The organism is Paraburkholderia sp. GAS42, from assembly GCF_050436565.1.
Taxonomy (GTDB): Bacteria; Pseudomonadota; Gammaproteobacteria; order Burkholderiales; family Burkholderiaceae; genus Paraburkholderia.
Genome location: NZ_JBNDML010000011.1, coordinates 55693 through 113363 on the forward strand (window position 1 = coordinate 55693; position 57671 = coordinate 113363).

Consider the following 57671-nt stretch of genomic DNA (forward strand, 5'->3'; position numbering starts at 1 on the left):
AGATGGCGTTGCTGGCGCGTTCGGGTTTGACGACCTTCGGCGGCCCGATGCTGATGAGTGACTTCGGCGCGGAGAAAGTCAGTGACTTCACGATGCAGCACTTCTGGGACGCGCTGTCGAAACCGTCCTTTACAGTGACAAGTCGCGTCCCGCAGGCTCAGCCCGTCGACGTCAGCGGTACGCTGTGGGGCGGCAATCTGGCGGTGCTGGCTTCGCTGATCGGCACGCCGTATTTGCCGCCTGTCGAGAACGGCATTCTCTTCCTGGAAGACATCAACGAGCAGCCGTTCCGCGTTGAACGGCTGATCTATCAACTACACCTGTCGGGCATTCTCGCGCGCCAGCGGGCGCTCGTGCTCGGCGATTTCTCGGGCGGCAGATCGTTCGATTACGACAACGGCTACGACCTGGACGCGATGATCGAGCAGGTTCGCTCGGTGATCGGTATCCCGGTGATCACAGGCCTTCAGTTCGGACATGTCGAGGACATGTTGACGCTGCCGGTGGGCGCTGATGCGCGTCTCGAGGCAGACGGGCAGGGGTTCAGTCTGACGGTTTCCGGATACCCGCACCTCACCTGACGTTCAACCCGCCGGGAACAGGGGAGCGGGTTTTTGCCCGCTTTAATTTTTAGCGTAAAACGCAACTAACTGTCCTGTTTTAAGCCGTCTGGAACAACACATAGCACATCGCAGAAGGAAGAAGTTGTTGACAAAAAATGAGCCAACAAAGCCATCTGTGTCGTGGTTAAACCCTTCAGAAACCCGCTTCTTCCGCGCTTTGGCGCTTTCGACAGGGTCCTGCTTCATGCGTCGCACCCAGGGATTGTCACTAATTCGATCTAAAAATTGTTGACAATATTTATGTCCATCCTAAGATGACCAACATAGTGAGACACACATCATGTCCGAACACACATCCGCAGCGTCCACTGGCACCAAACCCGAAGCGATCGCCGAGCGCGTCCGCGCCGCGATCCTCGAGCACCGGCTTTCGCCAGGCGCCAAGCTGACCGAAGCGCAGCTCTGCGAGGTGTTCGGCGTGAAGCGCGGACCGATCCGTCAGGCGCTTGCGCTACTCGCGACCGACCGGCTTGTCGATCTCGAGCCGAATCGCGGTGCGTTCGTCGCGAGTCCGTCGCTGCAGGAAGTCCACGAGGTCTTCGAGATGCGTCGCATCATTGAACTTGCGGTCGTCGAAAAGATTTGCACCGGGCACGGAATGCGCCGGTTGAAAAGCATGAGCGGCATGATCGGCCGCGAGCGCAAGGCGTTCGAAACGCGTGATTTCCCCGCGTGGATCCGTCTGTCCGGCGAGTTCCATACCGAGCTTGCATCGCTGACGGGCAACACGGTGCTGTGTGACTGTCTGAACGGCCTCGTCGCGCGTTCGACACTGATTTCGGCACTGTACGAATCGCTGGGTCGAAGCCCCTGTTCGTTCGAAGATCACGAAGCGATTCTTGCCGCGCTCGGCGCGGGCAATGCTACGGAGGCCGCGGCCCTGATGTCGCGCCATCTGCAAAGCGTCGAACTGAAGATGCTCGACCGGCCGGCAAACGGCGCGGCCGATCTGCACGAGATATTTGGCTCGCGGGCTGGCAAGTCAGCGTAAGCCGGAAAGATGACACCGGGCGCGCCCGCCAGAGGCCGCGCCGCACTGAATGTGAAGTGAGTCGAGTAGATGCGCGCCATCGGTCCTGCGATGACGCGCAGTGCTCGCCACGCTCTCGAAACGTTTGGGCACGGGTCCGCGGCTCGTTCCGAACGATAAACACAAGTACGTAAGTACGGAGACACCGCGGACCGCATGCGAAGGCTGCTCACCGGAACGAAAACCGGCGCGCTTCGCAGACGGGTTTCAGTTCCCCTCATTCAGTGTTCGACGGTTTCATCTCAAGGAGGAGTCATGGCTCAGTTCAGCGCAGCACCGGGCAATCCCGCCATCCCTGCATTCGAAGACGACGCCGGTAGCGGCGACCCGTCCATGCCCGCGGGCTACAGCGAACGTCTGTACAACGAAGATCTTGCGCCGCTGCGTCATCAAACGTGGAGCGCGTACAACATCTTCGCGTTCTGGATGTCGGACGTGCATAGCGTTGGTGGTTATGTGTTCGCGGGCAGTCTGTTCGCGCTCGGCCTGACAAGCTGGCAGGTGCTGATTGCGCTGCTCGTCGGCATCGGATTCGTCAACGTGCTGTGCAACCTGATCGCGAAACCGAGCCAGCAGAATGGCGTGCCTTACCCGGTCGCGTGTCGCGCGACGTTCGGGGTACTCGGCGCGAATGTGCCAGCGGTGATTCGTGGACTGATCGCGGTCGCGTGGTATGGCATCCAGACTTATCTTGCGTCGAGCGCGCTCGTGATCGTCGTGCTCAAGTTCTTCCCGCAGATGTTGCCGTACGCGGACGTGCATCATCATGGCTTCATGGGCCTGTCGACCATCGGCTGGGCCGGCTTCATGCTCCTGTGGGTACTCCAGGCACTGGTGTTCTGGCACGGCATGGAAACGATCAAGAAGTTCATCGACTTCGCCGGCCCAGCCGTGTACGTCGTGATGTTCATTCTGGCCGGCTATATGGTGTGGCGCGCGGGTTGGCAAAACATCGGCATCAATCTAGGCGGCGTGAAGTATCACGGCATGGAAGTCGTGCCGGTGATGATTACCGCGATCTCGCTGGTGGTGTCGTACTTCTCCGGGCCGATGCTGAATTTCGGCGACTTCTCGCGCTACGGCAAGAGCTTTCGCAGCGTGAAGCGCGGCAATTTCTGGGGCTTGCCGGTCAACTTCCTCGCGTTCTCGCTGGTCACAGTGATCACGACTGCGGCGACGCTGCCAGTGTTCGGTGAGCTGATCACCGATCCGGTCGAAACGGTCGGTCGCATCGACTATCCGATGGCTGTCATCCTCGGTGCGCTGACCTTCACGATCGCGACGATCGGGATCAACATCGTGGCGAATTTTGTCTCGCCGGCGTTCGACTTCTCGAACGTGGCGCCGCGTCTTATCAGCTGGCGTGCAGGCGGGATGCTGGCGGCGGTGGCGTCGATTTTCATCACGCCGTGGAACCTGTTCAATAACCCTGCTGTAATCCACTACACGCTCGACGTACTGGGCAGCTTTATTGGACCGCTGTATGGTGTGCTGATCGTCGACTTCTACCTCGTGAAGCGTCAGAAGATCAAGTTGAACGATCTTTACACGATGTCGGAAAAGGGCGCGTACTGGTATCGCAACGGCGTGAACTACACGGCAGTTGCCGCGTTGCTGCCGGCGGCGGCGATTGCGGTTGCGTGCGTGCTCGTGCCGGGCATGAACGGTATGGCGAATTTCTCGTGGTTCATTGGCGCGCTGCTTGGCGCCGGGTTCTATCGCGCACTCGTGCGCAGTAAGTGACGCTGCAGCAAGGAGTCGATATGCGTATCAAGCTCATCAATCCCAACACGACGCAACGGATGACGGAGGCAATGGGCCGCTGCGCACGCGACGTCGTCGCGCCGGGCACGGAACTGGTTGCGGTCAGCCCGACGATGGGACCGCCGTCGATCGAGGGCTACTACGACGAAGCGCTTGCGACGCCTGGCCTGCTTGCCGAGATCGAGGCGGGCGAACGTGAGGGCTTCGACGGCTACGTGATCGCATGCTTCGGCGATCCCGGGTTATACGCGGCGCGCGAGCTGGCGCGCGGACCGGTGATCGGCATCGCCGAAGCTGCGATGCATGCGGCGAGCGTGCTGGCGCCGGGCTTCTCGGTTGTGACGACGTTGTCGCGCACCTGCGGCATGGCCTGGCATCTTGCCGAGCGCTACGGCATGAAGCGCTTCTGCCGCAACGTGCGCGCGACGGATGTCGCCGTGCTCGAACTCGATCGGCCCGGTTCGGCGGCGCGCCGCATCATTCTCGACGAATGCCGACGGGCGCTCGAAGAAGATGGCTCGGACGCGATCGTGCTCGGTTGTGCGGGCATGGCCGAACTGTGCGCGGAAATCGAGGACGCGCTGGGTGCGCCGGTCGTGGAAGGCGTTACTGCGGCGGTCAAATGGGTCGAGGTGCTGGTGTCGCTGCGTCTGCGTACGGCAAAGCGCGGCGACTACGCGCGCCCGCTGGCGAAGCGCTACGACGGCGAGTTCGCGCGGTTTAGCCCGACCGGTGAGGACGGTGCGGGCATTGCTGGTTACGGCGCCGCGAACATTGCCGGCGTAGGGGTAAACGTGGGCTCCATGAATGGCGAGGCGGCGCCCACGCCACAAGCGCACATACATTCCCTCTGACCCGCACTATCTGCCCGGATGTATGGGCGCATCCGGGTGTTTTCGCTACACTGACTTCGTCCTGGCGGCAGGACAGCAACGCGGTTTTAGCCGCTTTGCGCCCGCCGCCCCCGCGAATTCCCGTCGCAACGTCACTACCCAGTTTTCGTCAAACCATGCCACTCGATTCGAACTACCCGCGTGATCTGATCGGCTACGGCCGCCATCCGGTGCAGGCGAACTGGCCCGGGCGCGCCCGCGTCGCTGTGCAGTTCGTGCTCAATTACGAAGAGGGCGGCGAGAATTGCGTGCTGCATGGCGATCCGGGTTCGGAGCAGTTCCTGTCGGAAATCGTGGGCGCGGCTGCGTATCCGTCGCGTCACATGAGCATGGAGTCGATCTACGAGTACGGTTCGCGAGCGGGCGTGTGGCGCATCCTGCGTGAGTTCGAAAAACGTCAGTTGCCCCTGACGGTGTTTGGTGTCGGCATGGCGATCGAACGTCATCCGGACCTCGCGCGCGCGTTCGTCGAGCTTGGGCACGAGATTGCGTGTCACGGCTATCGCTGGATCCACTATCAGGACGTGCCGCCGGAGAAGGAAGCGGAGCACATGCGTCTTGGCATGGAAGCCATCGCGCGCGTCACCGGTGAGCGTGCGCTCGGCTGGTACACCGGTCGCGACAGCCCCAATACGCATCGACTGGTCGCTGAATACGGCGGCTTCCTGTACGACTCGGACTACTACGGCGATGACCTGCCGTTCTGGATGGACGTCGAGGTGACGGGCGGCGAAAAGGAACCGCAACTGATCGTTCCGTATACGCTCGATACCAACGACATGCGTTTTGCGAGCCCGCAGGGCTTCAACACAGCCGATCATTTTTTCACGTACCTGCGCGACGCATTCGACGTGCTCTACGAAGAAGGCGACGAAGCACCGAAGATGCTGTCGATCGGCATGCACTGCCGGCTGCTTGGCCGGCCGGGCCGCTTCCGTGCGCTCCAGCGTTTTCTCGATCATATCGAGCAGCACGATCGCGTCTGGGTGACGCGTCGCGTCGACATCGCGCGTCACTGGCACGAACACCATCCTTACCAGCAGAACAACCACGGGGAAGCGGCATGAAGGCCATGCAATACACCCTCGATCAACTCAATCACATTTCGACCGACGCCTTCGTTGCGGCGTTGTCGGGCATTTTTGAACACTCGCCATGGGTGGCCGAAGTGGCCGCTACACAGCGACCGTATGCCGACATCGATGCGTTGCATCACACGATGTCGAACGCGGTCGAAACCGCCGGCGAGGAGAAGCAGCTTGCGCTGATCAACGCCCACCCGGAGCTTGCGGGTAAAGCCGCTGTGCGCGGTGAGCTCACAGCGGAATCGACGCGCGAGCAGAGCGGCGCCGGCCTCGCGCAATGTACGCAGGAAGAATTCGACAAGCTGTTGCGCCTGAACCTGGCCTATCGCGAGAAGTTCGGCTTTCCGTTCATTCTCGCGGTGCGCGGCTACGACCGTCACGGCATCATTGCGAACTTCGAGGCGCGCGTGAACAACAGCCGCCCGGACGAACTGCGCGCAAGCCTCGACCAGATCTATCGCATCGCCCGCTTCAGACTCGACGACCTGATCGACGCGTAAGTGCATCACGTCGCTCGCGCCGAAGCGCGTCTGTACCAGCAGGCACTAACAGAAACCAAGGAAGACTACGATGGCACTCCCGATTCTCGATCCTAACGCTCCCGATTTCACGCGTCGCTATGTGAACCTGGCGGATCCGCGTCTGGGCGCACAGGCGCTCGAAACCAGCGACGATTTCTTCGCGCCGAAGGAGCGCATGCTAAATCCGGAGCCGGCTGTCTTCATTCCGGGCAAGTACGACGATCACGGCAAGTGGATGGATGGCTGGGAAACGCGTCGCAAGCGTGTCAGCGGCTACGACTGGTGCATTGTGAAACTCGCGCGCCCAGGCGTGATCAAGGGCCTCGACATCGACACGAGCCATTTCACCGGCAACTTCCCGCCGGCGGCATCGGTTGAAGCAGCGCGCGTGGTGGACGGCACGCCGAACCAGTCCACGCAATGGACCGAAATCGTTCCGTCGATGACGCTGCAGGGCAACAGCCATCATTACGTCGATGTCGCCGATGCGAATGCGTTTACGCATCTGCGCATCAACATCTATCCGGACGGCGGCGTCGCGCGTCTGCGTGTGTACGGCCAGCCGCAGGTCGACTGGGCGGGCGCGAGCCGCACGGAGCAGTTCGATCTGGCCGCGATGGAAAACGGCGCGTACCTCGTTGCCGCGAACAACCAGCATTTCGGCGCGGCGTCGACGATCCTGATGCCGGGCCGCGGTGTGAATATGGGCGACGGCTGGGAAACGCGTCGACGTCGCGAGCCGGGTAACGACTGGGCGATCGTCGCGCTCGCACAACCCGGCGTGATAAAAAAAATCGAGGTCGACACGGCGCACTTCAAGGGCAACTATCCGGATCGCTGCTCGATCCAGGCTGCGTACGTGACGGGCGGCACGGACAGTTCGCTGGTGACGCAGGCGATGTTCTGGCCGGTCCTGCTCGGCGAACAGAAGCTGCAGATGGACAAGCAGCATTACTTCGAAAGCGAAGTCACTGCGCTCGGCCCGGTTACGCACGTGCGTTTTAACATCATTCCGGACGGCGGCGTATCGCGTCTGCGTCTGTGGGGCACGCTCGCATCATGAAAACGCTCACCATCGAACCGCTGACGCGCGAAGCGTTCGCCCCGTTCGGCGACGTGATCGAACTCGAGGGCGCGAAGCAGATCCCGATCAACCTCGGCACGACGATCCGCTTTCACGATCTCGCGAAAGTGGACGTGACGGACGAGGGCGGTCGCACGCTCGTCAATCTGTTTCGAGGACAGCCGCGCGCGCTGCCGTTCGAAGTGAAGATGCTCGAGCGGCATCCGCTCGGCAGCCAGGCGTTCGTGCCGTTGAACGACAAGCCGTATCTGGTCGTCGTCGCGCCGGCGGGCGAACTGGATCCTTCGGAGATCCGCGCTTTCGTCACGAGCGGCTGGCAAGGCGTGAACTACGCGAAGGGCGTCTGGCATCATCCGCTGATCGCGCTTGGCGACGTGAGCGATTTTATCGTCGTCGATCGTGGCGGCGATGGGCTCAACCTCAACGAGCAGGACCTGGCCGAGTCGCTCTGGCTGATCGAAGATGCATTGAGCGCGGTTTCGGTTTGACTGCCTGAACAGCTCGACGCTGCAAAAAGAAAAACCCACGGCATAGTTCGTGGGTTTTTTGTTTGCTGAGTCAGCCGGGGCCTGAATTCCGCCACGTTTCCCAAGCAGCGAGCGGCCGATGATTTCCCGCGAAGGTTCGGCTGGCTGAACATCGAGTCTTATTGCGCGGGCTCGTTCGATGCACGCTGCTCGGCGAGGATGTCCTCAAGCGTGCGCCCGTGCCCGTGAGCAACGACTTTCAGGTCATAGCCGGCTGCCTCCAGCAAGCGGATATAAGGCACAAAATCACCTATCAATCCGTAGCCTGTGGGCTGCATCAATGGCCAACAGTGCCAAAAATGTAGCCCAGGGGACACAAAAATAAGTGTTCGTGCCCCGGGGCATAAATGAAAACGGGCCTTCGCTCGCGCGAAGGCCCGTCCTGATGTCGAACATCGGGAACACTAAAAGCCGAGATCCGTCAGCCCTCCGTCATCGCCCATTACTTCACCGCACCGCCCTGAAACCAGGCGGCGATTTTCTGCCGCTCGTCGTCGGTCATATGCGTGACGTTGCCAAGCGGCATCGCCTTCAGCGTCACCGCCTGCTGATAAATGCGCTGCGCGTTCTGCGAGATTTCGTCCGGCGTATCGAACAGCACGCCAGCCGGCGCGCTGCCCATCATCGTCGGATGTGCCGAGTGGCACGCGACGCATCGTTGCTGCAACACCGGCTGGATATCCGCGACCTTGACGACCGGCGCGTTTGCGGCCTGCGCCTGCGCGACCACTGGCTTCGGCATCGTCCAGACGAGCGCGACGAACATCAGCGCAATGCCGACCAGCGGCAGATACCACAGCACCTGGCCGCGATGACGCATCACGAAGAACTGACGGATCAGCGCACCGGCCAGCATGATCACGACGAGCACGGCCCAGTTGTACGGATGCGTGTATGTCATCGCGTAGTGGTTCGACAGCATCGCGAACACGACGGGCAGCGTCACATAGGTGTTGTGCACCGAGCGCTGCTTGCCGCGTTTGCCGTAGATCGGGTTCGGCACTTCGCCCTTGAGCATCGCGTCGACCATCTTGCGTTGCCCTGGAATAATGACAAAGAACACGTTCGCCGACATGATCGTTGCGAGCATCGCGCCCATGATCAGATAAGCCGCGCGGCCTGCGAAGATGTGGCAGGCAAGCCAGGCGGCGATCAGCACGTAAATGCCGACGCAGATGCCGAGCACGCTGTCCTTGTTGCCCAGCAGACGGCACAGCGAGTCATAGACAATCCAGCCCGCCGCGAGAAAACCGAGCGCCGAAAAGATCGCGACGACCGGTCCCATATCGAGCACGTTTTTGTCGATGAGGTACGTGTTCGGCGCGAACAGGTACAGCACGGTGAAAAGACCAAAGCCCGAGAGCCACGTCGTGTACGACGGCCACTTCGACCAGTGCAGGTCTTCAGGCATCTCCGGCGGAGCGACCGTGTACTTCTGCATGTTGTAGAAGCCCCCGCCATGCACGTGCCACAGTTCACCGAACACGCCGCGACGACGCTGGTTCGGATCAGTCGGCGGTTTCAGACTGTTGTCGAGCGCGACGAAGTAAAACGATTCGCCAATCCAGGCGATCGCAGCGATAACGTGAAACCAGCGAATCGCGAGATTCAGCCAGTCGGTAATAAAGCCTTCCATGAAACGCCTCCACTTCTCATTCGTTGGCGCGTAGCGCCTTGCTGTTCGATTCGACGGCGTTTTGCAGGTGCGTCTCCAGGCATCTGCAAAACGGCGGTAACGCGGCTCGTTGCTGGCTGGTTCAGTTGATTCGCGGCGCGGTGCGGGGATGTGCGGCGTTCACCGTTGCCGCCAGTTCGGATCCGCTTACCGCCTGTGTGCCCACGCGTCGATGCAACCTTGTTCACCTTAGCTGCCGCGATACGTACTCCATGACCACGGCGACACCAGCAGCGGCACATGCCAGTGCGCGCCGGCATCGGCAACGCCAAAACGCAGCACGACGCGATCGACGAAACGCGGTTCGGGCGCTTTCGTGCCGATCGAGGCGAAGTAATCGCCGGCATGGAACACGAGTTCGTATTCGCCGGTGACGAGTGCCTCGCCTTCGAGCAGCGGCGTGTCGCAACGGCCGTCGTGATTGGTGGTGGTAGTTTTGATCGCGCGGCGGGTGTCGCCGGAGAGCGCGAAGAGTTCGACCTTGATGCCGGCGCCGGGACGGCCGTTCGCGGTGTCGAGCACGTGGGTAGTGAGCTTGCCCATTCGCAGTTTTCCTTGTGTAAATTGCGAGTTTCAGCGGCGGCCCGATCCAGAATACGTTGCGGCGGATCGAGGCTCCACGTCAGTGGCTACATACCCGTCGGCGAATTGAAGCGAGCGCCGTGGCAGCCATTGTAAAAAGGATGTCGCATTCGCGCGTGCCCGATAGGAAAGATAATACCTGGCGCATGAACATACGCCGTCCGAGCTTGCTGGATACGGGTTTCCCCTCACACGCCGAGACCTGAACCGATCCTGCCGGCACCAAAATTGACCGATATATTGAGTTTGTGAAGACAAGTATGGCGACTGGGCGAATTGCCAGCGCAATTTTGGCCGTTGAAGGTTACGCCATGCGCAGCGTGCTGTGCATCCCGAAGACGGCGCAGTACGCTGGGTAACCGGGCCAACGACGTTCGAAGAGGACGCGGCGGCGCGGAAAGCGTGCTGGCCGCATCGCGTTCGAACGGTTTTAACCTCGCGGGAATCGGGAGACACGAATGACGATGCAACAACCGAATGGGCAGCGCGGCCGGACGATGCTGGTGAAGCACGCCGACGTGCTGGTCACGATGGATGGCGCCAGGCGCGAACTACGCGACGGCGGCCTCTATATCGAAGACAACCGGATCGTCGCGGTAGGGCCGACGGACGATCTGCCGGACACCGCGGACGAAGTGTTCGACATGCGCGGGCATCTGGTGATCCCGGGGCTCATCAACACGCATCACCACATGTATCAAAGCCTGACGCGGGCCATTCCGGCCGCGCAGGACGCCGAGCTGTTCGGCTGGCTGACGAATCTGTACAAGGTATGGGCGAATCTGACGCCCGGGATGATCGAGGTGTCGACGCTGACAGCCATGGCCGAGCTGCTGCTCTCGGGTTGCACGACCTCGAGCGATCATCTGTATATCTACCCGAACGGCAGCCGGCTCGACGACAGCATCGTGGCGGCGCAGCGGATCGGCATGCGTTTTCATGCGAGCCGCGGCAGCATGAGCGTCGGACAGAAGGATGGCGGATTGCCGCCGGATTCGGTGGTCGAGAAGGAAGCGGACATCCTGAAGGATACGCAGCGCCTCATCGAGACGTATCACGACGATGGACGTTACGCGATGTTGCGAATGGTCGTCGCACCGTGTTCGCCGTTCTCCGTGAGCCGCGACTTGATGCGCGAGTCCGCGACGCTCGCGCGGCAGTATGGTGTTTCGTTGCACACGCATCTGGCCGAGAATGTCAATGACATCGCCTACAGTCGCGAGAAGTTCGGTATGACGCCGGCGGAGTACGCGGAAGACCTCGGTTGGGTCGGGCATGACGTGTGGCACGCGCATTGTGTGCAGCTCGACGACGCGGGCATCGCACTGTTTGCGCGAACCGGAACGGGCGTCGCGCATTGTCCGTGTTCGAACATGCGCCTGGCGTCAGGCATCGCGCCGGTGAAGAAGATGCGGCTTGCGGGTGTGCCGGTCGGGCTGGGCGTCGATGGATCCGCGTCGAACGATGGCGCGCAGATGGTCGCTGAGGTGCGTCAGGCGTTGCTGCTTCAGCGCGTCGGTTTTGGTCCCGATGCGATGACCGCGCGCGAAGCGCTTGAAATCGCGACGCTCGGTGGCGCGAAGGTGTTGAATCGGGATGACATCGGCTCGCTGGCGCCAGGCATGGCCGCAGACTTTGTGGCGTTCGACCTGCGCCAGCCATTGTTTGCTGGTGCGTTGCATGATCCGGTTGCCGCGCTGGTGTTCTGCGCGCCTTCGCAGGTTGCGTATAGCGTGATTGGCGGGAAAGTGGTGGTGAAGGACGGCGTATTGACGACAGTCGAACTCGGAACGGTGATCGAGCAGCACAACCGTCTGGCTAAAGCGCTGTACGAAGCGGCGGCCTGATCGACGCTTTCGCGGAAGACTTTCGCATCGGGCGCTTACTGTTCACCGCGCGCCGATGCGAAACATGAGTCAGACGCTTAAGGCTTTTCGATCAACGTGCGGGTCGCTTCGGCGACGAGGCTCCGGAGCCAGCGTACTTCGTCGGAGTAATGGCAGCGTTCGTGCCACAGCTGGTAGTACTGCATCGGCGGAAAATCGAGCGGCGCGGGTACGACGGTCAGCGGCAGGAATTTCGCATAGTGATCGGCAAAGAGCCGCGTCGTCGTGAAGATCAGGTCGGACTTGATGAGCACATACGGCGCGAGATTGAAGTAGGGCAACGTCACGACGACATGGCGCTTCAACCGTTCGCGTGCAAGGTGGACGTCGATCGCACCGCGCTGGCCAACCGAATACGGCGTGGGCGCGAGATGCGGGGCGTTCAGATACTGGTCGAGCGTCAACCCGCCGCGTTTGGCGAACGGATGCGTGTTGCTCATCAGGCATACGATCTGGTCGACGAACAGGTTCGACAGATGCAGCTGTTCAGGCGGTTCCGGCCAGTTACCGACGACGATATCGAGCTTGCCGTCTTCGAGCGCGAGTTCGTAGTCGAACGCCGGGCCGAGCGAGTGAAACTCGAGCGTTGCGTTCGGCGCGGCCTGACGGAAGCGTTCGACGACCGTCGGCACGAACAGCACGTTGAGATAGTCCGGGCAACCGATGCGGTAGCAACGAATGGACGTGGCAGGATCGAAGTTGTGCTGCTGGAACTTGATTCGCTCGATTTCGCGCAGTGCGTTCTGCACGGGTTCGAGCAGACGCAGCCCATACTCGGTCGGCACCATGCCGGACTTGCCGCGCACCAGCAGCGGGTCGCCGGTGATGTCGCGCAGGCGCCGCAGGGCCGCGCTGATCGCAGGCTGTGACTGGTTGAGCTTGACCGCGGCGCGGGTCACGCTGCGTTCCATCAACAGCGTGTGCAAGACGCGTAGTAAGTAAGTATCGATCGCCTCGCGTTGCTGACTCATGACTTCTCCGGGGTTATATGTTCTGGCTGATCGAGTGGGCTTGGGGGTATATGCGTTTTAATATGGACAGAAAGAACCGTCAAGGGTGGCTTACCCGCAACACCTTGATACGGCGCGGGTTTGCGGGAATTTTGATGGCTCGACGGGTTGTGTCGAATTAGGTATTGTCACCCGGCTGCAACGCCGTCCAGAAAGCCTTTCGTGGGTCTGGCGGATTCGTGGCAGCTGGCAGTCACTGCGTACTACGGAATCACATGGTCGACATTTCTTCCTCTGGCGGCGACGCCGCCGCACGGCCCGCAGGCACGCCGGCAGCCACGGCTGCGGCCGCGCCGCGTCTCGCGTTGTCGGGCATCAGCAAACAATATCCGGCCGTGCGCGCGAACGACGACGTCACGCTCATCGTCGAGCCCGGCGAAATCCACGCGGTGCTCGGCGAAAACGGCGCGGGCAAGAGCACGTTGATGAAGATCATCTACGGCTCGGTGCGTCCCGACGCGGGCGAGATCCGCTGGGAAGGGCAGGCGGTTGAGATCGCGAGCCCGGCGGCCGCGCGCAAGCTCGGCATCGGCATGGTGTTCCAGCACTTCTCGCTGTTCGAGACGCTGACCGCCGGCGAGAACATCGCGCTTGCGCTCGATGAGCCGTTCGACCTGAAGACGCTCTCGAAACGCATCCGCGAAGTGTCGGCGGATTACGGCCTCGATATCGATCCGCAGCGTCATGTGCACAGCCTGACGGTGGGCGAGCGGCAACGCGTCGAGATCGTGCGCTGCCTTCTGCAGAATCCGCGTCTGCTGATCATGGACGAGCCGACGTCCGTCCTGACGCCGCAAGCCGTCCGCAAGCTCTTCGCGACGCTGAAGCGCCTCGCGTCCGAAGGCTGCAGCATTCTCTACATCAGCCACAAGCTCGACGAAATCCAGGAACTCTGCGACACCGCAACGGTAATGCGCGGCGGCCGCGTAACCGGCCACGTGAAGCCGCGTGAGGAAACGCACGCGTCGCTGGCGCAGCTGATGGTCGGGCATTCGCTGCCTGACTACGAGCGCCGCGCGCATACACCGGGCGACGTGCTGCTCGAGGTGAAGCACCTGTCGGTGGCAAGCGAGGATCCGTTCGGCACGTCGCTCGACGATGTGTCGTTCGCGGTTCACGCGGGCGAAGTGTTCGGTATTGCCGGCGTGTCGGGTAACGGGCAGGCGGAACTGCTCGCGGCGTTGTCCGGTGAGCAACGTGGCACGCGTGCCGATGCGGTCACGATCTGCGGCAAGGCGGCGGGCAAGCTTGGCGCGGGCGGCCGTCGTTCACTCGGCTTTGCGTTCGTGCCGGAGGAGCGACTCGGTCGCGGCGCGGTACCGGCGATGTCGCTGGCCGATAACGCGCTCCTGACCGCGCATCGTCAGAAGATGGTGACTTCCGGCTGGATCAACACGAAAGCAATGCGCGCGTTTGCGGACCGCTGCATCGCTTCGTTCGACGTGCGCTGCGGCGGTGCGGATGCGCTCGCGCAGAGCCTGTCGGGCGGCAATCTGCAGAAGTACATCGTCGGCCGGGAGATTCTGCAGGCGCCGAAGGTACTGGTGGTTGCGCAGCCGACATGGGGTGTCGATGTCGGCGCCGCCGCGTTCATCCGGCAGCAGCTTCTGGATCTGTCGGCGAGCGGCGTCGCGATCCTGGTGATCTCCGAAGAACTCGAAGAGCTGTTCGATATCTGCGATCGCATCGCGGTGCTCGCGCGCGGCCGCCTGTCGCCTGTGCGTGCAACCGGCGATACCAACGCGGAAGAAATCGGGCGCTGGATGGCAGGTCTCTTCGGCGAGCGCAACAGCGGCGCCGAAGGCACGCCGCCGTCGTCCGGACAGCCGGCGCACGCCTGAGCGCGTGCACCGGCAGCCCGGACCATACGCGATACGCGCTCGAACACATAACAACACGCTAACCACGGCTACCCATGATTTTTCCGTACCGACTCGAAGCGCGCACGACACCCTCCCGCACGATGCGGATTGCGGTCCCGCTCATCGCCGCGCTCCTGACGCTGGCGATCGGCTTCCTGATTTTCAGTCTCGTCGGGCGTGATCCGCTGCAGGCAATGCATGCGTTTTTCATCGAACCGCTGTCGAGCGTCAATGGCTGGTCAGAACTGCTGCTGAAAGCGTCGCCGTTGTGCCTGATCGGTCTTGGTCTCGCGGTCGGCTATCGCGCGAATGTGTGGAACATTGGCGCTGAAGGGCAGATGATCCTCGGCGGCATTGGCGCGAGCGGCGTGGCGATCTGGTTCGACCAGTCGACCGGGTGGTGGATCCTGTTCCTGATGATGATCGCCGGCATGCTGGCCGGCATGGCGTGGGCCGCGATTCCCGCGCTGCTCAAAAGCCGCTTCAACACGAACGAAATCCTGACGAGCCTGATGTTCACCTACGTCGCGACGCAGCTTTTGATCTGGCTCGTGAGTGGCCCGTGGCGCGATCCGCAGGGCATGAACTTCCCGCTGTCGGAAATGTTCAGCGGCGACGCACTCTATCCGACCTTCGCCGGCGACTGGCACTGGAAATTCCTGCGCGGCACGCGTCTGAACGCGTCGATCATTGTCACGCTGATCGCGATCCCGGTCGTGTGGGTGTTTATGCGCAAGAGCTTCGCGGGCTACCGGATGAACGTCGGCGGTCTTGCGCCGCTCGCCGCGCGCTACGCCGGCTTCTCCGACAAGAAGACGATCTGGACGTCGCTCCTGATCAGCGGCGCGCTCGCGGGCCTCGCCGGCATGGGCGAGATCGCCGGTCCGATCGGCCAGTTGCAGGCGACGTGGTCGCCCGGCTACGGCTTCACCGCGATCATCGTCGTGTTCGTTGGGCGGTTGCATCCGGTCGGCATCGTGCTGGCGAGTCTGCTGATGGCGCTCCTGTATCTCGGCGGCGAAGCCGTGCAGACTTCGATGCAGTTGCCGCAGGCGCTCTCCGGCGTGTTTCAGGGGCTGCTGCTGTTCTGCCTGCTGGGCGCCGACCTGTTCGTGAACTACCGCGTGCGCCGCCACACCGTGGCCGCATCGACCCACTGATTTCCCGACGATCTCCATGGACATTCAACAAGCCAGCGCGCTCACCTCGAGCGCCGTCGCCGCCGCCATTCCGCTGATGTTCGCGGGCGCGGGCGAACTCGTCACCGAGAAGTCGGGCGTACTCAACCTGGGCGTCGAAGGGATGATGCTGATGGGCGCCGTCAGCGGCTACGCGGTCACCGCGATTACCGGCAGCCCGTGGCTCGGCGTCGTCGCCGCAATCGCCGCGGGTCTCGCGATGGCGCTGCTATTCGCGTTTCTGACGTTGACGATGCTCGCCAACCAGGTCGCCACCGGGCTCTCGCTGACCATCTTCGGCATCGGCCTGTCGGCCTATGTCGGCAAGCCCTACACGTCGGCGGCCGTGCGCGCGACGATCGAAACGTGGACGATTCCGGGGCTCTCGAAGATTCCCGTGATAGGGCCAGCGTTTTTCAGCCTCACGCCGCTCGATTACCTCGCATTCGCGATGTTCGTCGTGATCGGCTGGTTCCTGTACCGCACGCGCGCCGGGCTCGTGCTGCGCTCGGTCGGCGAATCGCCGGCGGTCGCGCACTCGGTCGGCTTTCCGGTGATTGGCGTGCGTTACGGCGCGACGCTCTTCGGCGGCGGCATGGCAGGCCTCGCGGGCGGCTACTACTCGATCGTGAATCTGCATCTGTGGCAGGAACAGTTGACATCCGGCCGCGGCTGGATCGCGCTCGCGCTCGTCGTGTTCGCGACATGGCGGCCGGGGCGCCTCCTGATTGGCGCGCTGCTGTTCGGCGCGGTCACGGGCCTGCAGTTCTACGCGCAGGCGATCGGCGTGCCAATCCCGACGCAGTTCCTCGCGATGACGCCGTATATCGCGACCGTCGTCGTGCTGGTGCTGATCTCGCGCAACCCGAATACGATCCGCCTGAACGCGCCGGCGTCGCTCGGCAAACCTTTCTTTGCCGCGGGCTGACAACGCGATGCGCCCTTGACGCGTCACATAAACGCTTTGAACATTCGAATTACACGACAGGAGAAACCACGATGAGAAGAAAAATGCTGACCGCGCTCGCGCTGGCAGCCGCCACGCTGAGCCTCGGGGCGACGCTGACGGAAACCGCACGCGCTGCCGATGCCCCGGGCGTCGCGTTCGTCTACCTCGGCAACCCGGGCGACGCCGGCTGGACCTTCGCGCACGATCAGGGCTCGAAGGAAGCCGAGGCGAAGTTCGGTAGCAAGGTCAAGATCACGCGCGTGGAAAACGTACCCGAATCGGCTGACTCGGAACGCGTGTTCCGCGATCTGGCGAACAAGGGCAACAAGATCATCATCGGTTCGAGCTTCGGCTTCCAGGACTTTGAACTGAAGGTCGCGAAGGACTTCCCGGATACGGTGTTCCTGCACGCGACCGGCTACAAGAAGGCTCCGAACTTCGGCACGTATGACGTGCGGATGTACCAGGGCGCGTATCTGGCGGGCGTTGCCGCGGGCTACGTGACGAAGACCAACACGCTCGGCTTCGTGGCATCGGTACCGATTCCGGAAGTGGTGCGCAACATCAACGCCTACACGCTCGGCGCACGCTCGGTGAATCCGAAGATTCACACGAAGGTCATCTGGATCAACAGCTGGTTCGATCCGGGCAAGGAAAAGCAGGCGGCTGAAACGCTGATCGGGCAGGGCGCCGATGTGCTGCTGCAGAACACCGATTCGAGCGCGACGCTCGCAACGGCTTCGGAAAAGCACGTGCACGCGTTCGGCTGGGATTCGGACATGAAGAAGTTCGGTCCTGAAGCTCACCTGGGTTCGGTGGTCGCGCATTGGGGCGTGTACTACAACGCGGCGATCCAGCAGGTGCTGGACGGCAAGTGGAAGAACGACCCGGTGTGGTGGGGCATTCCGCAGAAGGCCGTCAACCTGGAAGACCTGAACACGGGCGCGATTCCGGCCAATGCGCAGAAGGATGTCGATGCGAAGCGCACCGAGCTCGCAGGCGGCAAGTGGGACGTATTCACCGGCCCGATCAAGGATCAGGCGGGCAGCGTGAAGGTTCCGGCTGGCAAGACGCTGACCGATCCGGAACTGCAACGGATCAACTGGTACGTGGAAGGCGTGGACGGCTCGCTGCCGAAGTAACGCGTCACAGCGTCCTGCGATCTTCGCGGGACGCCAATGTTCGACCAGGCGGCGGCCTTTTGAGGTCGCTGCTTTCAGGGGCTGTGTTCTGAATGGGCACAGCCCTTTTTGTTGCGCGCGGCGTGCGCAATCGCAATCGCGCGGGCCGACGCGAACCTGGATGGGATGCGCTAATCGTCGATCCGCAGGCCGACCTTGAGCGTTACCTGCCAGTGGACGACTTTGTCGTCCTCGATCTGTCCGCGTGTCTCAGTGACCTGGAACCAGTGCAGGTTGCGCAGCGTCTTCCCTGCTTTTTCGATCGCAATGCGCACGGCGTCATCGCTCGATTGCGTCGATGATCCCGTCAGCTCGATCTGCTTGTAGACGTGGTCTTTCATGAGCCCTCCTTGGGTTGAAGAAAGTATAGGCAATGGTGCGGCCATCGGCGGACCGCGAGCACGCTGGCGTTCAGTCCGCACATAGCGTGCCCGGCCCGGCGCTCCGCGTTCCACGCCGCGCGCCGGGCGGTATCATCGCCCTGACTTCAAAACCCGACTCATAAGGAACGACACCGTGGAAATCGGATTCTGTGGCCCCGGCCTGATGGGCGCGCCGATGATCAGGCATTTACTGCGCGCCGGACATACGGTGCATGTCTGGAACCGCACGCGCGCGAAGTCAGAGGCATTGCAGGCGGACGGCGCACAGGTCGTCGATACGCCACGTGAGCTGGTCGGGCACGCCGAAGCTATCGTGCTGTGCGTCGCCGACGCGGCGGCGGTCGAAGCGGTCGTGTTCGGCGACCACGGCGTGCTGGGTCCGGCTGCACACGCAGGAGCGCGCGGCAAGCTGCGCTGGATCGTCGATCACTCGAGCATTCCACCGGGCGTGACGCGGCGGCTCGCAGAGCGCGCTGCAGCGGCTGGCGTGGGCTGGGTCGACGCACCCGTCTCCGGTGGCACAGTGGGCGCCGTAGCGGGCACGCTGGCCGTGATGGCGGGCGGAGAAGCCGCCGACGTCGAAGCCGTCACGCCGCTGGTCAAGGCATACGCCGCGCGCGTGACGCATATGGGCGCGGCAGGCGCGGGCCAGACGACCAAGCTGTGCAACCAGGCGATCGTCACGTCGACCGTCGCTGCGATTGCCGAAGCTGTGACGCTCGCTGAGCGCAGCGGCATCGACGCGGCGCGTCTCACTGAAGCGCTCGCGGGCGGCTGGGCCGACTCCGTGCTGCTGCAAACCTTCGTGCCACGTATGACGCAGCCTGGCTTCGCTCCGCTGGGCGCGCTGAAGACGTTCCAGAAGGACGTCGATACCGTCGCGGCGACGGCTGTCGAAACAGGCACGCCGATGCCTGTGTCCGGCACCGTCCAGCAACTGCTGCGGCTCGCCGTTGCTGGAGGTCTTGCCGATGCCGATTTCACGGCATTTATCGACGTATTGCAGCCAGACCGCCGTCGCGCGTCAGGCGGGAGCGACGGAACAAACCGGGCCGGATCGTAACCGGGCCGGAAGACGTGCCCCGCAGGTAATTTCCACGATAACCTGCTAAAATATTGGGTTTTTCGCCGATATATCATTCAAAGGACGCGCCGTGCTGTCTACCGCCAACATCACCATGCAATTCGGGCCTAAGCCCCTCTTCGAGAATATCTCGGTCAAATTCGGGGAAGGTAACCGCTATGGCCTGATCGGAGCGAACGGTTGCGGCAAGTCGACGTTCATGAAGATCCTCGGCAGCGACCTTGAACCGAGCGCGGGCAACGTGATGCTCGAACCAAACGTGCGCCTCGGCAAGTTGCGCCAGGACCAGTTTGCGTACGAAGACGTGCGCGTGCTCGACGTCGTCATGATGGGCCACACCGAAATGTGGGCTGCGATGACCGAGCGCGACGCGATCTACGCGAACCCGGACGCCACCGACGACGACTACATGCATGCCGCCGAACTCGAAGCGAGGTTCGCCGAGTACGACGGCTACACGGCAGAAGCGCGCGCGGGCGAACTGCTGCTCGGCATCGGCATCGCGATTGCCGACCACAACGGCCCGATGAGCAACGTCGCGCCGGGCTGGAAGCTGCGTGTGCTGCTCGCGCAGGCGCTGTTCTCGAAGCCGGACGTGCTGCTGCTGGATGAACCGACCAACAACCTGGACATCAACTCGATCCGCTGGCTGGAAGACGTGCTCAACCAGTACAACTCGACGATGATCATCATCTCGCACGATCGACATTTCCTGAACCAGGTCTGCACGCACATGGCCGACATGGACTACGGCACGCTGAAGGTCTATCCGGGCAACTACGACGACTACATGCTCGCCAGCACGCAGGCGCGTGAGCGCCAGCAGGCGGCCAACGCGAAGGCGAAGGAACGCGTCGCGGATCTGCAGGACTTCGTGCGCCGCTTCTCGGCGAACAAGTCGAAGGCGCGTCAGGCCACGAGCCGCGCGAAGCAGATCGAGAAGATCAAGATCGAGGAATTCAAGCCGTCGTCGCGGCAGAATCCGTTTATCCGCTTCGAGTACGAGAAGAAGCTGCACAACATCGCGGTGGTTGCCGACACGATCACGAAGAAGTACGACCGCACGATCTTCCAGAACTTCAACCTGAGCGTGCAGCCGGGCGAGCGCATCGCGATCATCGGCGAGAACGGCGCGGGCAAGACAACGCTGCTGCGTTCGTTGCGCGGCAAGCTCGAACTCGATCACGGCACGGTGAAGTGGGCGGAAAACGCAAACATCGGTTACATGCCACAGGACACATACGAAGAGTTTCCGGACGACATCACGCTGATGGACTGGATCGACAACTATCGTCAGGAAGGCGATGACGAGCAGTCGGTGCGTGGCACGCTCGGCCGTCTGCTGTTCAATGCGGACGACATCCGCAAGTCGGTGAAGGTGCTGTCGGGTGGTGAGAAAGGCCGCATGATCTGGGGCAAGCTGATGCTCGGCCGGCACAACGTCCTGCTGATGGACGAGCCGACCAACCACATGGACATGGAGTCGATCGAGTCGCTGCAGATCGCGCTCGAGAAGTACGAAGGCACGCTGATCTTCGTTTCGCACGACCGTGAATTCGTGAGCGGCCTCGCGAACCGGATCATCGAAGTGCGTACGAACGGCACGCTGAACGACTTCGGCGGTAATTACGAAGATTTCCTGTTGAGCCAGGGCGTGCAGTAATCACAACGCACACAGGTCCCAGCAGGTCCCGGTAGTATCGAGAAAGCCCGCTTCATCCGAAGCGGGCTTTTTTCATGGGCGGGCGCGTGCAGCGTCGACCGGCGCCGACGAGCCCCCCGCGTGACAGTGTTGCAAAGCCATTGCTATTTGCATCGCCAGTGATCTGAATCAACAGAGCGCGTGCTCGACACGACGCGCGCTCTTTCTGTTTGACCTCGCGCAATGCAAGGTTTGGCCCATTCGCGACTATGGACGTTTTAGGTCGACGACGCGGGGTTCTCATGTTTCCATCGCATTCTTTTCCCCCACTCGTGATTCGCGGCCGTTCGCTGTTGCCGGTCGTGCAGGGCGGCATGGGCGTCGGCATCTCGGCGCACCGGCTCGCTGGCAGCGTCGCCCGTGAAGGCGCGTTAGGCACGATCGCGAGCATCGATCTGCGGCACCATCACGCGGATCTCGTCGAACAGTGCCGTGTCCATCCGGATCGCGAGACGCTCGAACGCGCGAACCTCACCGCGCTCGCACGCGAAATCAGGGCCGCGCGCCTGCTGAGCGAAGGGCGCGGCATGATCGCCGTCAACGTGATGAAAGCGGTCAACGCGCATGCCGACTACGTGCGTGTCGCGTGCGAAAACGGTGCGGACGCGATCGTCATGGGAGCAGGCTTGCCGCTGGATCTGCCGGATCTGACACACGCGTACGACGTCGCGCTTGTTCCAATCCTGTCGGACAGCCGTGGCGCGGCGCTCGTGCTCAAAAAATGGATGAAGAAGGGCCGTCTGCCGGATGCCATCGTGATCGAGCATCCCGCACATGCGGGCGGCCATCTCGGCGTCACGAATCTCGCGGACATGCACGACGGTCGCTTCGAATTTGCCCGCGTACTCGACGAAATGCAGGCGGTGTTCGCCTCGCTGGGTCTCAGCCGCGACGACGTGCCGCTGATCGTCGCGGGTGGCATCAATAGTCACGAGGCCGTGCGCGCGTGCCTCGCGGCGGGCGCGAATGGTGTGCAACTCGGCACACCGTTCGCCGTGACCGAGGAGGGCGATGCGCATCCCGATTTCAAGCGCGTGCTGGCCGAAGCGACGCCGGAAGACATCGTCGAATTCGTCAGCGTGACGGGGCTTCCTGCACGTGCCGTCAAAACGCCGTGGCTCACGCGCTATCTGCGGCACGAGGAGCGCATCCGCACGAAGATCGGTGCACTCAAACACGCGTGTCCAACCGCGCTTGAGTGTCTGAGCGCGTGTGGCCTGCGTGACGGCATCGAAAAGTTTGGACACTTCTGTATCGACACGCGCCTCGCTGCAGCGCTGCGTGGCGACGTCACGAACGGCCTGTTCTTTCGCGGTCGCGAAGCGCTACCGTTTGGCAACGCGATCCGCAGCGTGCATGACCTGCTCGAACTGTTGCTGACAGGCGCGGCGCGACCGCCTGTCGCACGTCATGGTGCCTTCTCGCTTCGTTGACGCCAGTCAACGACGACTGGTCCTAAGGCCCTGGAGAATGTAGGGGCTTTATGACAACGAGGAAAGACAACATGAAGAAACGATTCAACGGGGTAGGCGCGGTTGTATGCGCGCTGAGCATGTGCGTGGCGATGCAGGCTGTTGCAGCTGAGGCAGCGTCCCAGGCAACGTCCCAGGCAACGTCGGAAGGTGGCATTCACGCAGGTGACGTACTCGTGCGTCTGCGGGCCATCAGCATCCTGCCGCAGGTCGGCACGAACAATACGTTGTCGGCGCTGAATGTCGACGTCAACAACGCAACGGTGCCGGAGCTCGACTTCACTTACATGATTCGCGACAACATCGGCGTCGAGCTGATTCTGGGCACGTCGCGGCATCAGCTGACGTCAAATCTCGGCGGGCTGGGTGGCGTGAACGTATTGCCGCCCACGCTGCTGCTGCAATACCACTTCAACCATCAGAGCACGGTGCGGCCGTATGTCGGTGCCGGGTTGAACTACACCTTGTTCTACAACAACGGCCTGAACGCAGGTGGCCAGCCGATCTCGATCAGCAACCATAGTTTCGGGCCGGCTTTGCAGGCGGGTGTCGATGTGCAGGTGGCGAAGAATCTGTTCATCAACGCCGACGTCAAGAAGATCTGGATGCGCACCGATGCATCGCTCGGCGGCACCTCACTGGGCACGCTGCATATCGATCCACTGGTGGTTGGTATCGGCGTCGGGATGAAGTTCTGACGCGCGTTGTGTTCGTGCGCGTGACAGTTGCCGGGCCCCGGGCATTCCAGCGATCGTCGCGCGCGAATTGCCTCGTCAGAGATGGTCGTTCTGGAATCGCATCGCGGTGCCTTCACGTTTGATGCGCTCCCAGATTGCGAGCTTTTCGTCGTCGCTCAGGAACACCCAGTTCGACACTTCGTTGGCTGTGCGTCCGCAACCCTTGCAGATTTCGTCGAAGAGCGTCGAGCAGACGCCGATGCAGGGGCTGTCGGGAAGGTCGTGAAGATTTGAAGCCATGAAGATGTCCGGGCGGAGAAGGTGAACGGAAACCGTCCGACATGTTAACCGATCCGGTAGATCCACGATCCGGGTGATCCATCTGCGGATCCTGGGAATCCGGTGAAACCGCCACGATCAGGGGAACCGCGTGCGGGTGTGCCAATCATCCGCACGCCACTCGCGCATCACCGCGCGATGCTCTAACCGATCCGCGCAACCCAGTGCTGGCGATTGGATGAGGCGCTTTCATACAGGGCCACGAGACAAAGGCGCACGAGCCACTTCGCCAGGCAGGCCAGGCGAAGAGTGATTGCATTGTAAGAGACGGCTTAAAAAACGGTCGAGACGGATTGAAAGGCGCGCAGCAGGACGTCATTCCGCCAGCACCAGTTGCCACAGCAACGCGCCATTGAGCGTCAGGATCCCCGCGGCCGAAAGCCACGACAGCACGAGCGCCATGCCGTGCACGCGCCAGCTTCCCATCAGGGGCCGGCTCGACGCGAAGCTGATCAACGGCACGACCGCGAGTGGCAGTTGCAGGCTCAGCACCACCTGGCTTGCCACAAGTAACTGGTTCGAGCCGTGCTGGCCGAACATCGTGACGGCCAGCAGCGCCGGGCCCATCGCCAGCGAGCGCGTCAGCAGCGCGCGTTGCCAGCGCGACAGGCGCAGTTCCAGGAAGCCTTCCATGACTGCCTGGCCCGCGAGTGTGCCGGTTACGGTCGCGCTCAACCCGCATGCGAGCAGCGCCGCCGCGAAGAGAATCGCCGCCCAGTGCGTGCCGACGATCGGCGCAATCAGCCGATGCGCGTCGGCGAGATCCGTCACGTCGCGATGGCCGCTGGCGTGGAAAACCGCCGCAGCGACGATCAGGAGCGCCGCGTTGATGACGAACGCGAACGACAGCGAGCCGAAGGTGTCGTAGTTGACGCCGCGTAACGCGTTCGCGATACCGGCGTCGTCGCCATCCGGCGCGTGGGTTTTGACGAGCGCCGAGTGCAGATACAGGTTGTGCGGCATCACCGTCGCGCCGAGGATGCCCGCCGCGAGCCACACCATGCCCGCGTTGCGCAGCAGGTCGGCATCCGGCACGACGCCGGCGAGCGCCGCATGCCAGTCGGGCCGCGCGAGCGCCAGCTCGACGACGAAGCACAGCCCGACGAATATGATCAGCGCGACGACGCTCGCTTCGAGTGTGCGTCGTCCGCGGTGCTGGAGTGCGAGCATCGTGAAGGTGCCGACCGCCGAGAGCAGCACGCCGACCGTCAGCGACACGCCGAGCAGCAGTTGCAACGCAACCGCGCTGCCGACGACTTCTGCGACATCGCAGGCGATAATCGCGACTTCGCTCGTGAGCCACAGGAAGCGCGTGACGCGTCGGCTGAAGCGCTCGCGACACACCTGCGCAAGGTCACGTCCCGTCACGACGCCCAGCCGCGACGACACCCACTGCAGCAGCATCCCCATCAGGCTCGACAGCAGCACGACGCTGAGCAGCCGGTAGCCGAAGCTCGCGCCGCCCGCCAGCGCCGTCGCCCAGTTGCCGGGATCCATATAGCCGACGGCGATCAGCGCGCCAGGGCCGACAAACGAAGACCAGTGTGTGGGCCGTCGAGGCGCGAGCCGTCCCGGGCCGCTGGCGGGAGCGCGCCGGCGGCGTCGGAGGCGACGCGTCGCGAACGGGTTTGTATTCATCGCGTTCTCTGGCAAACCGGCGCAAGGGGCAAGCGAGGACAGGCAAAGCGCAGGCACCGTGCCTGCATCCGGACCGTGATTCGCTCAGAAGCTGACGGGCATCGTGACGAGCGACCCGGCGAGAAGCCGGTATCGCCGCCCCAGCGCGTGCGAAGTCGCGCCGTAACCTTACCTGTCAATCGCCTTGCGCACGAAAGCATGCCGCGGTGAGTCCATCAGCGGTAATGTTCTGAAAGCAGGACCTTTGGTAAAAACATAGGCGATGGGGTTTTTTTCGGGTGGACATGCGCCGATAACCCGATAAAATTGCGCCCAATTTTGCAATGCTGGCATCGCCCTCGTGAAGGCCGGCGCCAGCGCCGGGCCGGCCTTCCGGCTGTACCCTTTGCGCGACAGCACGCCATTTTTTTTGGAGCGTGCAGTATTTAGTGGTAGTTTTCGGGTTTTTCAGGGGTGCCGTGCGCGAAGCGCTGCGGTGTGAGCGGGGCAATGGCCGGGCAGAGCCGGCCAGGATCGGAGAACGGGATGAATAAACAGGTAATGGGCCGGCTGGCGGCGCTTGTGCTGTGCGCGGCGCCGTGGGTTACGGCCGCAGCAAAAGATACGCAGTTGAATGTGTATAACTGGTCGGATTACATTGCCAAGGACACGATCCCGAACTTCACGAAGCAGACCGGCGTCAAGGTCAAGTACGACAACTACGACAGCGACGACACCCTTCAGGCCAAGCTCCTCACGGGCAATTCGGGCTATGACATCGTCGTGCCGACCAGCAACTACGCTGGCAAGCAGATCGCAGCAGGCATTTTCGCGCCGCTCGACAAATCGAAACTCCCCAATCTCAAGTATCTCGACCCGACGCTGATGGCGCTCGTCGCCGGCGCGGATCCGGGCAACAAGTACGCGGTGCCCTGGGCATACGGCACGACCGGCCTCGGCTACAACGTGACGAAGGTCCAGCAGATCCTCGGCAAGAATGTGCCGCTCGACAACTGGGACGTGCTCTTCAAGCCGGAAAACATTTCGAAGCTGAAAGCCTGCGGCGTGTCGGTGCTCGACGCACCCGACCAGATGTTCGCCGCCGCGCTGCATTACATCGGCAAGGATCCGATGAGCACGAATCCGGACGACTACCGCGCCGCGCTCGCGATGATGAAGAAGATCCGTCCGTACATCACGCAGTTCAACTCGTCGGGTTACATCAACGACCTGGTGGGCGGCGACGTGTGCTTCGCATACGGCTGGTCCGGCGACGTGGTGATCGCGAAGCATCGGGCGGTCGAAGCGAAGAAGGCCTACAAGATCGAGTATTACATTCCGAAGGGCGGCGCTCCGGTCTGGTTCGACGTGATGGCGATTCCGAAGGACGCGAAGAACAAGGAAGCCGCGCTCGAGTGGATCAACTACATCGAGACGCCGCAGGTCCACGCGGCGATCACGAACGAGGTCTACTATCCGAGCGCGAACCTCGAGGCGCGCAAGTACGTGGATAAGGACGTTGCGAACGATCCGGCCGTGTATCCGCCGGCAGACGTCATCAAGACCCTGTTCCTGCTCAAACCGTTGCCGCCGGAAGTGCAACGACTGCAGACGCGGCTGTGGACCGAGTTCAAGTCCGGCCGCTGATGCCTCGCAGACACACGTAATCGTGCATCATCATGAAGCCCCCGGTATCCACCGGGGGCTTTGTTCGTCAAACGCAGGAGCGAAGCAGCAGATCATGAGTAGTGACCAGTCGGGCGTGCTGGCAGGGGCCGGCACGCTGCCCCCGGGCAATTCCTTCGTCGCGGACGAAGCAGCGGAAAACTTCGTGCAGATCGTCGGCGTCGTCAAGAAGTTCGGCGAAACAGTCGCAGTCAAGGGCGTGGATCTGTCCGTCAAAAAGGGCGAGCTGTTTGCGTTGCTGGGCAGTTCCGGCTGCGGAAAGTCGACGCTGCTGCGCATGCTTGCGGGCCTCGAAACGGTCACGTCGGGCCGGATCCTGATCGACGGCGAAGACCTCGCGCAGATGCCGCCGTATCGCCGGCCGGTGAACATGATGTTCCAGTCGTATGCGCTTTTTCCGCATATGACCGTCGAATCCAACGTCGCGTTCGGTCTCAAGCAGGAAGGCGTGCCGAAGGCCGAACTGCGCGACCGCGTGCAGACCGCGCTCGAACTCGTGCAGATGGGCCGCTTTGCGAAGCGCAAGCCGCATCAGCTGTCGGGCGGCCAGCAGCAGCGTGCGGCGCTCGCGCGCAGTCTCGTCAAACGGCCGAAGCTGTTGCTACTCGACGAGCCGATGTCGGCGCTCGACAAGCAGATCCGTCAGCGCACGCAGATCGAACTCGTCAACATTCTCGATACCGTGGGTGTGACCTGCATCATGGTGACCCACGATCAGGAAGAGGCGATGACGATGGCGGGGCGTCTCGCCGTGATGAGCGAAGGCGAGATCGTGCAGCTCGGCACGCCGCACGAAGTCTACGAATATCCGAACAGCCGGTTCTCGGCGGAATTCATCGGTTCGACGAATCTGTTCGATGGCAATGTCGTCGAGGACGAACCGGATCACGTGTTCATCGAAACGTCGGACCTGCCGTGCCGCCTCTATGTGAATCACGGCATCACCGGGCCGCTCGGCATGCCCGTGACGATTTCCGTGCGGCCCGAGCGCATCGCGCTCACGCGCAAGCCGCCTGAAGGCGCGTACAACTGGGGCAAGGGCGTCATCACGAATATCGCGTACATGGGCGGCTATTCGCTGTACCACGTGAAGCTCGACGCCGGTAAGACGGTGATTGCGAATGTGTCGAGTCTCGCGCTCTCCGAGATCGAAACACCGACATGGGGCGACGAGATCTACGTGCGCTGGAGTGCATCGGCCGGTGTGGTGCTGACGTCATGAAACGGTCGATGAATTCGTTCGCATCGTGGCCCGTGAGGCGTTTTGGCCTGACTGGGCGCACGGCGGTCGTGGCGGGGCCGTTCGTCTGGCTGGTGCTGTTTTTCCTGGTGCCGTTCGTGCTGGTGGTGAAGATCAGTTTTGCCGATCTTCAGCTGGGTATTCCGCCGTACACGGAACTGACGTCGTTCAAGGACGGCGTGGTTCACATCGCGCTCGACGTGTCGCATTACGCGTTTCTCGTCACTGACAGCCTGTACTTCGCGACCTACGTGAATTCGGTGGTGGTGGCGGCGATTTCGACGCTGCTGTGCCTGCTGCTCGGTTATCCGATGGCGTATTACATTGCGCGTTCGAATCCATCGACGCGCAACATCCTGATGATGGCGGTGATGCTGCCTTTCTGGACATCGTTTCTGATTCGCGTGTACGCGTGGATCGGGATTCTGAAAAACAATGGCCTGCTCAATAACTTCCTGACGTCGATTGGCGTGATTCATGCGCCGATCGAGTTGTATCACACGAATACGGCTGTCTATATCGGCATGGTGTATTCGTATCTGCCGTTTCTCGTGATGCCGCTGTATGCGCACCTGGTGAAGATGGATCTGACGCTGCTGGAAGCCGCCTACGATCTCGGCGCGAAACCGTGGAAGGCGTTTGTGCAGATTACGCTGCCGCTGTCGAAGAACGGGATTATCGCGGGCTGTCTGCTGGTGTTCATTCCGGCGGTGGGTGAGTACGTGATTCCGGAACTGCTGGGTGGCGCGAATACGCTGATGATTGGTCGCGTGATGTGGAATGAGTTCTTCGATAACGCTGACTGGCCGATGGCGTCCGCGGTGACGTGCGCGATGGTATTGCTGCTGCTGGTGCCGATGGCGTTCTTTCAGTATGCGCAGGCGAAAGAGCTGGAGGAAAAGCGCTGATGAAGCCGAATCGAATTCTGCAGATCGTTGCGCTTGGCATCGGTTTTCTGTTTCTGTATGTACCGATTGTGAGTCTGGTGGTGTACTCGTTCAACGAGTCGCAACTGGTGACGGTCTGGACGAAGTTTTCTGTGCGCTGGTACCAGGCGTTACTGGATGATGACGAGCTGATCGCGGCCGCGTGGCTGTCGTTGAAAATCGGGTTGCTGACGGCGTTTGCTTCGGTGTTCATCGGCACATGGGCCGGGTTTGTGCTCGCGCGGATGGGGCGGTTTCGCGGGTTCACGCTGTACACCGGGATGATCAATGCGCCGCTCGTGATTCCTGAAGTCATTCAGGGGATTTCGCTGCTGCTGCTCTTCATCGAAATGGGCAAGTGGCTGGGATGGCCTGCCGGCCGCGGGATTTTCACGATCTGGATCGGGCACGTGATGCTGTGCATTTCCTATGTCGCGATTATTGTGCAGTCGCGTGTTCGGGATCTGAATCCTTCGCTTGAAGAGGCCGCGCTGGATCTGGGGGCTACGCCGTTTCGGGTTTTCTTTGCTATTACGTTGCCGTTGATTTCCCAGGCTCTGGTTGCCGGGTGGCTGCTGTCGTTTACGCTTTCTATCGATGATCTTGTGTTGTCGGCGTTTCTTTCTGGGCCCGGGTCTACTACGCTGCCGCTTGTCGTTTTCTCGCGCGTGCGGCTTGGGTTGAATCCTGAGATGAATGCTCTAGCTACGTTGTTTATTTCGGTTGTCACCTTTGGGGTTATTGTTGCTAATCAGTTTATGCAACAGGCAGAGAAGAGGCGACTCGCTTTGGCGGTCTAAAGGTTTTTTGGTTTTTCTGGTCTGGTTTTGTTGGCCTGATTTTTTGGCCTTTCCTTGTGTTCATGTCGGTCTATTGGCGTTGCCCCTGTGCGGGGCGGCACCTACTTTTCTTTGTCCTTGCCAAAGAAAAGTAGGCAAAAGAAAGGCGCCGAAAACTCCGCTCTTCCGGGTGTGTCGCTACCGGGGAATGGCACCCCATGAAGTGTCGGCCTCGCACTTCACGCAGCATGGGTCCGCGCGCGATCTGATTCCCCGCGCAGTACCGTTAGTGACAAAGCACTCATTCATCCCGCTCCACGCTACGCGCGTCGCCGTAGGGCATAACCTGCACACACGCACACACACGCATGTCAGTGACGTAGGCACTGCAGTTCGCTGCCTGCTTCAAGTGGATCTGGATGCGGCTCAAATGCGGACGAACTCGTGGCGCGACCCATCCACGACGCACGTAGTGCGGAGTGGGGTGGATGAGCCCTTAGTCACTGAGGGTGCTGTGCGAGGGACGGTCTCGTGCGCGGACCCATGCCGTGTGAAGGGCGAGGGCGACACTTCATGAGGTGCCATTCCCCGTGTGCGACACACCTGGAACGGACGAGTTTTCGGCGCCTTTCTTTTGCCTACTTTTCTTTGGCAAGGACAAAGAAAAGTAGGTGCCGCCCCGCACAGGGGCGACGCCATTAGACCGACATGAAAACAAGGAAAGGCCCAAAAAACCTGAACAACAAAAAAAAGCAAAAATCAGAAAAACAAAAAAACCCTAAACCCGATACCCAACCCTCACCCCACCCCAATGCCGCCCGGCAACAAGAACGGGCGCCGACGCATCTTTCATCAGCACAAACTTCCCACCGCCCATATCCCGCCGATACGTCTGCAAAAGAAACCGCTTGGTACTCAAGCCAGCAGCCAGCCCCGTCCGGTCATTAAACATCCGCCGGTTACGGCAATTAGCAGCATTCCACACCGGATCAGAACCTTGAGGCTGCGAAAACTTCAGATTATGCGTAGGCAGATAACCCCGCACATCGACAGCCGCGCAAAACGCGACGCGCTCATCGAGCTTGAGCAACGGCTCCTGAATCGCCGGTAAAACCCGATCGGTAAACGCAGTGAACCGCGTCATGAACTGCGGCGGATTCGTGCCGGGAACCGGCACGTAAGTCTCGTCGAACAGATCGGCCATCGTGATCTCGCCGCGCGCAAGCGCCGCTTCGAACACCTTGCTCACCTTCGCCGCTGCATCCTCGACGGCTTCGATAAACCGCGTGTCGGCCGTCTCCACGCCCGTCGCGGCCGTCAGTTCGATCAGCGTCTCCGATACGCCCAGCAGATTCCCGAGCCTGTCCTTCGCCTGCACGAAGTTCTCGCTCGAATCCTCGACGCCACTCGCCATCTCCAGCACCTGCGCCTCAAGCCCGTGGCACTGTGTCTCGATCTCGCCCGTCAACGTCGCAATCTGCCCAGCTTCGGCGTTCAGCTGCGTGATCGCCTCGCCCGTCGAATGCACCACGTCGCCAATCATCCGCGTGCCTTCCCGCACTCGATGCGCGCGCGCCGTGTTAACCGAACCCTCTGAAATCAGCTGTTCGGTCTGTTGCGTCAATTGCGCGAGCGTCGTCTCGATCTGACCGGTGGCCTGCGCCGTCTTCGCCGACAGGTTCTTCACCTCCGCCGCCACTACCGCGAAGCTCTTGCCGGATTCGCCTGCGCGGGCCGCTTCGATCGCGGCATTCAGGGCGAGCAGATGCGTCTGGCGCGCGATCAGCGAAATCTCCTCGGAGACACTGCTCACGTGTGCAAGAGCAGCCCGCAGCGCGCCGATCTGGCTCTCGATGACCGTCACGCCCTCGACCAGCCCGTGGATATCCGCCAGCGAAGCCTCCAGCGTCTGCTGCGATTCCTGCACGCCCGTCGCCGCGTCCGCGGTGACTGTGCGCATCCCGCGCGCAGCCGCGGCGATCCGCTGGTTGCCCTGCATCGTCAGCGCGGCAGATTCGCGCAGCGCACGGCACACCTGCGCCTGACGCTGAACACGCGCGGCGACTTCCTCGACATGTCCCGAGACGTCGCAGATCTCGATGCCCAGTTTGCCCGCCTGCGTCGCAATATCGCCGACCACCGAGCGCGACCGGCCCATCCGGCGAAAGCTGAACCCCGTCATTGATGTCTCCATGTTGGCGCGGTCACGTGGTCAAGCCGTGCGGGCAACCCGCGCGGATGCCGCTTCTTCTTCCCTGCGTTTACGGCACGCTTTCGCTCGACTTGATACGGACTATCCCTCGGTCGATATCATGGCGTCGTCGGCATCGCGATCGTCGTCCATGACGCGACTGCCACCATTCAACTTCCTGCTCACCATGATCGAGGTTCTTTTTAGCGTTGCCGGCTGGCAGCAGCTCGTGCAGTTGTGGGAGCTGATCGTGCTGGTCTGCAAGTTCCTGTGGGGTCTGCTGCTTCTGCTCGGCGGCGGCTGAAAGTGGCTCGTCAGGCATTCGCCGGCGATCTCAGGTAACGTGGAGCGCGTCACAACGATATGGACAGGATCCGTCGATGAGTCAGGACTCCACCCAGCGTTTCACCAGCCGCGTCGCCGATTACGTGAAGTACCGCCCGAGCTATCCGCAAGACGTCCTCACGTTTCTGCATACCACCTGCGGTCTCGTGAGGGGCGCAAAGGTCGCCGACATCGGCGCGGGCACGGGCATCTCAGCGAAGCTCTTTCTGGACGCGGGCCACCCCGTTGTCGCCGTCGAACCGAACGAAGCGATGCGCAACGCGGCCGTCGCGTGGCTGTCTGGGTTCGATGGCTTCACGAGCGCCGCCGGCACTGCCGAAGCAACGACGCTCGACGATGCCAGCGTCGATCTCGTTATCGCCGCGCAGGCGTTCCACTGGTTCGATCCGGCAACCGCCCGCCGGGAATTCGCGCGCATCCTGAAGCCGGGCGGACTCGTCGCGCTGTTCTGGAACAGCCGCGTGCTGAGCGGCACGGACTTTCTCGTCGGGTACGAAGCACTGCTGAATCGCTACGGCGTCGACTACACGGAAGTGTCGGAGCGATACGGCGACGATGCGTCGATGTCCGCGTGGTTCGGCGACGGCTTCTCGCACAAGGCGACGTTTCCCAATGCGCAGATGCTGGACTTCGACCGGCTGAAAGGGCGGCTGATGTCGTCGTCGTATGCGCCTAAAGCGGGGCATCCGAATCATGAGCCGATGCTCGCCGCATTACGCGATCTGTTCAACCGCACCAGGGAAAACGGGACGGTCGAATTTGCGTATGAAACACGTCTGTACGTTGGGGAAGCGTCGAATCGGTAAAGGAAGAGGGCGCATCTGGCCGTCTGCACCGACGGTGCTGGATCAGGATGACGTCGAGTGCACTGACGTAACCTGCGCGCCGGGAAACGCCTGCAGGCGCGGTTGTGATGGCGCAGCACGAAACCGCGCACTGAGCGAACCGACGTCGAACTGAAGCTGAAGGCTCGCCAACGCCAACGCCAACGCCAACGCCAACGCCAACGCCAACGCCAACGCCAACGCCAACGCCAACGCCAACGCCAACGCCAACGCCAACGCAAAAAAAACAGGCTCCAGAATGAAGGAGCCTGTTTTTTGTTCTACCGTGCGCTACGAGATGCACCACAGAGGGTCAGGTATCGCTCCAGCCTCCACCGCTGGAGTCGTCGCTGCTACCCGTATCGACGCCGCCGCCACCGCCGTCGCTCCAGTCGTTCGAGCCTTGCCCGAAATCGACGTCGCCGCCGCCGGCTCGACGGCGCGCTTCGTCGGGATCGACCAGCACGTCGCGTTCGATGATGCGATCCCGGCCGCCAGAGTTCAGCACCTGGCCGAGCAGCACACCGGTCAGCAGACCGCCCATGCCGCCGCCGAATCCGCCGCCTTGCTGGACGATCACCGGCGGCTGTTGCTGCGGCACCGGTTGCTGCGGATACGGGTAAGGCGCCTGCGGCTGACGACCGAAGCGCTCGTCGGCCTCACGCGCATACGCCGATTCGCCGCTGCCGAGCGGGCCAGGACCATACGCGGCCGCGCCCGACGCATTCGGATCGGGACGGCCCTCCGCGCGCGCCTTCAGGCTTTCGACCTGACGTTCGAGATCGTCGAGCTGATACGGCGGCACCGGGTTCTGGCTGCCGGACAATGCTTCAACCAGCTGCCGCAACTGCGTTTCGGCGCCTTCCACTTCCTTCTCCAGCGCCTCGTGTCCGGGCACCGTAGAAAGCTTCACATCGAGCTTCAGCGAACGCACAGCGTTGAGCAGTTCGGTCGCGCGCTTCAACTGCACGCGACGATCGTCGTCGGCGCGGGAATCGTCCTTCGCGCGCGCGCGCTTCAATGTCCAGCGCAGCACGAACGCGATTCCCGCGACGAGAAGCGCAAGGCCGACCCACAGGCCCATCGAAGGTCCATGACGTTGCGGAACCGCGGGCGACATACCCGGTTGCATCGTCGTCGACTGCTGGATCTGCGCGGCCGGCGCAGCCTGCTGCGCGAACGGCGTGTTCGCGCGATTCGTTTGCGTTGCGCCCGCGCGGGCCGCGTCGCTGCGAATGCGCGCTTCCGTCTGCACGAAGCGCGACGGATCGGTGAACCGCACTTGCGGATCGAGCGTTTTGGCCTGCTGGATCTGCGCGAGCGCGTCGGCGTAACGGCCTTCGCGGTCAAGCACCTGCGCGTACAGATAGTGCGCGCGCGCATTGTTCGGATGCGCCTGCAACACCTGCGTCAGGCCGGCGTCGGCCTGCTGCCAGTTACCCTGCTGCATGGCGGTTTCAATCTGCGTTGCTGTCGGCAGCGCGAAGGCTGCGCCTGACACCAGCATCAACGACATGAACGCCGCTGCAAAAAATCTTTTCATGATGCGGACCGGGCGACTTCACGCCCGTCTCCATGGCAATCGATATCAGATGCAACGTAACGCATCAGTCAAGGTGCGGATCGGCGATGATCGAACCTGACCGATGAACGCGCCGCACCGGACCGGCGACTTACTGCTGTCCCGGCGTGTTCAACTGCTTCTTCAATGCTTCAAGGCGATCTTCCACCGAAGGGCCGCGATTCAGTTCCGCGAGCTTGTCGTCGAGCGCCTTGCCGCTTTTCACGTCGGCGGAATTCAGGCGGGCGTCGGAACGTGCATTCGACAGCGCGACCTTATCTTCCAGCTTCTGGAAATCTTCGGAAAGATTCTTGCCGCCGATGCCACCGAGTGCCGTCGCCGCGACATCTTTCGCCTGTGCGATCTGCTGCTTCGCCTGCAGGATGTTCGAGCGCGCGTTCAGGTCGTTACGACGCTGACGCATTTCGTCGATCTGCTGTTTCAGTTGATCGACCGATGGTTCGAGCGTCGACAGTTCGGAGGCCAGTGCGTCGCGTTCGGCCTCAGCCGTAGCCTGCGCGCCGAGCGCTTCGCGGGCGAGCGCTTCGTCGCCGGACTGCAGCGCGCGCTTCGCGCCGTCTTCGTATTTCTTCGCCTTGTCGGCGGCGACGTCGCGCTTGCTTTGCTGCGTTGCGACCTGCGCCTGGATCTCGATCAGTGAGTTCTCCGCTTTCGCGATGCTGTCGTCGAGTTCCCGCACGATCTGGCGCGAATCGCGCGAAGGATCCTGCACGGAATCAGCCGCGTCGTTCAGGAGACCTTTGAGCGTGCGCGAGACGGTGTCAAATAGCGACATGAATACCTCCGTAGATTGAATTCGGCGCTGGGAAATCCGGGCGCATTTAACTGACAGCTTACGCCGCTGCGCGCTTCATTGCGCAGGCGACCGGTCCTGACATCGGGCCGATTCCGCGAATTGCAATGGCTGCGTTTTCGATCGCGCCACTGCCGTGGATTAACTGTCACGAAAAGTGCGAAGGCTGCTCCAGTCGCTCGCGGATATTACACCACGGCATGTCTTAAAACGGACTTAAGGTCGCGTTTCACAAAGGTTTCAAAACGCAGTCTGTTTGCCGCGTTTCTACCCGTGTTTCGGTGGTGTGGGAAAAGTCATTCCGGATGGATCCGGCAGAGATCGGGCCGCAGCCGGCGGCCCGATGGGCGACGATGCCAGTTACGCAAAACGGCCGTCCGTGGCCGGGTCGCCGTGAGGATTGCTATCGGCGTCGTGCTCCGCGTCGATGCGCGACCGGGGCCGCAGTGCATCGCTCGCGCCAGGCGGATGTGCTGCGAGCGAAGCGGCTTTTGCCGCCGCCACGCGCGCAACGGCTTCGGCTGCGTTGCGCATTTCTTCTTCAGTTGCGGTCGCGGGGTCGAACGCGGGCGAATCCGGCAGGTCTTCCGCGGGTGCATGCGCTCCGTCGATGGGCGCGGCGTCCGCATGAGACGGCGCGTGCGCGGCGTCGACATGACCGGCTTGACCGACAGCGCCTGGCGCCGGCTTCACAGGCACGAGCCCGGGCGGTAACGCCGCGGGTTCCGCTGGATGCGTGTGGCGCGTGCCGCGCGCAGCCTTGCGCAATGCCTCGTTCAGCGCGTCCGGTTCGCGTGGCGCGCGTAGCCGGTCGACGATGCTGGCCGCTTTCACCTGCTCGCTGGTCGCGCCGAAGTTCAATACGGCTCGCCGCATCAGTTCGCTGACGCTGATGCCGAGTCCTTCGGCGGTCGAGGCGATCGCGCGTTTCTGCGCGGGCGTGACGAATACGACAATGCGTTCGCTAGGCTTGTTCATGGTCGGCTCGCGTGCGTTTTACGCGTTTATGCGTCTGACGGCTGGTTATGGCGGGCGGCCGCCCCGAAAAACCGGAGCGACAAGCCCATCATAAGGCGACTCGCGCGGATGCGAAATGGGCATCGCAGCAACAGCACACTGGCAAAACAACAACACCCCAACACAAAGACAGGGACAAAACCGTGCGCCGCGCGAAAAGGCCGTGACTTCAATGAGTTGTAGCCTTTCCAGCGCTATTGTCCACAGACCTTTGCACATTTTGTGTGGATAACCGCGCTTACGCTGACAAAAGGCCTGCAACATCTTGCGGGGAACCATCCGCAGGGAATTCTTACAAAAAAATCGGCTTGGCCGCTGCCTGATTTCTTTAAAATGCGCTGTTACGTTGCGCCGGCTGTTGCCTGCCGTGCGCTGTGCGGCCGCCGGGGGTGTTGGGTCGCACGGGAGCGTCCGCCTGTTTTCGTCCTTTCGTATGGGGCGATGCGGCGCTTTTTCGCCAGCATGTAAACCCGTCGGTGTGGCCAGCGCAGTGTTGCGCAGCCCGCCACGACCATGATCCGTGCGCACGCAGGGCGTGCGCAGAAGGCGTGCAGCCAGGCGCTAACCATTCCAGTCATGCCAATTATCAAACGACCGCCTTCAAGTTATCCGGCCGACGACCGGAATCCCAACCGCCGCAACGCCGGCTCCCATTCAGACCGCTACGACGCCCGTGACGACGCGCCACCCGGCCGCGCGTTCGGCGCGACCATCGCAATCTGGTTTGCGGGACTGATTGCCATCGCGGCTGTTGTCGGTGCGCTGATCGTGGGTTATGCGCTCGTCGTGATGGGGCCGCAGCTGCCGTCGCTTGACGCGCTCACGGACTACCGCCCGAAGGTGCCATTGCGCGTCTATACGGCGGATCACGTGCTGATCGGCGAATTCGGTGAAGAGCGCCGCAGCATTGTGCGTTTCGCCGATATTCCCGACCAGATGAAGAAAGCGGTCCTCGCGATCGAGGATTACCGCTTCTACGAACACGGTGGTGTCGACTTCGTCGGCATTCTTCGCGCGGGTCTGACGGACCTGATGCATGGCGGCAGCTCGCAGGGCGCGAGCACGATCACGATGCAGGTCGCGCGCAACTTCTTTCTGTCGAGCGAGAAGACCTACACACGCAAGATCTACGAAATGATGCTGGCGTACAAGATCGAGCGCGCGCTGACGAAAGATCAGATCCTCGAGGTGTACATGAACCAGATCTATCTGGGCGAGCGCGCTTACGGCTTCGCAGCCGCTGCGCGCGCGTACTTCGGTAAGGACCTGAAAGACATCACGCTGGGGGAGGCCGCGATGCTGGCCGGCCTGCCGAAAGCGCCGTCGGCGTACAACCCGGTTGTCAATCCGAAGCGCGCGAAGATCCGTCAGGAATACATCCTGAAGCGCATGCTCGATCTGAACTACATCACGCAGGCGCAGTACGACCAGGCCGTGAAGGAAGAGATTCACGCGAAGGTGTCAGGCAACGAATACAGCGTGCATGCCGAATACGTCGCGGAAATGGTGCGGCAGATGATGTACGCGCAGTATCGCGACGAGACGTACACGCGCGGCCTGAACGTCACGACGACAATCGATTCCGCCGACCAGGACGCCGCCTACCAGGCCGTGCGCAAGGGCGTGATGGACTACGAACGTCGTCACGGCTATCGCGGGCCCGAAGCCTTCATCGAGTTGCCGTCGGATAGCGACGACCGCGATCAGGCCATCGACGATGCGCTTGCCGATCATCCGGACAATGGTGAAATCGTCGCGGCTGTCGTGACCGCGGCGACGCCGAAGGAAGTGAAGGCGCAGTTCGTCGACGGCACGGTCGCGACCGTCAACGGCGACGGGCTGAAGTTCGCCGCCGCTGCACTGAGCCCGCGTGCGACGCAGGCGCAACGTATCAGGCCCGGTTCGATCGTGCGCCTCTTCGCCGATGCGAAGGGCAACTGGCAGATCACGCAGCTGCCGCAGGTCGAAGGCGCGCTGGTCGCGCTCACACCGCAGGACGGCGCGATCCGTTCGCTCGTCGGTGGCTTCGACTTCAACAAGAACAAGTTTAACCACGTCACGCAGGCATGGCGGCAACCGGGCTCGAGCTTCAAGCCGTTCATCTATTCGGCATCGCTCGAAAAGGGCCTCGGACCGGCGACCATCATCAACGATGCGCCGCTGTCGTTCCCGCCATCGACACCCGGCGGCGACGCATGGGAGCCCAAGGACGACGACCAGCCAGACGGCCCGATGCCGATGCGGCTCGCGCTGCAGAAATCGAAGAATCTGGTGTCGATCCGTATCCTGTCGTTTATCGGCACGAAGTACGCGCAGGACTTCGTTACGCAGCGCTTTGGCTTCGACGTCGACAAGACGCCGCCGTATCTGCCGCTCGCGCTCGGCGCCGGTCTCGTGACGCCGCTGCAGTCGGCGGGCGCCTATTCGGTGTTCGCGAACGGCGGCTACCGGATCAATCCCTATCTGATCGCCGAAGTCACCGATGCACGCGGCCAGCCGATTTCACGTGCGCAACCGCTGACGGCAGGACGCGATGCGCCGCGCACGATCGAGCCGCGCAACGCGTACATCATGAACAGTCTGCTGCACTCGGTCGCCACCGCCGGCACGGGCGCGGGCACGAACGTGCTGCATCGTTCGGACCTGCAGGGCAAGACCGGTACGACGAACGATGCGAAGGACGGCTGGTTCGCCGGCTATCAGAAGTCGCTGGTCGCGGTGGCGTGGATGGGTTACGACCAGCCGAAGACGCTCGGTAGCCGCGAATTCGGTGCGCAGCTGGCGTTGCCGATCTGGGTCGAGTACATGCAGCGCGCGCTGCGCGGCGTGCCGCAGGAAGAGCCGCCGATGCCCGATACCGTGGCCCAGATCGACGGCGAACTGTTCTATTCGGACATGACGCCGGGCAACGGCTTCGTCGCGAGCATCGGCATGGATGCGGCGAATCCGCTCGCCGGTGGAATGAATGTGGTGGGTGGCGTGGGGCCGGCGGGCCTGACGCCGCCGGATGTTTCGTCGAACGAAAAAAAGCAGATCATGGACCTGTTCGAATCGAACAAGCCGTGATGTAAATATCACGAAACATCACGAAGTCGGGCGCATCCGGACCGTTCTGGAGTTCGGTGCGCCGGCAGACTATAATCTGCACTTTTAAATAAGTTTCTTTCCTGCCCTGCGATTACGGCGGGGTAATTTTTCCCGCAACAGGCGCAGCGCTTCACCTGGTTTCAGGCGCGCGCGATGCAGGTCCGTTCTGGCCGTCGGTGTGTCCGCTTTCCCGCGCGACGCGTTTTCGTCACATACGCATCACTAACGGGTACTCCCTTGAAGAATCGCATTCTCCTCTGTCTCGCGACAGGTCTGCTGCGCGCGCTCGCGTGGCTGCCGTACGGCGCGGTCGCGCGCTTCGGGGTGGGACTCGGCTCGCTGCTGTATCGCATTCCCAGTTCGCGCCGGCGCGTCGTCCACACGAATCTGAAGCTGTGTTTCCCCGACATGAGCGACGCCGAACGCGAGCGTCTTGCGCGCGCCCACTTTCGTCACGTGATCCGAAGTTTTGTGGAGCGTGGCATGCAGTGGTTTGGCAATGCGAAGTCGCTGGCGCGGCTTGTCGAAGTGGAGAGCGCCATCGATCTCTCCGAAGTACACGCCCGCCCGACGATCTTCGTCGGCTTCCATTTTGTCGGCATCGAGGCAGGCTGCATGATGTACTCGACGCGGCATCCAGTTGCGTCGCTCTATACACCGATGTCGAACGCGCTGTTCGATGCGATGGCGCTGCGTCAGCGGGCCCGTTTCGGCACGGAGATGATCCCGCGCAGCAACAGCGTGCGTCATGCGTTGCGCGTGCTGCGTGCGGGCAAGCCCGTGATGCTTGCCGCCGACATGGATTTCGGTCTGCGTGATTCTGTATTCGTGCCGTTCTTCGGCGTCGAGGCGTGCACGTTGACGTCGGTCTCGCGACTGGCGAAGGCGGGCAATGCGCGCGTCGTGCCGTTCGTTACCGAAGTGCTGCCCGAATATCGCGGCTACCGGCTGAAGATATTCGAGGCGCTGAGCGACTTTCCGTCCGAGGACCCCGCGATCGACGCGCGTCGTATTACGGCGTTTCTTGAGACGCAGGTGCGCCGCATTCCGGATCAGTACTACTGGGTCCACAAGCGGTTCAAGCATCGCCCGGCGGGCGAGCCTGCGGTGTACTGACGCACGAGGCGCGATATCGTTGCAGCGGACGAAAGCGTCCTGCGATCAGCGAGTTACGTGCACTGTCAGAACGTTATCAACAGGCCTTTCAACATTATCTGTGGATAAGCGAAGCGCGTGAGCTTCGCACCACGCGATGGATGCCAGCGGGGATCGCGCTGCACGATCCTGATCCGCCAGTCGCAATCCTTTTCCGCTCAGGCACTTGACGCGTTCGCCCCTGGCTTATCAACAGCCCTGTCAACAGAAACTGGGGATAACCTGCGCGGTTCGATCCGTCCTCAGCGACACGCAAACCATCGACGCGACACATTTCGCGCCGCGGGACAAATTCGTTGCACACTCAACGTGTTATCGCGCCTGTCAGATAGTTCTCCACAGGTTCATCAACAAAAACTGGGGATAACCGCTGCGCGCGATCAGTTGCGCGCAACGCCATCCGTTCCCGGCTTCGCCTCCGGCAGCGGATTCCCCATCGCCTGAAACAGCGCGGCCGTATCGCTCAACCGCGCGCCGGTATAGCGGATCTCATCGAGCTGCGCATTACGGAACTGCTGCTCGCCCGAACGGGCAGCCGACACCGGCACCGCGCCGAGCCTGTACCGCGCCGACGTTTCATCGAACACACCATGCGCCGAGCGCGCCGAGAAGTTCGCCGCATCGAGCGACTGCGCATCGTGTTCGAGTGCGGCAAGCGTATCGGCGACGTTCTGGAACGCCGCCAGCACGGTCTGCTTGTACTGCGCGGTGGCGGCATCATACGAATCCACCGCCGCACGACGCTGCGCGAGCAATGCACCGCCGTGGAAGATCGGTTGCGACAGCGACGCACCGATGCTCCAGATCGCGCCCGCGCCCGATAGCGCCACCGGCCAGCTAAAGCCGCCCTGGCCCATCGATGCCGTCAGCGACAGGCTCGGAAACATCTGCGCGGTCGCGACGCCGACATCGGCAGCGGCGGCCTTCAACGCAGCATCCGCGGCCTGAATATCCGGTCTCGACTTCAGGAGATCCGAAGGCACCGAAACGGGCACCTGTTCGGGCACGTGAATGTGCGCGAGATCGAGATCGGGCGGCGCCGCGTCGGGCGTTCGACCGAGCAGCACAGCGAGCGCGTGCCGCGTCGTCGTCCACTGCTGGCGCAATCCCGGCAGACTCGCCGCGAGCGACGCCGCGCTTTGCTGCGCATTGAGCGCATCGCTGTGCGAGACCGCGCCGAGATCATAGCGACGCACCGTATCGCGCGCCTGGTCGTTCGCGAGCGAGACAAGACGCTCGGTGGCGTCGATCTGCGCGTGCAATGTCGCGGATGCGATCGCCGCCGACACGACATTGGCCGCAAGCGCCCGACGTGCCGCGTCGAACTGATACGCCTGCACATTCACGCGCGAGGCAAGCGCGGCGTTTTCGAGTCGCGCCGCGCCGAAGATATCGAACGTGTAATGCGCCTGCACCTGACCGACAAACGTGTTGTACAGGAACGTGTTCGGCCCGGCTTCCGGAATCGCCAGCGCGCGTTGGCGCGCCGCCTGGCCGCCCGCATCGATCGTCGGCAGCAGCGAACTGCCGATCTGCGCGCGCAACTGTTCGCGCGCTGCAGCGAGACTGCGGTCGGTGGCGGCGAGCGTTGGGCTGTTGCGCAAGCCTTCGTCGACGAGCGCGTTCAGATCGTCCGACTGAAACTGCTTCCACCATTCGGGCACCGCTTTCGCACCCACGACAAACTGCTGCGTGACGCCTTGTGCAGGCACGGTTTGCGTCGGCTGCGCTTCGGCGCCGTAATGCGCCGGCGACGGCATCGCGGGCGGATCGCCGTTCGGCCCGAACGAGCAGGCCGCGAGGACGAACAGCGTCAACACAGCGCCGGACGTGGCCCTGAGTCTGCGCGTGGAAAAAACATGGCTCATGATCAGACTCCCGTTTGCGCGGACGAGGGCGGCGTCGGCTCGCGCTCGTCCTTGCGCACCCTGAACGACACCGCGTAGAGCGCCGGCAGGTAGAACAGCGTGAGCACGGTCGCGCTCGTGATGCCGCCCATCAACGCGGTCGCCATCGGCCCGAAGAAGTTCGAGCGCAAGAGCGGAATCAGCGCGAGCACGGCGGCCGCCGCCGTCAACGTAATCGGCCGGAAACGGCGCACGGTTGCGCCGACGATCGCATCGAAGCGCTTGTAACCCGCGGCGATATCCTGCTCAATCTGATCGACGAGAATCACCGAGTTACGCATGATGATGCCGAACATCGCGATCACGCCGAGCATCGCGACGAATCCGAACGGCTGGCCAAACAGCAGCAGCGTCGCGACCACGCCGATCAGGCCGAGCGGCGCCGTCAGCACGACCATCAGCACGCGGCCGATGCTCTGCAACTGGATCATCAGCAGCGTCAGTACAGCGATGATCATGATCGGCATCTGCGTGTTGATCGACGTTTGTCCCTTGGCACTTTCTTCCACCGAGCCGCCTACTTCGATTCGATAACCGACCGGCAAGGTTGCCCGGACCTGCGCAAGCGATCTGTCGACGCTGTTCGTCACGTCGATGCCCTGCGCGCCGGCGGCTACGTCGGACTGCACGGTGATCGTCGGTTGCCGGTCGCGTTCCCAGATCACACCGTACTCAAGGTCGTTGCGCAGATGACCGAGCGTGCCGAGCGGCACCGCGCCGTTCGGCGTCGGCATCGCGAGCGTGAGGAGGTTCGCAGGGTCGACGCGTTCGCTCTTCGGCGCGCGCAGGTCGACGCTGATCAGCTTGTCGCGTTCGCGATATTGCGTGACGGTGTAACCGGAGAGCGTCATCGCGAGAAAGCTCGAAATGTCTTCTGATGCGACGCCGAGTTCGCGCGCCTTTTTCTGGTCGACTTCGAAGCGTACCGAGCGCTCGGCCGGTTCGTCCCAGTCGAACTGGACGTTGCTCGTGCGGTGATCGGCGCGCATCGTCGCCGCGACGCGTTCGGCGATTGAGCGCACGGTCGCAATATCGTCGCCGCTGACGCGGAACTGCACCGGATAGCCCACCGGCGGCCCGTTTTCGAGGCGTGACAGACGCGTGCGTATCGCCGGAAACTCGTTGCGCAGTTTAGGTTCCAGCCACCGCGCGAGCTTCTCGCGGTCTTTCACCGATTTCGCCGTGATCACGAACTGCGCGAAATTCGGCAGCTGCAACTGCTGGTCGAGCGGCAGATAAAAACGCGGCGCGCCGGTGCCGACGAAGTCGACGGTGTGATCGATTTCCGGCCGGCCTTCGAGTGCCTTTTCGAGGCGCTGCGCCTGGCGCAAGGTTGCCTCGAACGACGCGCCTTCAGGCAGACGCACGTCGACGAGCAGTTCCGGCCGGTCCGAACTCGGGAAGAACTGTTGCGGCACGAGCGTAAAGCCGGCGAGGGCGACGATGAACAGCAGCACGGTGATGATAAGCACGATGAAGCGCCGCTCGACGCACCAGCCGATCCAGCCACGCAGGCGTCCATAGAAGCGCGTGTCGTAAATGTCGTGTTCGTGATCGTGCGCCTCGTGCGCCTGACGCTTGCGCTCAGGCAGCATGTGATAGCCGAGCATCGGAATCAGCACGACGGCCGCGAGCCACGAAGCGATCAGCGCAATCGCCGATACTTCGAAGATCGAACGCGTGTATTCGCCGGTGCTCGATTTCGCGAGCGCGATCGGCAGAAAACCGGAGACGGTGACCAGCGTGCCCGTCAGCATCGGAAACGCTGTACTGGTGTAGGCGAACGCAGCGGCACGCGTGCGGCTCCAGCCCTGTTCCAGCTTCACGGACATCATCTCGACGGCGATGATTGCGTCGTCGACAAGCAGGCCGAGCGCGAGCACAAGCGTGCCGAGCGACACCTTGTGCAGACCGATATCGAACAGATACATGCACAGCGCGGTGACGGCGAGCACGACCGGAATCGAGATCACGACCACCATGCCGGTGCGTACGCCGAGCGAGATCAGGCTCACCACCAGCACGATCGCGATGGCCTCGGCGACGGCTTCCAGGAAGTCGTCGACCGAACGGGCGACCGCGTGCGGCATGCTCGACACTTCGACGAGCTTCAGACCCGCCGGCAGATGCGCGCGCAGCATGGCGACCCTTTCGTCGAGCGCCTTGCCGAGGCGGATCACGTCGCCGCCGGGATCCATCGTCACACCGATGCCAAGCACCGCGTTGCCAGCGAAGCGCATCTGCGTCGCAACGGGATCGTCGTAGCCGCGTTTGATGATCGCGATATCGCCGAGACGGAATGAGCGGTTGTTGATCCGGATCAGCGTGTCGGCGAGTGCGTTCACGTCCTTGAACTGGCCCGTCGGGCGCACGAAGACGCGGTCGTCGGTGGTGGTCAGCGTGCCGGCCTGCGACACCGCGTTCTGCGAGTTGATCGCCTGTGCAAGCTGCTGCGGCGAGATGCCAAGACGCGTCAGCTGCGTGTTCGCGATCTCGATGTAGATGTGCTGGTCGGGATCGCCGAAATAGTCGATCTTGCCGACGCCCGGCACGCGCAATAGCACCGTGCGCAGTTCGTCGGCGTAGTCATGCAGTTGCGCGGCCGAAAAGCCGTCGCCTTCGAGCGTGTAGATGTTGGTGTAGACGTCGCCGAATTCGTCGTTGAAGAACGGCCCCTGCACACCTTGTGGCAGCGTCGCGGCGATGTCGCCGACTTTCTTGCGCACCTGATACCAGGTTTGCGGCACGTCCTTCACGGGCGCGGAATCCTTCATCGAGAAAAACATCAGCGATTCGCCTGGGCGCGAATAGCTGCGCACGAAATCGATCGCGGGCGTCTCCTGCAGCTTGCGGCCGATGCGGTCGGTAATCTGCTCCTGCATCTGGCGTGCGGTCGCGCCCGGCCAGAACGTGCGGATCACCATCACGCGGAACGTGAACGGCGGGTCTTCCGACTGCGCGAGCCGCGTGTAAGCGAGGATGCCGAAGGCGGTCGCCATCGCGATCAAAAATACGACGAGCGCCTGATGCCGCAGTGCCCAGGCGGACAGATTGAAACGGCCTTCCTCTTCGCGATGATTGTCCGGTTGCGCGTCGTCCCGACGCGCGTTTTCCTGCGATTGCGGTGCGGTCATGACGCGAAGTCCTCGGGATGCAGCGGCGCCATCACGCGGACCTGTTCACCGGCGGTCACCGTATGAACGCCTTGCAATACGACGCGGTCGCCGTCGTTCAATCCCTGCGAAACGGCGATCGTGCGTTCGTTATAGCGCGCGACCTGCACGCGACGCAGTTCGAGCTTGTCGTCGCCGGCACGCACGATCCACAGCGCGGGCGCGTTGCCGTCGTGGAAGAGCGCGGTGGCGGGCACGATGAACGAACTCGCGGCGCTCGCTGCGGAGGTGTGCTGCATGAGCGCGATATCGGCGGTCATGCCGAGACGGACATCGGGACCGGCGTTGTCGAGCGTGAGTTTCGCGCGATACGTGCGGCTTTGCGGATCGGCAGCCGGCGAGAGTTCCCGCACGCGCGCCGTAAAGGTTCGACCGGGCAAGGCGGACAACGTGACCTTCGCGACCTGTCCGACGGCGAGCGCGGCGAGCGTGCCTTCCGGCACATCGCACACCACGTCGACATCGCCCGTCCACGCGAGATTGTAGACGGCCTGACCCGCCGACACGTTCTGCCCCGTATCCGCCTGTTCCGCGGTGATGACGCCTGCGTGATCGGCTGCCAGCGTCGCGTACTGCAACTGGTCTTTCGCGAGCGCGGCCTGCTGCTGCGCCTGGTCGCGCTGGGCGATCGCCGACGCGTATGAATCTTCCGTCTGTTCGAGCTGGGCCTGCGAGATGAGGTTGTCGCGCGCCTGGGCGCGATCGCGGTCGAACTGCTGCCTGGCGTAGACGGCGCGCGATTTCGCGGCGTCGAGTTGCGCCTGCGCGCTTGCGGCGTTCTTCTGCGCGTCGGCCGGATCGAGGCGGGCGACGATCTCGCCATTCTTCACCGTATCGCCGAGCCGCACGCGCCGCTCGATGATCTTGCCCGCGATACGAAACGACAGCGGCGTGGAGTAGCGCGCCTGCACTTCGCCGGGCAGCGCGGCGGCTACCGGCTGACCGTCCGGATGAACAGCTTGAGCGACGACCGGACGCGGCGAGGGCGCGGCGGCCTCCTTGCGATGACAGGCGCTGAGCACCGTCAGGGCGCTCAACACAGCGACGAGAGCAGCGGTGCGCAACGGCGCGACACCTGCGTGCTGGCGGGACTGCCTGCGCGGCAAAACTGACGCGCTAAAACCAGGACGATTCACGATAACCCCAAAAACTGACGCGGCGAACAGGACGGCAAACAGGGACGGCGAACGGGTCCGACAGGCGGCAGCGGCGGCCAGCGGGCGCGGATCAAAAACGTGATGCAAGACGCTTGCTTCAGATTACGGTATGGATTCTAATACACACCTGTATCTGAATGCAAAGCAGAATCGGATCAATCTGAATGTTAGACTCCGCCGATGAAACGAAAACGCCTCACTCGCGAGCAGAGCAAAGACCAGACGCGCGAACGTCTCTTCGACGCTGCGCTCGTCATGTTCATGAAGAAGGGATTTGTCGCGACGAGCGTCGAGGACATCGCCGGCGCGGCGGGTTATACGCGCGGCGCGTTCTATTCGAACTTCCGCAGCAAGCCGGAGCTGTTCCTCGAATTGCTGAGACGCGATCACGAGCAGATGCAGGCGGATCTGCAAAGCATCTTCGAAGGGGAGTCGACGCGCGAGGGCATGGAAAAGCGCGTGCTGACCTTCTATAGCCGTCTGCCGTTCGACAACAAGTGCTTCCTGCTATGGGTGGAGGCGAAGCTGCTGTCGGCGCGCGACGCCCGTTTCCGCACGAAATTCAATGAATTCATGCGTGAGAAGCGGGAGCAGATGGCGGCGTACATCGTGGAATTTTCGGCACGCGCCGGCACGCCGCTGTCCCTTCCGGCTGAAACGCTGACCCTCGGCCTCTTTGGTCTGTGCGATGGCGTGCAGTCTTTCTATACGGCCGATCCGCACATCACCGACCAGATGGTCAAAACGGTGCTGTCAGAGTTTTTTGCGCGGGTCGTGTTCGGTCGCGGCGCGGACGAACTGCTTTAACCGGCGGCCTGCTTCTGCCGCTGCAGGCGCTTCCAGTTCTTCCGGCGTTTGCGGTGATCAGCTTCCGAGGCCTGGCCCGTAGTTGCTGCCGATCAGCTTTGTCACCGACGTGATATCGGTGTAATCCTGCTCGGGCAGGCCGTCGAGCATCGACAGCACTTCATTGCTTGCGCCGGCTTCGCGCGCGGCGTCGACGAGCGAGTCCTTGTTGGCGGGATATGAAATGGCTCGCAGGATGTCGGAAATCTGCATATCGATCGATTCGCCGGGAATAGGGGTGCCGGTCATGCGCGAGGTCCTTGTTCTACGTACGTTGCTGCTGCGTGCATGGGTTTGAAACGCTCCGGCGGCGCCGGTCGCGCTGTGCCCGACGCGTTCAGGGGAAATTCGGGTGAATCAATTCGGGCCGCTGACCGCTCAGGTCTGCAGATGCTCGTCCCTGGCGACAAAACCGCGGTCGAGGTGCTTCGACTTCGGCAGCGCGATGAATTCCCAGCGCTGCGTCCTGCGATCGTTCATGACGGCGACGTCCGGCGCTGCCGGGGCGACCGGCGCCTCTTCCGCTTTCAGCGTCGCCTGAGTGGGGCTTTGATTACGACCGGATGCCGTGCTTTCGTATGCCGTGTGAACCGGCGCGGCAAAACACGACGCCGACAGCGTCACCATGGTCAACAGCGTCGAGATTTTCATCGCCCGAGCTCCTTTGCTCTTGCAGCGCTGAGGCTGCAGCAAGCGCTGTGCCAATGCGGCATCCCGCAGCGTGACACCCGCCTGGCGCGGACCGCGAAAGCGGGCGCCATTTACCATCTTAGGTCGCAAATCGACCGGACGTCGCAGCAAAAACGACAAGGCCGCGTCAACGCGATGGTGAGATTTGCAATTTTCGCAGCCAGCTGTGGTTCCGTCGCGAACGATCGTGCCGCGTTGATGTTGCAACGCAGTATTTTCTGCTGCCGGATGGCGATGCGACGACGTTAAAGCGACGACCTATCCGCGTTCAGACAACGCGCTATCGCAGCACATCGAACTGCGTCCACGGCCACGACGGCCGGTCGTGCATGTAGCCGTTCAGCCAGTTCCATTGCGGGTGGCGCTTCATGAAAGCCTGCGCGTCGAACGGGCGGCCGCACGGATGACCCCAGCGGGCCCAGAACGCCATATCGCGCGCCATTTCGCTGTCGACCACCTTGCCGTCGTTCGCGCCCCACGGGTTGAACGGGCCGTGATCGGAGCCGCCAAAGCGCTGGTCGTCGAGTTCCAGATGGCCGCAGATCGTGCGCGAGCAGGGGTTGTCGCTGCGATCGAGATAGACGTCATGATGGTCGGCGATCATTTCTTTCGCGACGTCGATATCGATCTTGCCGTGATGCTGCTCGGCCAGTTGCATGAAGCGCAGGCGCCGCGCGCCGTTCCTGCGCACGTCGGTGTAATCCTCGCCTTCGCCGACGCATTCCTGATTGCGGATCTTCAGGTCGGTCGCGGTGTTGTAGCCGCTGTAGAAGCCGTTCTTCGTGCGCTCGAAGCCCGAAAAGTGCAGACCGAGTTCGTAACGGGCGATCTCGCCCGTCTTGACGTCGCCGAGCAGCCAGCTGTTCGCGTAGCCACCGTTGTTCGCGACCGCGAATATCTCGCACCATTCGCCGATGCTGTTCGCGTACTGCGTCGCGCGCCGCGAGCGGTAGAACTCGGGCGCGCCGGCCGCGTTGTAGCCGGCAAAGTTGGAGATGGTCGTCTCCGTCACCATCAGGCCGGCGGACGTGACCCAGAAATCCGTCAGGCTCGAAATGCAGCCGGGCAACCCCTGCATCAGGATGCGATGGCCGGAATCGGGGACGATGTCGAACACGACGTTGAATGCGTCGCCTGCGGCGTAGCGGTCCCACGAGTTGTGCGCCATGACGATGCGACCGTCGCGCGTCGCGTCGCCGGTGGCGATGAAGGCGCTGCAGTGGTGGCCGCGGCGTCCGCGCCATGGCTTCAGGCCGAGGCGCGGCTGCTGCTGGGCCACGTGCGCCGGCCACCAGCTTTGCAGCAGATCCATGTAGCCGTTCCATGCCAGCACGTCGGCGAACGGCAGCTTCGCGCCGTCGGCGATGCCCTGGATTTCGTCGGCGAATTCGGTGTCGAGGCGCGGCGCGAATTGCGAGACGGCGGCATTGACGAACGTGTCGAAGTCTTCGCCGGTGTCCCACTTCGCGAGATAGCGGGCCGTGCTGATCGCATGCTGGATCTCGGCCGCGAGAAGCTGGCCGTGCTGTTCGCCACGGTCGTACGGTTCGCCTTCGATATGCACGAAAATCCAGCCGGCATGATCGCGGCGGACTGCGTCGCCTGAAGGGTCGCTCATCTTCGCTCCGGGTCGAAAAGACGGTCACGTGGGGTCGCGCTTTCGTCTGCGCTCAACCGGAGAGCGCAGCTCGGCGTGCTGCGTGACCCGTTTTCAATTCTAGAACCCTAACGCGCCGGATTCATCCGGAAATATGCATCGAGCAGCGACGTCTTGTACACGACGCCCGCGAGCGTCGGACACGCGGCGCTTTCGATCACCGGCAGCCGCTCGCCCTGAAACGCCATGAAATGCTGCAGTGCGACGCCGAGCGGCATATCGGGCGTCAGCACGTCGAAATGCGGCTGCAGATAATGCGCGGCGGTGCGCATCGAGGTGTCGTGTTTGTCCAGCAGGTCGGAAGTGATGTCTTTTAGCGCGACGACGCCCAGAAAGCACGCCTTGTCGTCGACCACGTACAGATATTTCACCGGATATTCGAGGAACACGCGCGTCATGTCCTGCACGGTCGCGGTCAGCGGCACGATCGTCTCGGCGGGTTTGATCAGCTCGCGCATCTGCGTTGCACGCAGGCGCATGCGTTCCTGTTCCTCGCGGTTGCGCACCAGCGTGATCTCGTACATTGACGTCTTGCCGATCGCGCGCGACACGAAATACGCAACCACGCACGACAGCATCAGCGGCAACACGACCTGATAGCTCAGCGTCATCTCGAAGATCATCAGGATCGCCATCAGCGGCGCCTGCGTCGCGCCCGCGAGGAACGCGCCCATGCCGACCATCGCATACGCGAACGGTGCCGACGTGCCGTGCGGCCACAACGCGTGCATGCCGAGGCCAAACAGCGAGCCGAGCACGGCGCCGACAAACAGCGTCGGCGTAAAGATCCCGCCGACGGCGCCCGAGCCCGCCGTCGCGGCCGTCGCGACGAGCTTGAAGATGAGCACGAAGATCAGGGCGGTCCACGTCCACGGCGAATGCAGGATCGAGTTCACGACGCTGTAGCCGTTGCCCCATACATCCGGCGACCACACCGACAGAACGCCGACGACCAGCCCGCCGAGCGCAAGCTTGACCGGCAACGGCAGCGGCATTTTGCGAAAGCTCGCCTTGGACAGATCGAGCAGCCGCAGGAACTGCGGCGCGGCCGCGCCACACAGGAGGCCGAGCGCGACGAAGAGCAGCACCTCGACGCCCGTTACCGGCGGGAAGACGGGCATCTCATACGGCGGCTTGTAGCCGGCGAATTCGCGCATCGTGATGTTCGCGACCACCGAGGCGACCACCACCGGCCCGAAGCTTTCCATCGCGATCGAGCCGAGCACGATCTCGGTCACAAAAAACGCGCCGGCGATCGGCGCGTTATAGGCGGACGTGATACCCGCGGCCGCTCCGCAGGCGACCAGCAGACGCAGACGCGGCGGGTCGAAATGCACCCAGCGGCCGATCAGCGAAGCGCAGAGCGCTGCGAGCTGCACCATCGGACCTTCACGGCCGATCGAGCCGCCGCTCGCAATCGTGAACAGCGACGACACGCTGCGCCACAGGCTCAGCCGCACCGGCACGACGCCATCGCCGATCGCGACGGCTTCCATGTAGTCGGTATGACTTTTTTTATCGGCGCCGCGACGCGCGACCAGCAGGAAGAAGCCGGCGATCAGACCGCCCGCCGCGGGCAGCCAGATCCGCACGGTCCACGGCAGCCGTTGCGCCATTTCAACGATGCCACTTGCGCTGCCGGAAATCGCGAACTGAAGTAGCGCGATGCCTTCGCGAAACGCGACTGTCGCGAACGCGCCGGCGACGCCGACGATCACCGACCACACCAGCATCGTATGGTCGTCGGACAGGCGGAACAGTGTCTGGGCGCGCGTGCGCAGCTTCAGCAGGAATGAAAGCACGAAAGAAACAGGGCAGAGAAGAGGTTGGAGGGCGCGCGCCAGCATAGCAGCACGCGTGTTGTGTGAGCCGCGTTCAACGCACGGCCTTGTCGAGTTCCGGGTAGTGCCGGAAGACGCACGCTTCGTTGTGCGGAATGCGTCGGTCCGACTCGAGATACGCCGCGAGTTTCGGCCGCGCGATGACTGCATCATGCAATGCGGCGAGCCGCGGCCAGTGCTCGCCGAAATGCTTCATCGCGAGCGGGAACGCGTAGTACAGACCGTCGATCAGCTGGAACATCGACAGATCGACGTACGTCAGCGCACTGCCGACAAGCCAGGCGTCGCCATCAGGGTTCTGCTTCAGCACGCGCTCGAAGTATTTCATGAACTTCGGAAGGCGATTGTCGATGAAGTCGTGCGCGCGTACCCTGGCGGCATCTTTCTGGTCTTCGTAATACAGGCCGGTGGCGAGCGGATGATGCGTGTCATGCACTTCGGTGACCATATCGGCGATGGTCAGCTGCAGGCCGTTCACGACGTAGCGCAGCGCTTCGTCATCGGGCGTGAGGCCGAGTCTGGGGCCGAGGTAAAGCAGGATATTGGCGGTCTGCGCGATGACGAGATCGCCGTCCTTCAGGAACGGCGGTGCAAACGGCGGATGCGGCTCGCTTTTGCTCCTGAGCACGTTCATCATCGCGCCGGTGCCCAAACCGTCGCTGTCCGGCTCGCGGGTCACTTCGATATAGTCGGCGCCGGCTTCCTCCAATGCCAGCCGCACGAATTCGCCGCGGCCTTGCAGGCCGTCCCAGTAAAAGAGTTCATAGGCCATCGATCGATCCTCGCTCGGGTTGTGAGTTCGACTGCGCGAGCAGAAAGTATGCCGCGCCGGCGCGCGATGTTGTTGCTGTTTAGGCGCTCTTTGAGCGGTCGACAGAAACCTGCACGTGAGCGCGATCGGGCAGCCATGCGAACTCGCGTATGAACGGGCGCGCACCATCGCGCCGCGAAACGCAAAAAGCCCCGCGCGAGGCGGGGCTACCGATCGGGCCGGTCGGGCGGGGCGTGCTAGCCGAGCAGGCGTTCGACGGCCCACGTAATCCCCAGTCCGCCGCCGACCAGCCACACATACAGGATCAGTCCGGTCGTGAGTGCACGCGGGCCGGCCTGCTTCACCGCCGAGATGCGGGTTTCGATGCCGAGCGCGGTCATGGCCATCGTGAGCGCGAAGGTGTCGAGCGTGTTCAGCGTATGCGTCGCGGCTTGCGGCAGCACGTGCATTGAGTTGACGATCACGAGCGCGAGGAAGCCCAGCGCGAACCAGGGTACAGCAAGCTTGCGCGTCGTGGCCGCGCCGTTCGCCTTGCCACTCGCAACTGCGCTGCGTGCCGACCGGTTGAGCCACACACCGAGCGCGAGCAGCACCGGCACGAGCAGCATCACGCGGGTCATCTTGACGATCGTCGCGATATGCGTGGCTTCCGGGCTGACATTGCTCGCCGCGCCGACAACCTGCGCAACCTCGTGGATCGTGCCGCCGAAGAAGAGACCCGCGCCGAGCGTGTCGAGATGCAGCCAGCCTGCGTGATAGAGCACCGGATAGAGGAACATCGACAGCGTGCCGAACAGCACCACGCTGCCAACTGCCATCGCGCTTTGATGCGGCTTCGATTGCAACGTGGATTCGAATGCGAGCACGGCGGCCGCGCCGCAGATCGCGCTGCCGGCGGCGGTCAGGAGCGCCGTGTCGCGATCGAGCTTCATCAGCTTCATGCCGACCCACGTGCCGATCGCCAGCGTGCTGACGACGATCAGCACCGATTCCACCAGCCCCGGCAAGCCGACCTGGGCGATTTCCTGCAGGCTCACGCGCAGCCCGAAGAACGCAACCGCGATGCGCAGCAGCTTGCGCGCCGAAAAGTTGACGCCAGCGGCCCAGCTTTCGGGCATGCCGTCACGCAGCGCATTGCCGTAGATCGCGCCGGCGACGATGCCGATGATCAGCGGGCTCATCCCGAGCCCCGCGATGAACGGGAGCGACGAAATGCTGGTGACGGCCGCGGCAAAAAGCGCGACGAAGAGAACGCCGTTGAGCTGGCCGCGCGTTGACGGCGCCTGACGGGCAATGGCTGGAGCGGAGGCGGTGGACATGGTGTTCGTCCTCAATGAATCAGTTCGATGCGATGGCCTAATCCTAATTTGAATATATCGATATGAAAAATCGTCATTTGTGACGTAAAATATCGGCTAATCTGATATTTAAGCGCCATGACCCCCGACCAACTGATAACGTTTGCCGTAGTTGCCGAGCACCGGAACATCAGCCGGGCCGCGGTGGCGCTGCATCTGTCGCAGCCGGCGGTGTCTGGCCAGTTGCGCCAGTTGCAGGACGAGTTCGGCGAGGCGCTGTACCAGCGTGACGGGCGCGGTGTTCGCCTGACGCCAGCGGGCGAGCAGCTCGCAAGCTACGCAGCGCGACTGCGCGACACGTGGCAACAGGCGCATGCGTATCGCGACGCACTGCGCGGTATGGAACGCGGCACGCTGCGCATCGGCGCGAGCACCACGCCCGCGAGCTATCTGCTGCCCTATCTGATCGCGGAGTTTCACCGGCGCTATCCGGAAGTCACGCTCCATACCGCCGACGGCAACACGTCGGACATCGTCGGCGCGCTCGGGTCGGTCGACATCGCGATGGTCGAAGGGCCGGTCGGCTCCGACCTGCCGCCCGATACAGCCGTCCACCCATGGAGCGAGGACGAGATCGTCGCGATCATGCCGCGGACGCATCCGTTGGCCGCAGCGCGCGAAGGCTCGCCCGCTTCTGACCGGAATTTGACGCTCACCGAGCTCGGCGCGCACGCGCTGGTGCTGCGCGAAACGGGCTCGGGCGTGCGACAGATGGTCGAGCGGGCGTTTGCCCGCGCGGCCGTGCCGATGCGGGTGGCACTCGAGATCGCGGGCGTCGAGGGCGTCAAGGAAGCGGTGCGGGCAGGGATGGGCATCGGTTTCGTGTCGGCGATGTCCATGCGGCACGAAGACCATGTCCTGCGTCTTTTTTCGCTCGCGCCCGAGCCCCTCACGCGTCGTTTCTCGATCCTGATTCCGCACGCGAGCGCGCCATCGCGGGTCGCGGAACGTTTCCTGGAACTGAGTCTGGCGGGCGCCGGGTGACGACGCACGCGTTAAGGAACCGGTTCCAGGGGATTTCCACTATGGCGCCGTGCAATCCCGGAGCGCAGTATTCTTCCAACGAAGCGCATGAGCGCTTTTTTGAAATTTCGAGATGGAACCGGTTCCATCTGAATGGAACGGGTCGAACGAAGGGTAAATCCGACATGCCTGATATCGTGATCGTAGCTAGCTCATTCGGCGCGGATGCCATCCGGCGCGACGGGCATCAGGCGTGGCTGAGTCCGGCGGCAACGGCCGGCGCCTCCGCGTTCGAAGTGCGGCGTGAGCTGTTTACCTCAGAAGAAGACACCGCGCCGGACGTCCTCAACGACCTCGGCGAAGCGATCGACGAACTCGGCATGTGGTCGGTTTATTCAACACCCGCGTCGCTTTACACCTCCGAAGGCGCGCTCGACCTGGGCGCGCTGCGTCTCGCGCTCGCCGAAGGCGAAGCGCTCGGCGCTCGCTTCGTGAAGCTGCAACTCGGCGGATTCGCGACCGAAGCCGGCGGCGCCGCGATCGCGGCATGCCTGCGCGATGCGAACATCCGGCTCGTCGTCGAAAACGGACAGCTGAAGGAAGGGGGTGAGCTTGCACAGTTCGTGCGCCTCTTCGAGGCGCTGGAACGCGAGGGCTATCCGGACGTGCTCGGCATGACGTTCGACATCGGCAACTGGCAATGGCCCGGCGAAGCGCCGCTGGAAGCCGCGCGACAACTCGCGCGGCACGTCGAATACATCCACTGCAAGGCGGTGACAGGCGAAGGCGCGCGGCGTTTCGCGATCGCGCCCGCGGCCGACGATCCGGTCTGCGCAGCCGTCCTGCCGCTGCTGCCGCGTGATGTGCCGCGCGGCATCGAGTTCCCGTTCGACACGGGCCGCCTCCACGCGGACGCGTCGCGCTATGTGGCGTGGCTCGCCGCCGCGTAGTCCTGCACGATCGACTTAAGCGACGTACCCGACACAAGCTGCGCGGCCCGTAAGGAACGTGCGGTACAAAGGACCAGCCATGAAACCGACACTCGATGTCATCACCTACGGCGAAGCGATGGCGATGTTCGTCGCGGCAGAAACCGGCGCGCTTGCCGACGTGTCCCGCTTTACACGGCGCATCGCCGGCGCCGATCTGAATGTCGCGATCGGGCTCTCACGCCTTGGTTTCAAGGTGGGCTGGATGAGCCGCGTCGGCGACGATTCGTTCGGTCAGTACGTGCGCGACACGCTGGCGAAAGAAGGCGTCGACGGCGGCTGCGTCACCACCGATAAGCGTTATCCGACCGGTTTCCAGCTCAAATCGAAAAACGACGACGGCAGCGATCCGACCGTCGAATATTTTCGCAAGGGTTCGGCGGCAAGCCATCTGTCGGTTGAAGACTACGTGCCGGATTACGTGCTGCCTGCGCGCCATCTGCATCTGACGGGCGTCGCGCCTGCGTTGTCCCCGACATCGTGCGAGCTGGCCTTCCATCTGGCGAAGGAAATGCGCGCTGCCGGCAAGACGATCTCGTTCGATCCGAACCTGCGCCCAACGCTGTGGCCGTCGCGCGAAGCGATGGTCGCTTCGCTGAACGCGCTCGCCGCGCATGCCGACTGGGTGCTGCCCGGCATCGGCGAAGGCGAGATCCTGACCGGCCATACGAAGCCTGAGGATATTGCGGGCTTCTACCTCGATCGGGGCGCGCGTGGCGTCATCATCAAACTCGGCGCGAAGGGCGCGTATTTCCGCACCGCCGACGATGCAGGCGTGATCGCTTCGCAGCCGGTCGCGAAGGTGGTGGATACGGTCGGCGCGGGCGATGGATTCGCGGTGGGCGTCGTCAGCGCGCTGCTGGAAGGGCGCGCGTTGCCGGAAGCGGTCGCGCGCGGCAACCGCATCGGCGCGCTGGCGATCCAGGTGATCGGCGATTCGGAAGGCCTGCCGACGCGCGCCGAACTCGACGCGCTCGAACGCGGAAACCTCTTCGCTACGACAGACACAGAACGCAAGGTGTCAGAGACGCTGCACTGAACGTGCAATAAGGCGCGACACATTCATTTATTGTTTCAGGGCTCAAGGAGACACCCATGGCCACCTCATCACTTGCGATCCGCCGCTGGTGGACGATCATGCCGATCGTCTTTATCACCTACAGCCTCGCGTACCTCGACCGCGCGAACTTCGGCTTCGCGTCGGCGGCCGGGATCAATCAGGATCTCGGCATCAGCAAAGGCCTGTCCTCGCTGATCGGCGCACTGTTCTTTCTCGGCTACTTCTTTTTCCAGATTCCGGGCGCGATCTACGCCGAGCGGCGCAGCGTCAAGAAGCTCGTGTTCTGGAGCCTCATTCTGTGGGGCGGATGTGCGGCGCTGACCGGCATGGTCAGCAATATTCCTTCGTTAATGGTGATCCGCTTCGCGCTTGGTATCGTCGAAGCGGCGGTCATGCCGGCGATGCTGATCTTTATCAGCAACTGGTTTACCAAAAGCGAACGCTCGCGGGCCAATACGTTTCTGATTCTGGGCAATCCCGTGACGGTGCTGTGGATGTCTGTTGTGTCG

The 57671-nt window shown here is 62.7% G+C and carries 49 protein-coding genes and 1 pseudogene (2 of these 50 only partly in view); 30 read left to right on the forward strand and 20 right to left on the reverse strand.

What is annotated here, in order from left to right; all coding sequences use genetic code 11:
* The 8 genes from ldcA to P3T16_RS17655 all read left to right on the forward strand — a co-directional run.
* Positions 1–581, forward strand: partial view of a muramoyltetrapeptide carboxypeptidase gene (ldcA, locus tag P3T16_RS17620; protein ID WP_429343237.1) — the 3' portion only. 346 nt of this gene lie to the left of the window's left edge; 581 of the gene's 927 nt are visible here — the last part of the coding sequence; its start codon lies beyond the left edge, outside the window; the stop codon is at positions 579–581.
* Between the two features lie 322 nt (positions 582–903).
* Positions 904–1614, forward strand: a complete 711-nt coding sequence (locus P3T16_RS17625) for a GntR family transcriptional regulator (RefSeq protein WP_429259450.1) — start codon at positions 904–906, stop codon at positions 1612–1614.
* 294 nt (positions 1615–1908) lie between these two features.
* Positions 1909–3396, forward strand: coding sequence for an NCS1 family nucleobase:cation symporter-1 (locus P3T16_RS17630; protein WP_429343238.1), 1488 nt, complete (start codon positions 1909–1911; stop codon positions 3394–3396).
* A gap of 20 nt (positions 3397–3416) precedes the next feature.
* On the forward strand, positions 3417–4271 hold the full coding sequence (locus P3T16_RS17635; RefSeq protein ID WP_429343239.1) for an aspartate/glutamate racemase family protein: 855 nt from the start codon (positions 3417–3419) through the stop codon (positions 4269–4271).
* A gap of 155 nt (positions 4272–4426) precedes the next feature.
* Entirely contained in the window at positions 4427–5377 is a 951-nt protein-coding gene (puuE, locus tag P3T16_RS17640; protein ID WP_429343240.1) for an allantoinase PuuE, read from the forward strand.
* Entirely contained in the window at positions 5374–5895 is a 522-nt protein-coding gene (gene uraD, locus P3T16_RS17645; protein ID WP_429343241.1) for a 2-oxo-4-hydroxy-4-carboxy-5-ureidoimidazoline decarboxylase, read from the forward strand. The genes puuE and uraD overlap by 4 nt, the downstream gene beginning before the upstream one ends.
* A gap of 70 nt (positions 5896–5965) precedes the next feature.
* Positions 5966–6979, forward strand: a complete 1014-nt coding sequence (alc, locus tag P3T16_RS17650; protein WP_429343242.1) for an allantoicase — start codon at positions 5966–5968, stop codon at positions 6977–6979.
* Entirely contained in the window at positions 6976–7488 is a 513-nt protein-coding gene (locus tag P3T16_RS17655) for an ureidoglycolate lyase (protein WP_429259444.1), read from the forward strand. The genes alc and P3T16_RS17655 overlap by 4 nt, the downstream gene beginning before the upstream one ends.
* A 158-nt stretch (positions 7489–7646) precedes the next feature.
* Here the strand turns inward: P3T16_RS17655 and P3T16_RS17660 are convergent.
* The 3 genes and pseudogenes from P3T16_RS17660 to uraH form a co-directional block, all read right to left on the reverse strand.
* Positions 7647–7760: pseudogene (locus P3T16_RS17660) on the reverse strand (transcriptional regulator); the annotation flags it as partial.
* A gap of 209 nt (positions 7761–7969) precedes the next feature.
* The gene (locus P3T16_RS17665) at positions 7970–9163 is read right to left on the reverse strand and encodes a urate hydroxylase PuuD (protein ID WP_429259443.1); all 1194 of its coding nucleotides are present in this window, start codon (positions 9161–9163) and stop codon (positions 7970–7972) included.
* A gap of 228 nt (positions 9164–9391) precedes the next feature.
* A complete protein-coding gene (uraH, locus tag P3T16_RS17670) occupies positions 9392–9745 on the reverse strand; it encodes a hydroxyisourate hydrolase (protein WP_429343243.1) in 354 nt (117 codons plus the stop codon).
* 497 nt (positions 9746–10242) lie between these two features.
* On the opposite strand from uraH, the gene P3T16_RS17675 reads away from it, so the two are divergent.
* On the forward strand, positions 10243–11631 hold the full coding sequence (locus P3T16_RS17675) for an 8-oxoguanine deaminase (RefSeq protein ID WP_429343244.1): 1389 nt from the start codon (positions 10243–10245) through the stop codon (positions 11629–11631).
* A gap of 77 nt (positions 11632–11708) precedes the next feature.
* Here P3T16_RS17675 and P3T16_RS17680 read toward each other — a convergent pair whose 3' ends face one another.
* Positions 11709–12641, reverse strand: a complete 933-nt coding sequence (locus tag P3T16_RS17680) for a LysR substrate-binding domain-containing protein (protein ID WP_429259440.1) — start codon at positions 12639–12641, stop codon at positions 11709–11711.
* A 254-nt stretch (positions 12642–12895) separates the two neighbouring features.
* On the opposite strand from P3T16_RS17680, the gene P3T16_RS17685 reads away from it, so the two are divergent.
* The 4 genes from P3T16_RS17685 (at position 12896) to P3T16_RS17700 (ending at position 17811) form a co-directional block, all read left to right on the forward strand.
* Positions 12896–14521 carry an ABC transporter ATP-binding protein gene (locus P3T16_RS17685; RefSeq protein ID WP_429343245.1) on the forward strand — a complete coding sequence of 542 codons (1626 nt, stop codon included), beginning with the start codon at positions 12896–12898 and terminating at the stop codon, positions 14519–14521.
* A 74-nt stretch (positions 14522–14595) separates the two neighbouring features.
* Positions 14596–15702, forward strand: coding sequence for an ABC transporter permease (locus tag P3T16_RS17690; RefSeq protein ID WP_429259438.1), 1107 nt, complete (start codon positions 14596–14598; stop codon positions 15700–15702).
* 16 nt (positions 15703–15718) lie between these two features.
* Positions 15719–16648, forward strand: a complete 930-nt coding sequence (locus P3T16_RS17695) for an ABC transporter permease (protein ID WP_429259437.1) — start codon at positions 15719–15721, stop codon at positions 16646–16648.
* 71 nt (positions 16649–16719) lie between these two features.
* The gene (locus tag P3T16_RS17700) at positions 16720–17811 is read left to right on the forward strand and encodes a BMP family ABC transporter substrate-binding protein (RefSeq protein ID WP_429343246.1); all 1092 of its coding nucleotides are present in this window, start codon (positions 16720–16722) and stop codon (positions 17809–17811) included.
* A 170-nt stretch (positions 17812–17981) separates the two neighbouring features.
* Here P3T16_RS17700 and P3T16_RS17705 read toward each other — a convergent pair whose 3' ends face one another.
* Positions 17982–18191, reverse strand: coding sequence for a dodecin (locus P3T16_RS17705; protein WP_429259435.1), 210 nt, complete (start codon positions 18189–18191; stop codon positions 17982–17984).
* A 175-nt stretch (positions 18192–18366) separates the two neighbouring features.
* Here P3T16_RS17705 and P3T16_RS17710 point away from each other — a divergent pair, with 175 nt between their 5' ends.
* From P3T16_RS17710 to P3T16_RS17725, 4 genes are all read left to right on the forward strand, one after another.
* Positions 18367–19296, forward strand: a complete 930-nt coding sequence (locus P3T16_RS17710) for an NAD(P)-dependent oxidoreductase (protein ID WP_429343247.1) — start codon at positions 18367–18369, stop codon at positions 19294–19296.
* 91 nt (positions 19297–19387) lie between these two features.
* Entirely contained in the window at positions 19388–20980 is a 1593-nt protein-coding gene (locus P3T16_RS17715) for an ABC-F family ATPase (RefSeq protein WP_429259433.1), read from the forward strand.
* Between the two features lie 281 nt (positions 20981–21261).
* Positions 21262–22452 (forward strand): NAD(P)H-dependent flavin oxidoreductase, encoded by a 1191-nt coding sequence (locus P3T16_RS17720; RefSeq protein WP_429259432.1) that lies wholly within the window; start codon positions 21262–21264, stop codon positions 22450–22452.
* Positions 22453–22523: 71 nt separating this feature from the next.
* Positions 22524–23189: an OmpW/AlkL family protein gene (locus P3T16_RS17725; protein ID WP_429343248.1), complete on the forward strand. Its 666-nt coding sequence runs from the start codon at positions 22524–22526 to the stop codon at positions 23187–23189.
* 75 nt (positions 23190–23264) lie between these two features.
* Here P3T16_RS17725 and P3T16_RS17730 read toward each other — a convergent pair whose 3' ends face one another.
* Positions 23265–23468, reverse strand: a complete 204-nt coding sequence (locus P3T16_RS17730) for a DUF1289 domain-containing protein (protein WP_429343249.1) — start codon at positions 23466–23468, stop codon at positions 23265–23267.
* Positions 23469–23822: 354 nt separating this feature from the next.
* Positions 23823–25145 (reverse strand): Nramp family divalent metal transporter, encoded by a 1323-nt coding sequence (locus tag P3T16_RS17735; RefSeq protein WP_429343250.1) that lies wholly within the window; start codon positions 25143–25145, stop codon positions 23823–23825.
* A 525-nt stretch (positions 25146–25670) separates the two neighbouring features.
* Here P3T16_RS17735 and P3T16_RS17740 point away from each other — a divergent pair.
* The 4 genes from P3T16_RS17740 (at position 25671) to P3T16_RS17755 (ending at position 29776) form a co-directional block, all read left to right on the forward strand.
* The gene (locus P3T16_RS17740; RefSeq protein WP_429343251.1) at positions 25671–26771 is read left to right on the forward strand and encodes a polyamine ABC transporter substrate-binding protein; all 1101 of its coding nucleotides are present in this window, start codon (positions 25671–25673) and stop codon (positions 26769–26771) included.
* 94 nt (positions 26772–26865) lie between these two features.
* Positions 26866–28032 (forward strand): ABC transporter ATP-binding protein, encoded by a 1167-nt coding sequence (locus P3T16_RS17745; protein WP_429259427.1) that lies wholly within the window; start codon positions 26866–26868, stop codon positions 28030–28032.
* Positions 28029–28958 (forward strand): ABC transporter permease subunit, encoded by a 930-nt coding sequence (locus P3T16_RS17750; protein WP_429259426.1) that lies wholly within the window; start codon positions 28029–28031, stop codon positions 28956–28958. Before P3T16_RS17745 ends, P3T16_RS17750 begins: the two co-directional genes overlap by 4 nt.
* Positions 28958–29776 (forward strand): ABC transporter permease subunit, encoded by an 819-nt coding sequence (locus P3T16_RS17755; protein WP_429343357.1) that lies wholly within the window; start codon positions 28958–28960, stop codon positions 29774–29776. Before P3T16_RS17750 ends, P3T16_RS17755 begins: the two co-directional genes overlap by 1 nt.
* Before the next feature lie 757 nt (positions 29777–30533).
* Here the strand turns inward: P3T16_RS17755 and P3T16_RS17760 are convergent.
* On the reverse strand, positions 30534–31937 hold the full coding sequence (locus P3T16_RS17760) for a methyl-accepting chemotaxis protein (protein ID WP_429343252.1): 1404 nt from the start codon (positions 31935–31937) through the stop codon (positions 30534–30536).
* A 160-nt stretch (positions 31938–32097) separates the two neighbouring features.
* On the opposite strand from P3T16_RS17760, the gene P3T16_RS17765 reads away from it, so the two are divergent.
* Positions 32098–32250, forward strand: coding sequence for a hypothetical protein (locus tag P3T16_RS17765; RefSeq protein WP_429258935.1), 153 nt, complete (start codon positions 32098–32100; stop codon positions 32248–32250).
* A 76-nt stretch (positions 32251–32326) separates the two neighbouring features.
* Positions 32327–33097 (forward strand): class I SAM-dependent methyltransferase, encoded by a 771-nt coding sequence (locus tag P3T16_RS17770; protein WP_429343253.1) that lies wholly within the window; start codon positions 32327–32329, stop codon positions 33095–33097.
* Between the two features lie 331 nt (positions 33098–33428).
* Here P3T16_RS17770 and P3T16_RS17775 read toward each other — a convergent pair whose 3' ends face one another.
* The 3 genes from P3T16_RS17775 to P3T16_RS17785 all read right to left on the reverse strand — a co-directional run bounded on the left by P3T16_RS17775 (position 33429) and on the right by P3T16_RS17785 (position 36468).
* Positions 33429–34658, reverse strand: a complete 1230-nt coding sequence (locus tag P3T16_RS17775) for a tetratricopeptide repeat protein (RefSeq protein ID WP_429343254.1) — start codon at positions 34656–34658, stop codon at positions 33429–33431.
* A 130-nt stretch (positions 34659–34788) separates the two neighbouring features.
* A complete protein-coding gene (locus P3T16_RS17780) occupies positions 34789–35472 on the reverse strand; it encodes a PspA/IM30 family protein (RefSeq protein WP_429343255.1) in 684 nt (227 codons plus the stop codon).
* Positions 35473–35850: 378 nt separating this feature from the next.
* On the reverse strand, positions 35851–36468 hold the full coding sequence (locus P3T16_RS17785) for a plasmid mobilization protein (protein ID WP_429343256.1): 618 nt from the start codon (positions 36466–36468) through the stop codon (positions 35851–35853).
* A gap of 615 nt (positions 36469–37083) precedes the next feature.
* Here P3T16_RS17785 and P3T16_RS17790 point away from each other — a divergent pair.
* Entirely contained in the window at positions 37084–39573 is a 2490-nt protein-coding gene (locus P3T16_RS17790; RefSeq protein WP_429343257.1) for a penicillin-binding protein 1A, read from the forward strand.
* A 258-nt stretch (positions 39574–39831) separates the two neighbouring features.
* Entirely contained in the window at positions 39832–40710 is an 879-nt protein-coding gene (locus P3T16_RS17795; protein ID WP_429343258.1) for a lipid A biosynthesis lauroyl acyltransferase, read from the forward strand.
* A gap of 419 nt (positions 40711–41129) precedes the next feature.
* On the opposite strand, the gene P3T16_RS17800 is transcribed toward P3T16_RS17795, so the two are convergent.
* Genes P3T16_RS17800 through P3T16_RS17810 form a run of 3 tightly spaced genes read right to left on the reverse strand, consistent with a single transcriptional unit; the run spans position 41130 to position 46893 of the window.
* Complete coding sequence (locus tag P3T16_RS17800; protein WP_429343259.1) at positions 41130–42617, reverse strand: efflux transporter outer membrane subunit; 1488 nt, start codon at positions 42615–42617, stop codon at positions 41130–41132.
* Positions 42618–42619: 2 nt separating this feature from the next.
* Positions 42620–45790, reverse strand: a complete 3171-nt coding sequence (locus P3T16_RS17805; protein WP_429343260.1) for an efflux RND transporter permease subunit — start codon at positions 45788–45790, stop codon at positions 42620–42622.
* The gene (locus P3T16_RS17810) at positions 45787–46893 is read right to left on the reverse strand and encodes an efflux RND transporter periplasmic adaptor subunit (RefSeq protein ID WP_429343261.1); all 1107 of its coding nucleotides are present in this window, start codon (positions 46891–46893) and stop codon (positions 45787–45789) included. Before P3T16_RS17810 ends, P3T16_RS17805 begins: the two co-directional genes overlap by 4 nt.
* Before the next feature lie 273 nt (positions 46894–47166).
* On the opposite strand from P3T16_RS17810, the gene P3T16_RS17815 reads away from it, so the two are divergent.
* Positions 47167–47793, forward strand: coding sequence for a TetR/AcrR family transcriptional regulator (locus P3T16_RS17815; protein ID WP_429258925.1), 627 nt, complete (start codon positions 47167–47169; stop codon positions 47791–47793).
* Between the two features lie 57 nt (positions 47794–47850).
* Here P3T16_RS17815 and P3T16_RS17820 read toward each other — a convergent pair whose 3' ends face one another.
* From P3T16_RS17820 to P3T16_RS17845, 6 genes are all read right to left on the reverse strand, one after another.
* Complete coding sequence (locus P3T16_RS17820; RefSeq protein WP_429343262.1) at positions 47851–48081, reverse strand: DUF2795 domain-containing protein; 231 nt, start codon at positions 48079–48081, stop codon at positions 47851–47853.
* Positions 48082–48210: 129 nt separating this feature from the next.
* Positions 48211–48483 carry a hypothetical protein gene (locus tag P3T16_RS17825; RefSeq protein WP_429343358.1) on the reverse strand — a complete coding sequence of 91 codons (273 nt, stop codon included), beginning with the start codon at positions 48481–48483 and terminating at the stop codon, positions 48211–48213.
* A 319-nt stretch (positions 48484–48802) separates the two neighbouring features.
* Positions 48803–50140, reverse strand: a complete 1338-nt coding sequence (locus tag P3T16_RS17830; protein WP_429343263.1) for a C45 family autoproteolytic acyltransferase/hydolase — start codon at positions 50138–50140, stop codon at positions 48803–48805.
* Positions 50141–50247: 107 nt separating this feature from the next.
* A complete protein-coding gene (locus P3T16_RS17835; protein WP_429343264.1) occupies positions 50248–51981 on the reverse strand; it encodes a ClcB-like voltage-gated chloride channel protein in 1734 nt (577 codons plus the stop codon).
* 73 nt (positions 51982–52054) lie between these two features.
* On the reverse strand, positions 52055–52792 hold the full coding sequence (locus P3T16_RS17840) for a glutathione S-transferase (RefSeq protein ID WP_429258921.1): 738 nt from the start codon (positions 52790–52792) through the stop codon (positions 52055–52057).
* A 236-nt stretch (positions 52793–53028) separates the two neighbouring features.
* Positions 53029–54111, reverse strand: coding sequence for a YeiH family protein (locus P3T16_RS17845; protein WP_429258920.1), 1083 nt, complete (start codon positions 54109–54111; stop codon positions 53029–53031).
* Positions 54112–54228: 117 nt separating this feature from the next.
* Here P3T16_RS17845 and P3T16_RS17850 point away from each other — a divergent pair, with 117 nt between their 5' ends.
* The 4 genes from P3T16_RS17850 to P3T16_RS17865 form a co-directional block, all read left to right on the forward strand.
* Positions 54229–55134, forward strand: coding sequence for a LysR substrate-binding domain-containing protein (locus tag P3T16_RS17850; RefSeq protein WP_429343265.1), 906 nt, complete (start codon positions 54229–54231; stop codon positions 55132–55134).
* Between the two features lie 164 nt (positions 55135–55298).
* Positions 55299–56063 (forward strand): sugar phosphate isomerase/epimerase family protein, encoded by a 765-nt coding sequence (locus P3T16_RS17855; protein WP_429343266.1) that lies wholly within the window; start codon positions 55299–55301, stop codon positions 56061–56063.
* A gap of 79 nt (positions 56064–56142) precedes the next feature.
* Positions 56143–57141, forward strand: a complete 999-nt coding sequence (locus tag P3T16_RS17860; RefSeq protein WP_429343267.1) for a sugar kinase — start codon at positions 56143–56145, stop codon at positions 57139–57141.
* 56 nt (positions 57142–57197) lie between these two features.
* A protein-coding gene (locus P3T16_RS17865; protein WP_429258916.1) for an MFS transporter crosses the window boundary here: on the forward strand, positions 57198–57671 show its start. The gene runs 813 nt beyond the window's last position; 474 of the gene's 1287 nt are visible here — the first part of the coding sequence; it begins with the start codon at positions 57198–57200; the stop codon falls past the right edge of the window.

Excerpts from the sequence above, each read along its gene's own strand:
- P3T16_RS17625 (WP_429259450.1), top strand. The coding sequence starts at position 904 with ATGTCCGAACACACATCCGCAGCGTCCACTGGCACCAAACCCGAAGCG.
- P3T16_RS17630 (WP_429343238.1), top strand. The coding sequence starts at position 1,909 with ATGGCTCAGTTCAGCGCAGCACCGGGCAATCCCGCCATCCCTGCATTC.
- P3T16_RS17635 (WP_429343239.1), top strand. The coding sequence starts at position 3,417 with ATGCGTATCAAGCTCATCAATCCCAACACGACGCAACGGATGACGGAG.
- puuE (WP_429343240.1), top strand. The coding sequence starts at position 4,427 with ATGCCACTCGATTCGAACTACCCGCGTGATCTGATCGGCTACGGCCGC.
- uraD (WP_429343241.1), top strand. The coding sequence starts at position 5,374 with ATGAAGGCCATGCAATACACCCTCGATCAACTCAATCACATTTCGACC.
- alc (WP_429343242.1), top strand. The coding sequence starts at position 5,966 with ATGGCACTCCCGATTCTCGATCCTAACGCTCCCGATTTCACGCGTCGC.
- P3T16_RS17655 (WP_429259444.1), top strand. The coding sequence starts at position 6,976 with ATGAAAACGCTCACCATCGAACCGCTGACGCGCGAAGCGTTCGCCCCG.
- P3T16_RS17665 (WP_429259443.1), bottom strand. The coding sequence starts at position 9,163 with ATGGAAGGCTTTATTACCGACTGGCTGAATCTCGCGATTCGCTGGTTT.
- uraH (WP_429343243.1), bottom strand. The coding sequence starts at position 9,745 with ATGGGCAAGCTCACTACCCACGTGCTCGACACCGCGAACGGCCGTCCC.
- P3T16_RS17675 (WP_429343244.1), top strand. The coding sequence starts at position 10,243 with ATGACGATGCAACAACCGAATGGGCAGCGCGGCCGGACGATGCTGGTG.
- P3T16_RS17680 (WP_429259440.1), bottom strand. The coding sequence starts at position 12,641 with ATGAGTCAGCAACGCGAGGCGATCGATACTTACTTACTACGCGTCTTG.
- P3T16_RS17685 (WP_429343245.1), top strand. The coding sequence starts at position 12,896 with ATGGTCGACATTTCTTCCTCTGGCGGCGACGCCGCCGCACGGCCCGCA.
- P3T16_RS17690 (WP_429259438.1), top strand. The coding sequence starts at position 14,596 with ATGATTTTTCCGTACCGACTCGAAGCGCGCACGACACCCTCCCGCACG.
- P3T16_RS17695 (WP_429259437.1), top strand. The coding sequence starts at position 15,719 with ATGGACATTCAACAAGCCAGCGCGCTCACCTCGAGCGCCGTCGCCGCC.
- P3T16_RS17700 (WP_429343246.1), top strand. The coding sequence starts at position 16,720 with ATGAGAAGAAAAATGCTGACCGCGCTCGCGCTGGCAGCCGCCACGCTG.
- P3T16_RS17705 (WP_429259435.1), bottom strand. The coding sequence starts at position 18,191 with ATGAAAGACCACGTCTACAAGCAGATCGAGCTGACGGGATCATCGACG.
- P3T16_RS17720 (WP_429259432.1), top strand. The coding sequence starts at position 21,262 with ATGTTTCCATCGCATTCTTTTCCCCCACTCGTGATTCGCGGCCGTTCG.
- P3T16_RS17725 (WP_429343248.1), top strand. The coding sequence starts at position 22,524 with ATGAAGAAACGATTCAACGGGGTAGGCGCGGTTGTATGCGCGCTGAGC.
- P3T16_RS17730 (WP_429343249.1), bottom strand. The coding sequence starts at position 23,468 with ATGGCTTCAAATCTTCACGACCTTCCCGACAGCCCCTGCATCGGCGTC.
- P3T16_RS17735 (WP_429343250.1), bottom strand. The coding sequence starts at position 25,145 with ATGAATACAAACCCGTTCGCGACGCGTCGCCTCCGACGCCGCCGGCGC.
- P3T16_RS17740 (WP_429343251.1), top strand. The coding sequence starts at position 25,671 with ATGAATAAACAGGTAATGGGCCGGCTGGCGGCGCTTGTGCTGTGCGCG.
- P3T16_RS17745 (WP_429259427.1), top strand. The coding sequence starts at position 26,866 with ATGAGTAGTGACCAGTCGGGCGTGCTGGCAGGGGCCGGCACGCTGCCC.
- P3T16_RS17750 (WP_429259426.1), top strand. The coding sequence starts at position 28,029 with ATGAAACGGTCGATGAATTCGTTCGCATCGTGGCCCGTGAGGCGTTTT.
- P3T16_RS17755 (WP_429343357.1), top strand. The coding sequence starts at position 28,958 with ATGAAGCCGAATCGAATTCTGCAGATCGTTGCGCTTGGCATCGGTTTT.
- P3T16_RS17760 (WP_429343252.1), bottom strand. The coding sequence starts at position 31,937 with ATGACGGGGTTCAGCTTTCGCCGGATGGGCCGGTCGCGCTCGGTGGTC.
- P3T16_RS17765 (WP_429258935.1), top strand. The coding sequence starts at position 32,098 with ATGACGCGACTGCCACCATTCAACTTCCTGCTCACCATGATCGAGGTT.
- P3T16_RS17770 (WP_429343253.1), top strand. The coding sequence starts at position 32,327 with ATGAGTCAGGACTCCACCCAGCGTTTCACCAGCCGCGTCGCCGATTAC.
- P3T16_RS17775 (WP_429343254.1), bottom strand. The coding sequence starts at position 34,658 with ATGAAAAGATTTTTTGCAGCGGCGTTCATGTCGTTGATGCTGGTGTCA.
- P3T16_RS17780 (WP_429343255.1), bottom strand. The coding sequence starts at position 35,472 with ATGTCGCTATTTGACACCGTCTCGCGCACGCTCAAAGGTCTCCTGAAC.
- P3T16_RS17785 (WP_429343256.1), bottom strand. The coding sequence starts at position 36,468 with ATGAACAAGCCTAGCGAACGCATTGTCGTATTCGTCACGCCCGCGCAG.
- P3T16_RS17790 (WP_429343257.1), top strand. The coding sequence starts at position 37,084 with ATGCCAATTATCAAACGACCGCCTTCAAGTTATCCGGCCGACGACCGG.
- P3T16_RS17800 (WP_429343259.1), bottom strand. The coding sequence starts at position 42,617 with ATGAGCCATGTTTTTTCCACGCGCAGACTCAGGGCCACGTCCGGCGCT.
- P3T16_RS17805 (WP_429343260.1), bottom strand. The coding sequence starts at position 45,790 with ATGACCGCACCGCAATCGCAGGAAAACGCGCGTCGGGACGACGCGCAA.
- P3T16_RS17815 (WP_429258925.1), top strand. The coding sequence starts at position 47,167 with ATGAAACGAAAACGCCTCACTCGCGAGCAGAGCAAAGACCAGACGCGC.
- P3T16_RS17820 (WP_429343262.1), bottom strand. The coding sequence starts at position 48,081 with ATGACCGGCACCCCTATTCCCGGCGAATCGATCGATATGCAGATTTCC.
- P3T16_RS17825 (WP_429343358.1), bottom strand. The coding sequence starts at position 48,483 with ATGAAAATCTCGACGCTGTTGACCATGGTGACGCTGTCGGCGTCGTGT.
- P3T16_RS17830 (WP_429343263.1), bottom strand. The coding sequence starts at position 50,140 with ATGAGCGACCCTTCAGGCGACGCAGTCCGCCGCGATCATGCCGGCTGG.
- P3T16_RS17840 (WP_429258921.1), bottom strand. The coding sequence starts at position 52,792 with ATGGCCTATGAACTCTTTTACTGGGACGGCCTGCAAGGCCGCGGCGAA.
- P3T16_RS17845 (WP_429258920.1), bottom strand. The coding sequence starts at position 54,111 with ATGTCCACCGCCTCCGCTCCAGCCATTGCCCGTCAGGCGCCGTCAACG.
- P3T16_RS17850 (WP_429343265.1), top strand. The coding sequence starts at position 54,229 with ATGACCCCCGACCAACTGATAACGTTTGCCGTAGTTGCCGAGCACCGG.
- P3T16_RS17855 (WP_429343266.1), top strand. The coding sequence starts at position 55,299 with ATGCCTGATATCGTGATCGTAGCTAGCTCATTCGGCGCGGATGCCATC.
- P3T16_RS17860 (WP_429343267.1), top strand. The coding sequence starts at position 56,143 with ATGAAACCGACACTCGATGTCATCACCTACGGCGAAGCGATGGCGATG.